Annotated in this window: 47 protein-coding genes (1 of these 47 running past the window's edge); 26 read left to right on the forward strand and 21 right to left on the reverse strand. The window is 59.6% G+C overall.

All coding sequences use genetic code 11. From position 1 onward, the window contains the following. Nucleotides 1-24: 24 nt before the first annotated feature. The gene (locus tag E4P01_RS06150; RefSeq protein ID WP_103734238.1) at nucleotides 25-312 is read right to left on the reverse strand and encodes a HigA family addiction module antitoxin; all 288 of its coding nucleotides are present in this window, start codon (nucleotides 310-312) and stop codon (nucleotides 25-27) included. 433 nt (nucleotides 313-745) lie between these two features. On the opposite strand from E4P01_RS06150, the gene E4P01_RS06155 reads away from it, so the two are divergent. The 10 genes from E4P01_RS06155 (at nucleotide 746) to madM (ending at nucleotide 8,374) form a co-directional block, all read left to right on the forward strand. Continuing rightward, nucleotides 746-1,000, forward strand: coding sequence for a DUF6124 family protein (locus E4P01_RS06155; RefSeq protein WP_216090431.1), 255 nt, complete (start codon nucleotides 746-748; stop codon nucleotides 998-1,000). Nucleotides 1,001-1,252: 252 nt separating this feature from the next. Then, nucleotides 1,253-2,923 (forward strand): malonate decarboxylase subunit alpha, encoded by a 1,671-nt coding sequence (gene mdcA / locus E4P01_RS06160; protein WP_216090430.1) that lies wholly within the window; start codon nucleotides 1,253-1,255, stop codon nucleotides 2,921-2,923. Continuing rightward, nucleotides 2,924-3,757: a triphosphoribosyl-dephospho-CoA synthase gene (locus tag E4P01_RS06165; protein ID WP_216090429.1), complete on the forward strand. Its 834-nt coding sequence runs from the start codon at nucleotides 2,924-2,926 to the stop codon at nucleotides 3,755-3,757. It begins immediately after the preceding gene. Further along, nucleotides 3,757-4,056, forward strand: coding sequence for a malonate decarboxylase subunit delta (locus E4P01_RS06170; RefSeq protein WP_025857695.1), 300 nt, complete (start codon nucleotides 3,757-3,759; stop codon nucleotides 4,054-4,056). The genes E4P01_RS06165 and E4P01_RS06170 overlap by 1 nt, the downstream gene beginning before the upstream one ends. Next, nucleotides 4,049-4,891, forward strand: a complete 843-nt coding sequence (locus E4P01_RS06175; RefSeq protein WP_103734242.1) for a biotin-independent malonate decarboxylase subunit beta — start codon at nucleotides 4,049-4,051, stop codon at nucleotides 4,889-4,891. The genes E4P01_RS06170 and E4P01_RS06175 overlap by 8 nt, the downstream gene beginning before the upstream one ends. Then, complete coding sequence (mdcE, locus tag E4P01_RS06180) at nucleotides 4,888-5,658, forward strand: biotin-independent malonate decarboxylase subunit gamma (protein ID WP_216090428.1); 771 nt, start codon at nucleotides 4,888-4,890, stop codon at nucleotides 5,656-5,658. Before E4P01_RS06175 ends, mdcE begins: the two co-directional genes overlap by 4 nt. Beyond that, nucleotides 5,652-6,248 (forward strand): malonate decarboxylase holo-ACP synthase, encoded by a 597-nt coding sequence (locus tag E4P01_RS06185; protein WP_216090427.1) that lies wholly within the window; start codon nucleotides 5,652-5,654, stop codon nucleotides 6,246-6,248. Before mdcE ends, E4P01_RS06185 begins: the two co-directional genes overlap by 7 nt. Continuing rightward, complete coding sequence (mdcH, locus tag E4P01_RS06190) at nucleotides 6,245-7,144, forward strand: malonate decarboxylase subunit epsilon (protein ID WP_216090426.1); 900 nt, start codon at nucleotides 6,245-6,247, stop codon at nucleotides 7,142-7,144. The genes E4P01_RS06185 and mdcH overlap by 4 nt, the downstream gene beginning before the upstream one ends. 67 nt (nucleotides 7,145-7,211) lie before the next feature. Next, the gene (gene madL / locus E4P01_RS06195; RefSeq protein ID WP_032878957.1) at nucleotides 7,212-7,604 is read left to right on the forward strand and encodes a malonate transporter subunit MadL; all 393 of its coding nucleotides are present in this window, start codon (nucleotides 7,212-7,214) and stop codon (nucleotides 7,602-7,604) included. Between the two features lie 5 nt (nucleotides 7,605-7,609). Continuing rightward, nucleotides 7,610-8,374, forward strand: coding sequence for a malonate transporter subunit MadM (gene madM / locus E4P01_RS06200; protein WP_032881185.1), 765 nt, complete (start codon nucleotides 7,610-7,612; stop codon nucleotides 8,372-8,374). A gap of 44 nt (nucleotides 8,375-8,418) precedes the next feature. On the opposite strand, the gene E4P01_RS06205 is transcribed toward madM, so the two are convergent. Further along, nucleotides 8,419-9,333, reverse strand: a complete 915-nt coding sequence (locus E4P01_RS06205; protein WP_032878959.1) for a LysR substrate-binding domain-containing protein — start codon at nucleotides 9,331-9,333, stop codon at nucleotides 8,419-8,421. 144 nt (nucleotides 9,334-9,477) lie between these two features. Between E4P01_RS06205 and E4P01_RS06210 the strand changes: the two genes are divergently transcribed. Then, nucleotides 9,478-10,095 (forward strand): hemolysin III family protein, encoded by a 618-nt coding sequence (locus tag E4P01_RS06210; RefSeq protein ID WP_005792233.1) that lies wholly within the window; start codon nucleotides 9,478-9,480, stop codon nucleotides 10,093-10,095. 24 nt (nucleotides 10,096-10,119) lie between these two features. On the opposite strand, the gene E4P01_RS06215 is transcribed toward E4P01_RS06210, so the two are convergent. After that, nucleotides 10,120-11,022, reverse strand: coding sequence for a LysR family transcriptional regulator (locus E4P01_RS06215; RefSeq protein WP_032878961.1), 903 nt, complete (start codon nucleotides 11,020-11,022; stop codon nucleotides 10,120-10,122). 108 nt (nucleotides 11,023-11,130) lie between these two features. Between E4P01_RS06215 and E4P01_RS06220 the strand changes: the two genes are divergently transcribed. From E4P01_RS06220 to E4P01_RS06230, 3 genes are read left to right on the forward strand one after another with little or no spacing between them, the layout of a single operon-like run. Continuing rightward, a complete protein-coding gene (locus tag E4P01_RS06220) occupies nucleotides 11,131-12,372 on the forward strand; it encodes a D-amino acid dehydrogenase (RefSeq protein WP_032878963.1) in 1,242 nt (413 codons plus the stop codon). A gap of 10 nt (nucleotides 12,373-12,382) precedes the next feature. Next, nucleotides 12,383-12,733 (forward strand): RidA family protein, encoded by a 351-nt coding sequence (locus E4P01_RS06225; RefSeq protein ID WP_032878965.1) that lies wholly within the window; start codon nucleotides 12,383-12,385, stop codon nucleotides 12,731-12,733. Nucleotides 12,734-12,757: 24 nt separating this feature from the next. Further along, on the forward strand, nucleotides 12,758-13,660 hold the full coding sequence (locus E4P01_RS06230) for a transporter substrate-binding domain-containing protein (protein ID WP_216090425.1): 903 nt from the start codon (nucleotides 12,758-12,760) through the stop codon (nucleotides 13,658-13,660). A 9-nt stretch (nucleotides 13,661-13,669) separates the two neighbouring features. Here E4P01_RS06230 and E4P01_RS06235 read toward each other — a convergent pair whose 3' ends face one another. Together E4P01_RS06235 and E4P01_RS06240 are read right to left on the reverse strand one after the other, a co-directional pair. Then, nucleotides 13,670-14,389: a 16S rRNA (uracil(1498)-N(3))-methyltransferase gene (locus tag E4P01_RS06235; protein WP_032878968.1), complete on the reverse strand. Its 720-nt coding sequence runs from the start codon at nucleotides 14,387-14,389 to the stop codon at nucleotides 13,670-13,672. A 70-nt stretch (nucleotides 14,390-14,459) separates the two neighbouring features. After that, a complete protein-coding gene (locus E4P01_RS06240) occupies nucleotides 14,460-15,866 on the reverse strand; it encodes an adenosylmethionine--8-amino-7-oxononanoate transaminase (protein WP_216090424.1) in 1,407 nt (468 codons plus the stop codon). Nucleotides 15,867-16,138: 272 nt separating this feature from the next. Between E4P01_RS06240 and E4P01_RS06245 the strand changes: the two genes are divergently transcribed. From E4P01_RS06245 to E4P01_RS06270, 6 genes are all read left to right on the forward strand, one after another. After that, nucleotides 16,139-16,690 carry a cytochrome b gene (locus E4P01_RS06245; RefSeq protein ID WP_032878972.1) on the forward strand — a complete coding sequence of 184 codons (552 nt, stop codon included), beginning with the start codon at nucleotides 16,139-16,141 and terminating at the stop codon, nucleotides 16,688-16,690. A 32-nt stretch (nucleotides 16,691-16,722) separates the two neighbouring features. Beyond that, nucleotides 16,723-17,322, forward strand: coding sequence for a YceI family protein (locus E4P01_RS06250; protein ID WP_014720298.1), 600 nt, complete (start codon nucleotides 16,723-16,725; stop codon nucleotides 17,320-17,322). Nucleotides 17,323-17,576: 254 nt separating this feature from the next. Further along, complete coding sequence (locus tag E4P01_RS06255) at nucleotides 17,577-18,701, forward strand: integrase core domain-containing protein (protein ID WP_248129944.1); 1,125 nt, start codon at nucleotides 17,577-17,579, stop codon at nucleotides 18,699-18,701. Between the two features lie 198 nt (nucleotides 18,702-18,899). Further along, the gene (locus E4P01_RS06260) at nucleotides 18,900-20,141 is read left to right on the forward strand and encodes an exonuclease SbcCD subunit D C-terminal domain-containing protein (RefSeq protein WP_078821214.1); all 1,242 of its coding nucleotides are present in this window, start codon (nucleotides 18,900-18,902) and stop codon (nucleotides 20,139-20,141) included. Continuing rightward, nucleotides 20,138-23,776 carry an AAA family ATPase gene (locus E4P01_RS06265; protein WP_216091268.1) on the forward strand — a complete coding sequence of 1,213 codons (3,639 nt, stop codon included), beginning with the start codon at nucleotides 20,138-20,140 and terminating at the stop codon, nucleotides 23,774-23,776. Before E4P01_RS06260 ends, E4P01_RS06265 begins: the two co-directional genes overlap by 4 nt. After that, nucleotides 23,773-24,366: a glutathione S-transferase gene (locus E4P01_RS06270; RefSeq protein ID WP_078821212.1), complete on the forward strand. Its 594-nt coding sequence runs from the start codon at nucleotides 23,773-23,775 to the stop codon at nucleotides 24,364-24,366. Before E4P01_RS06265 ends, E4P01_RS06270 begins: the two co-directional genes overlap by 4 nt. Nucleotides 24,367-24,432: 66 nt before the next feature. Here the strand turns inward: E4P01_RS06270 and E4P01_RS06275 are convergent, their stop codons facing one another. The 3 genes from E4P01_RS06275 to E4P01_RS06285 all read right to left on the reverse strand — a co-directional run bounded on the left by E4P01_RS06275 (nucleotide 24,433) and on the right by E4P01_RS06285 (nucleotide 26,227). Next, on the reverse strand, nucleotides 24,433-24,612 hold the full coding sequence (locus tag E4P01_RS06275; RefSeq protein ID WP_005787847.1) for a hypothetical protein: 180 nt from the start codon (nucleotides 24,610-24,612) through the stop codon (nucleotides 24,433-24,435). Between the two features lie 156 nt (nucleotides 24,613-24,768). After that, entirely contained in the window at nucleotides 24,769-25,944 is a 1,176-nt protein-coding gene (locus tag E4P01_RS06280) for a lactonase family protein (RefSeq protein ID WP_032803498.1), read from the reverse strand. Beyond that, a complete protein-coding gene (locus E4P01_RS06285) occupies nucleotides 25,931-26,227 on the reverse strand; it encodes a DUF5629 family protein (RefSeq protein ID WP_216091267.1) in 297 nt (98 codons plus the stop codon). The genes E4P01_RS06280 and E4P01_RS06285 overlap by 14 nt, the downstream gene beginning before the upstream one ends. Before the next feature lie 293 nt (nucleotides 26,228-26,520). Here E4P01_RS06285 and E4P01_RS06290 point away from each other — a divergent pair, with 293 nt between their 5' ends. Next, nucleotides 26,521-31,608: a DUF6543 domain-containing protein gene (locus E4P01_RS06290; protein WP_248129946.1), complete on the forward strand. Its 5,088-nt coding sequence runs from the start codon at nucleotides 26,521-26,523 to the stop codon at nucleotides 31,606-31,608. Nucleotides 31,609-31,665: 57 nt separating this feature from the next. On the opposite strand, the gene E4P01_RS06295 is transcribed toward E4P01_RS06290, so the two are convergent. Both E4P01_RS06295 and E4P01_RS06300 read right to left on the reverse strand, forming a co-directional pair. Beyond that, nucleotides 31,666-34,053 carry an RND family transporter gene (locus tag E4P01_RS06295; protein WP_248129948.1) on the reverse strand — a complete coding sequence of 796 codons (2,388 nt, stop codon included), beginning with the start codon at nucleotides 34,051-34,053 and terminating at the stop codon, nucleotides 31,666-31,668. Between the two features lie 16 nt (nucleotides 34,054-34,069). Then, nucleotides 34,070-35,110 carry a YCF48-related protein gene (locus E4P01_RS06300; protein WP_216092161.1) on the reverse strand — a complete coding sequence of 347 codons (1,041 nt, stop codon included), beginning with the start codon at nucleotides 35,108-35,110 and terminating at the stop codon, nucleotides 34,070-34,072. A 297-nt stretch (nucleotides 35,111-35,407) separates the two neighbouring features. Between E4P01_RS06300 and E4P01_RS06305 the strand changes: the two genes are divergently transcribed. Both E4P01_RS06305 and E4P01_RS06310 read left to right on the forward strand, forming a co-directional pair. Continuing rightward, a complete protein-coding gene (locus E4P01_RS06305) occupies nucleotides 35,408-36,523 on the forward strand; it encodes a Gfo/Idh/MocA family oxidoreductase (protein ID WP_216091265.1) in 1,116 nt (371 codons plus the stop codon). A gap of 379 nt (nucleotides 36,524-36,902) precedes the next feature. Then, nucleotides 36,903-38,903: a M10 family metallopeptidase C-terminal domain-containing protein gene (locus E4P01_RS06310; RefSeq protein ID WP_216091264.1), complete on the forward strand. Its 2,001-nt coding sequence runs from the start codon at nucleotides 36,903-36,905 to the stop codon at nucleotides 38,901-38,903. A gap of 26 nt (nucleotides 38,904-38,929) precedes the next feature. On the opposite strand, the gene E4P01_RS06315 is transcribed toward E4P01_RS06310, so the two are convergent. The 10 genes from E4P01_RS06315 to E4P01_RS06360 form a co-directional block, all read right to left on the reverse strand. Continuing rightward, nucleotides 38,930-40,633, reverse strand: coding sequence for an AMP-binding protein (locus E4P01_RS06315; protein ID WP_216091263.1), 1,704 nt, complete (start codon nucleotides 40,631-40,633; stop codon nucleotides 38,930-38,932). 31 nt (nucleotides 40,634-40,664) lie between these two features. Continuing rightward, nucleotides 40,665-41,963: an acetyl-CoA C-acetyltransferase gene (locus E4P01_RS06320; RefSeq protein ID WP_216091262.1), complete on the reverse strand. Its 1,299-nt coding sequence runs from the start codon at nucleotides 41,961-41,963 to the stop codon at nucleotides 40,665-40,667. Next, nucleotides 41,963-42,850 carry a MaoC/PaaZ C-terminal domain-containing protein gene (locus tag E4P01_RS06325; protein WP_216091261.1) on the reverse strand — a complete coding sequence of 296 codons (888 nt, stop codon included), beginning with the start codon at nucleotides 42,848-42,850 and terminating at the stop codon, nucleotides 41,963-41,965. Before E4P01_RS06325 ends, E4P01_RS06320 begins: the two co-directional genes overlap by 1 nt. 4 nt (nucleotides 42,851-42,854) lie before the next feature. Further along, a complete protein-coding gene (locus E4P01_RS06330; protein ID WP_216091260.1) occupies nucleotides 42,855-44,198 on the reverse strand; it encodes a 3-oxoacyl-ACP reductase in 1,344 nt (447 codons plus the stop codon). 79 nt (nucleotides 44,199-44,277) lie between these two features. Next, nucleotides 44,278-46,803, reverse strand: coding sequence for an acyl-CoA dehydrogenase (locus E4P01_RS06335; RefSeq protein WP_216091259.1), 2,526 nt, complete (start codon nucleotides 46,801-46,803; stop codon nucleotides 44,278-44,280). Nucleotides 46,804-47,032: 229 nt separating this feature from the next. Further along, nucleotides 47,033-48,484, reverse strand: coding sequence for an outer membrane protein transport protein (locus tag E4P01_RS06340; RefSeq protein ID WP_078821201.1), 1,452 nt, complete (start codon nucleotides 48,482-48,484; stop codon nucleotides 47,033-47,035). 121 nt (nucleotides 48,485-48,605) lie between these two features. Continuing rightward, nucleotides 48,606-49,109, reverse strand: a complete 504-nt coding sequence (gene praB / locus E4P01_RS06345) for an alkane oxidation protein activator PraB (RefSeq protein WP_078821200.1) — start codon at nucleotides 49,107-49,109, stop codon at nucleotides 48,606-48,608. A 134-nt stretch (nucleotides 49,110-49,243) separates the two neighbouring features. Next, nucleotides 49,244-49,738, reverse strand: coding sequence for an alkane oxidation protein activator PraA (gene praA, locus E4P01_RS06350; protein ID WP_078821199.1), 495 nt, complete (start codon nucleotides 49,736-49,738; stop codon nucleotides 49,244-49,246). Between the two features lie 125 nt (nucleotides 49,739-49,863). After that, nucleotides 49,864-51,144 carry an alkane 1-monooxygenase gene (locus E4P01_RS06355; RefSeq protein ID WP_216091258.1) on the reverse strand — a complete coding sequence of 427 codons (1,281 nt, stop codon included), beginning with the start codon at nucleotides 51,142-51,144 and terminating at the stop codon, nucleotides 49,864-49,866. Nucleotides 51,145-51,452: 308 nt separating this feature from the next. Beyond that, nucleotides 51,453-52,451: an alpha/beta hydrolase gene (locus tag E4P01_RS06360; protein ID WP_148853912.1), complete on the reverse strand. Its 999-nt coding sequence runs from the start codon at nucleotides 52,449-52,451 to the stop codon at nucleotides 51,453-51,455. 290 nt (nucleotides 52,452-52,741) lie between these two features. On the opposite strand from E4P01_RS06360, the gene E4P01_RS06365 reads away from it, so the two are divergent. Genes E4P01_RS06365 through E4P01_RS06375 form a run of 3 tightly spaced genes read left to right on the forward strand, consistent with a single transcriptional unit; the run spans nucleotide 52,742 to nucleotide 56,025 of the window. After that, nucleotides 52,742-54,280, forward strand: a complete 1,539-nt coding sequence (locus E4P01_RS06365) for an NAD(P)/FAD-dependent oxidoreductase (RefSeq protein WP_216091257.1) — start codon at nucleotides 52,742-52,744, stop codon at nucleotides 54,278-54,280. Continuing rightward, nucleotides 54,277-55,167, forward strand: a complete 891-nt coding sequence (locus tag E4P01_RS06370) for an SDR family NAD(P)-dependent oxidoreductase (protein ID WP_005787815.1) — start codon at nucleotides 54,277-54,279, stop codon at nucleotides 55,165-55,167. Before E4P01_RS06365 ends, E4P01_RS06370 begins: the two co-directional genes overlap by 4 nt. 15 nt (nucleotides 55,168-55,182) lie before the next feature. Further along, the gene (locus E4P01_RS06375; RefSeq protein ID WP_005787814.1) at nucleotides 55,183-56,025 is read left to right on the forward strand and encodes a metal-dependent hydrolase; all 843 of its coding nucleotides are present in this window, start codon (nucleotides 55,183-55,185) and stop codon (nucleotides 56,023-56,025) included. A gap of 28 nt (nucleotides 56,026-56,053) precedes the next feature. On the opposite strand, the gene E4P01_RS06380 is transcribed toward E4P01_RS06375, so the two are convergent. After that, a protein-coding gene (locus E4P01_RS06380) for a glucosidase (RefSeq protein ID WP_216091256.1) crosses the window boundary here: on the reverse strand, nucleotides 56,054-57,671 show its 3' portion. It continues 1,019 nt past the right edge of the window; only the last 1,618 of its 2,637 coding nucleotides appear in the window; the start codon falls outside the window, past its right edge; it ends in the stop codon at nucleotides 56,054-56,056.

A 57,671-nucleotide genomic window follows, 5' to 3' on the forward strand; every position in this document is an offset into this window, starting at 1 on the left:
CTGAATTGTGCTTGGCCCAAGATCTCAATCAATCCGCGCAAACCGCTCAATTACCGGTTGCTCCCGATGCTCGGCCTGCCATAAGTCGTAGGCACTTTGCATCGACAACCATAACTGGGCTTTACTCACGCCAGCCCGTTCCAACCGAACGGCAAGGTCCGGGCTGACCGGGGCGTGGCCATGCAAGATCCTTGAAAAAGTCTCGCGGGCGAAGCCAAGACGTCGCGCCATCTCGGTAATGGTGATGCCCAGGGCGGGGATCACATCTTCAAGCAATATTTCACCTGGGTGAGTTGGGTTGTGCATCGGCATGTTGGTACGTCCTTCGACTATGGGCATTCAACCGCGAAGGCTAGAAGGACCAGTTCCAAGCAACAACCCCAAAACGCTGTATGAAACTTCCTGCACGCACTTCGACATAAAAGGCTTCGGATTTTTCCTGCAAGATTTTGGGCCGCGCATGAACTTGTGGTGAGAGGTCCGCACGCCTAGTCTTCGTCCCGTCATCGCAAAAAACGGTGACACGGACGTGCAAGTCCGACGAAACTGTTTAGGCGTGCAAACGCCCAGCCATCCAACGGGCGTTTTTTGTGCTCGCTGCTTTATGGCGGCTGCGCGCAGGAGGTCTTCGGATCTGCTGGGTGTCCTAAACAGGCCCGGTCTTGCACACCTGCGCACGGTCGCCACCCTCATTCGCGTGCAAGCGAACGGTGGCGCTCCTTACTCACTGTTTAGGAGTTTCATCATGGTCAAACCTACTCCCAATCCACCCCTCTTCACCGTCAACCCCCACCAAACCACCGAAACCCTGCTGGTCAATGCCAGCGAAACCCTGTCCTCCCTCAACGCACTCACCTGCAACCTGGCCTTTGACCTGGACACTTCCCAGCGCGCCATCATGCTCGGGATTCAGCAAATGGCAGAGTTTGGTCAGTTGTTGGTCGATAGGGCACTTGAGCAAATCAGCCATTCGCCGGAATTTTCAAACGGTCCCAAATAGGGACTGATCGGTCCTGGTTTGGGACCGATATCTAACAAGCAACACTGAGCAAATGTGGGAGGGGGCTTGCTCCCGATTGCGGTGGGTCAGCAATAAGTTTGTCAACTGACACACCGCTATCGGGAGCAAGCCCCCTCCCACATTTTTAGCTTTGTTACTCCAGGCGTAACGGTCTGCCGCTGAGCTTGATTGATAGCACCTAAATTCACTCCTAAGGTACAGCCCCACGACAGCAAACCCCGTGGAGCGACCATGACAACAACCATCACCCCCGACTCGCGCTGGACGCGGCGGCGCGACGAGAAGCAGCGGCGGCTCGGGCTGGTCAAACAGTATGCAGACGGGGCGGTGTTGCCCAGCGACAGGATCGTCGAGGCCCTGGAAGCGCTGATCCTCCCCGGCGACCGCGTGGTGCTGGAGGGCAACAACCAGAAGCAGGCTGACTTTCTCTCGCGCTCCCTGGCCAAGGCTGACCCGGCCAAGCTCCACGATTTGCACATGATCATGCCCAGTGTCGGGCGCGCCGAGCACTTGGACTTGTTCGAGAAAGGCATCGCCCGCAAGCTCGACTTTTCCTTCGCCGGCACTCAATCCCTGCGCATCAGCCAGTTGCTGGAAGACGGCCTGCTGGAAATCGGCGCGATCCATACCTACATCGAACTCTATGCGCGCCTGGTGGTGGACCTGATCCCCAACGTGGTGCTCTCGGCCGGCTTCATGGCCGACCGCGCCGGCAATATCTACACCGGCGCCAGCACCGAAGACACCCCGGCGCTGATCGAACCCGCCGCGTTCAGCGATGGCATCGTCATTGTGCAGGTCAACCAGTTGGTGGACGACGTCACCGACTTGCCCCGTGTGGACATCCCCGCAAGCTGGGTGGATTTCGTGGTGGTGGCCGACAAGCCTTTCTACATCGAACCGCTGTTCACCCGCGACCCGCGCCATATCAAGCCGGTGCATGTGTTGATGGCGATGATGGCGATCCGTGGCATCTACGAAAAACACAATGTGCAGTCACTCAACCATGGCATCGGCTTCAACACCGCCGCCATCGAATTGATCCTCCCCACCTACGGCGAATCCCTGGGTCTGAAGGGCAAGATCTGCCGCAACTGGACCCTCAACCCACACCCCACGTTGATCCCGGCGATTGAAAGCGGTTGGGTCGAGAGCGTGCATTGCTTCGGCACCGAGCTGGGCATGGAAAACTACATCGCCGCCCGCCCGGATGTGTTCTTCACCGGCCGCGATGGCTCGATGCGCTCCAATCGCATGTTCTGCCAACTGGCCGGCCAGTACGCGGTGGACCTGTTTATCGGCGCCACCCTGCAAGTGGATGGCGATGGGCATTCCAGCACCGTGACCCGTGGCCGCCTTGCCGGTTTCGGTGGTGCGCCGAACATGGGCCACGACCCACGTGGTCGTCGGCACGGCACACCGGCCTGGCTGGATATGCGCCATGACGATGCGCCCCAGGCCTTGCTTGAGCGCGGCAAAAAACTTGTGGTGCAAATGGTCGAGACCTTCCAGGAGGGCGGCAAACCGACCTTTGTCGACACCCTCGACGCGGTGGAAGTGGCACGTAAAAGCGGCATGCCCCTGGCGCCGATCATGATCTACGGCGACGACGTTACCCACTTGCTCACCGAAGAAGGCATCGCCTACCTCTACAAGGCGCGCTCCCTGGAAGAGCGCCAGGCAATGATCGCTGCCGTCGCCGGGGTGACGGCAATCGGTATGCGCCATAACCCCAAGGACACCGCCCGTATGCGTCGCGAAGGCTTGATCGCCTTGCCCGAAGACTTGGGTATCCGCCGCACCGACGCCACCCGCGAGTTGCTGGCTGCCAAGAGCGTAGCCGATCTGGTGGAGTGGTCCGGTGGCTTGTACAACCCGCCCGCCAAATTCAGGAGCTGGTAAATGCGCGCTCTAAAACAGCATGAATTGAGCCTGGCCGATCGCCTGGCGGATATGGCCGTCGACGCGCTGATCGATGAAGCGGATTTGTCGCCTAAACCCGCCTTGGTTGACCGGCGCGGCAACGGCGCCCACAGCGATTTGCACCTGGGCCTGATGCACGCCTCGGCGCTGTCGTTGTGGCCGATGTTCAAGGAAATGGCCGAGGCCGCCCTTGAATTTGGTGAAGTCGGTGTACCCCTGCGTGAAGCGCTCGGCCGTATAGGTCGCGAAGGCGAACAAGCGATGCTCATCACCACCCACGGCGTAAATACCCATCGCGGTGCGATCTGGGCCCTTGGTTTGCTCACCGCAGCAGCGGCGCTGCAACCACGCGCCGTAACCCTGACCGCGGCCAAACTAGCTCTGCTCGAAGACCGCTTCGCGCCGCAACCGCTGAGCCACGGCGCACAGGTCGCCCAGCGCTACGGCGCACGCGGTGCTCGCGAAGAAGCACAGCGGGGTTTCCCCTCGGTGATGCAACGCGGCCTGCCGCAACTGCATAAAAGCCGCGGGCAAAACGCCGGTGAGCAAAATGCCCGCCTGGATGCCTTGCTCGCGATCATGACCGAGCTGGCCGACACCTGCGTGCTCTACCGCGCTGGCTACGAAGGCTTGACCACCATGCAACAGGGCGCCCAGGCCGTGCTCGACGCTGGCGGTAGCGCAACCCTCGCGGGCCGTCGCCAACTGCACGCACTGGACCAGCAACTCCTGGCCCTGAATGCCTCCCCTGGCGGCGCTGCCGACTTGCTCGCCGCCTGCCTGTTTATCGACCGCCTCGACGGAGCGTTGTGATGGAAACCTTATCCTTTGAATTCCCCGCGGGCCAGCCGCCAAAAGGCCGCGCGCTGGTGGGTTGCGTCGGTTCGGGCGACCTCGAAGTGCTGCTGGAGCCGGGCACTCCCGGCACGCTGACCATCCAAGTGCAGACCTCGGTCAACGGCGCCGAGCAACGTTGGCAGCACCTGTTCGAACGCATCTTCCAGGAGCAGACGCCACCTGCCTTGAACATCGATATCCACGATTTCGGCGCCACCCCCGGCGTGGTGCGTTTGCGCCTGGAGCAAGGTTTCGAGGAGGTCGGCCATGACTGATTTGCTCAACAAACACAGCTTCGTCGAACTCGGTGCGCGGCAGCGCGCCAAGGCGTTGTTGGATGCTGGCACTTATCGTGAACTGATCGACCCGTTCCAACGGGTCATGTCGCCGTGGCTCAGCCGCCAGGGCGTGGTGCCCCAGGCCGATGACGGTGTGGTGATTGCCAAGGGCAGCATCGGCGGTTTGCCGGTAGTGGTCGCCGCTATCGAGGGCAATTTCCAAGGCGGCAGCCTCGGTGAAGTCGGTGGCGCAAAAATCGCGGGGGCACTGGAACTGGCCGCCGAAGACAACCGCAACGCCATACCGACCCGCGCCGTGCTGCTGCTGGAGACCGGTGGGGTGCGCTTGCAGGAAGCCAACCTGGGCCTTGCCGCGATTGCCGATATTCACGCGGCGATTGTCGACCTGCGCCAGTACCAGCCGGTGGTCGGTGTGGTGGCGGGCAGTGTCGGTTGTTTTGGTGGTATGTCCATCGCTGCCGGACTGTGCAGTTACCTGGTGGTCACCCGCGAAGCGCGCCTGGGTTTGAATGGCCCGCAAGTGATCGAGCAGGAGGCCGGGCTGGAAGAATACGACTCCCGCGACCGGCCTTTCATCTGGAGCCTTACGGGCGGCGAACAACGTTTTAACAGTGGCTTGGCCGACCGTTACGTGGCGGACGATGTGGTGCAGATCCAGCAGACCGTGAGCGCGCTGTTGCAACACGGGGCGCCCGAACAACCCCGCAGCCGGCGCGCTGATTTCTACCTGGCGCGGCTGGCCGAACTCGACACAGCGGCGCAAATCGAGCCCGCGACGGTTCGCGCTCTGTATCAGGGAGAACGCCCATGAGAGGGTTACAGTGGTTCAATGCATTGAGCGCTGGCGCAGCACCCGTAGAGGGCTTGCCGGACTCATTGAAAGTCGCAGACGGCGTATTGGGTGAACAGGCGGTGCGCTTTATCGCCGTGGTCACCGACCCGAATAACCGCTTCCCGCGTGCGCGCAATGGCGAAGTCGGGTTGCTGGAAGGTTGGGGGCTAGCCAAGGCCGTCGATGAAGCCATCGTGACGGGTGACAAACGCCCCATCATCGCCATCGTCGATGTGCCCAGCCAAGCCTATGGTCGCCGTGAAGAAGCCCTCGGCATCCACCAGGCCCTGGCCGCCGCTGCCGACAGCTACGCCCGCGCACGCCTGGCCGGGCACCCGGTGATTGCGTTGCTGGTGGGCAAGGCCATGTCCGGTGCGTTTCTGGCCCACGGTTACCAGGCCAACCGCTTGATCGCCCTGCGCGACCCTGGGGTAATGGTGCACGCCATGGGCAAGGCCTCGGCGGCGCGGGTGACCCTGCGTAGCGTCGAAGAATTGGAAGCCCTGGCCGCCAGTGTGCCGCCGATGGCCTATGACATCGACAGTTATGCCAGCCTGGGTTTGCTCTGGGAGACCTTGTCGGTGAGCCAGATTGAACAGCCGACAACGGACGATGTGGCGCGGGTCAGCGATTGCCTGGTGCAGGCGATCAAAGATGTCGTGCAACCCGATTTAAAAGAACGTCTCGGTGCGACTAATCGCACCGCCTCAAGCCATGTACGCCAACTGCTGCGGGAACAATGGTGAACGCCCATGACTTGCTCTGGGGCATGACCCCGGCGCACCTGCCTGCGGATGCTCCGGCCTGGGCGCGGGACGCGCTGAGCGCCGGCCATCCAGTAGTGGTGCGGCGCGCCATTACCGAAGCAGGTCAAGTGGCGGTTGGCGTACGTGGGCGTCTGCGTGAGCAACGTTATGGGGCGGTGATGCCTGTTGCTGCGGTGCAACGGCGCGTGGCGCCCGAAGACCTGCGCCAGGTGATCTCGCCACGGGATTTACCGGCGCTGCGGGCGCTCGATCAACTGCGGCCAGTGTTGGCGCAGTATCACTGGGGCGTCAGCGGCAGCGCCGGATTTGAATTGGCGAGCGGCGTCGAAGCGTTGCATGCCATGAGTGATCTGGATTTGATCCTGCGCACCCCCGAACCGCTTGAGCGCAACGCGGCGCGTGCATTGCTGGCGAAATTCGACACCGCACCGTGCGCCGTGGACCTGCAACTGCAAACCCCGTTTGGCGCTGTTGCCTTGCGCGAATGGGCCACAGGCTCACGCCGCGTACTGCTCAAAACCACTGGCGGCGCGCACCTTGTACTTGACCCCTGGCAGGCCGTGGCATGAGCAGCTTGTTGGTGTTTCCGGGGCAGGGTGCCCAGCGCGTGGGCATGCTCCAGGCGCTATCGGCCCAGGTTCTGGAAGAAGCCAGTGATGCCTTGGGTGAAGATGTTCGTCGGCTCGATTCGGCGCAAGCCTTGGCGAGCACGCGTGCGGTGCAACTGTGCCTGCTGATCGTCGGCGTTGCCCATGCCCAGCAGTTGCACCATACGCCTGACTACGTGGCGGGCCTGTCCATCGGCGCCTACCCGGCCGCCGTCACCGCCGGCGCCCTGGACTTCGCCGATGCGCTGAAACTGGTCAGCCTGCGTGGCGAGCTGATGCAACAGGCTTATCCACAAGGCTACGGCATGACCGCCCTGATCGGCCCCGATTTATCCACGGTTGAAGCCTTGCTGGCAGATATCCACAGCGCCGCAACTCCGGTGTATCTGGCCAATATCAACGCCGACAACCAGACCGTGATCGCCGGCAGCAATGAAGCGATGCAGCGTGTCGCCGAGCGCATCAAAGGCAACGGCGTCGCCAAGCGTCTGGCAGTGAGCGTGCCGTCCCACTGTGCGCTGCTGGAAGCGCCGGCCAAGGTGCTTGCCCAAGCGTTCGTCCCACTCAAGGCGCCGCGCATCACCTACCTGAGCAGCACCCGCGCGCGACCTATCCACAACCCCGAGCAACTGCGCGATGACCTGGCCTTCAACATGTGCCGCGTCGTCGACTGGCGCGGCACCGTGCAAGGCGCCTACGAGCGTGGCGTACGCCTGCAAATCGAACTGCCCCCGGGCGCGGTGCTCACTGGTCTGTCACGCCGCGTGTTCGAACAAGGCACGGTGATCGCCTGCGAAGGCGCACGCCTGGACACCTTGCAGGCCCTGCTGCAAGAGGAGGAGCGCCGCCACCGATAAAGCAACACCCAAGGCTTTCGAAGCACAACAACAACAATTTCGAACGAGCACTTTGAGGACAACAATCATGATTATCTACGGTGTGGCGTTTCTGGCGCTGTGCACGTTGGCCGGCCTGTTTGTCGGTGAACTGCTGGGCAAATGGATGGGTATCCCGGCTAACGTCGGCGGGGTGGGTATCGCCATGTTGCTGCTGATTGGCCTGGGCAGTTACCTCGGCAAGCGTGGCTTGTTTACCGGCAAGTCGGAGCAGGGCGTGAGCTTCTGGGCTGCGATTTATATCCCGATTGTGGTGGCGATGGCCGCCCAGCAAAACGTGTATGGCGCCATCAGTGGCGGGCCCATGGCGATTCTGGCCGGGACCCTCGCCGTGGTGCTCGGCTTTGCCCTGGTACCGGTGCTGGTGCGTATCGGTAACCGCGAGCCGGTTGCAGCTGTTCCGACCAAAGAAGCCGGGTGATCGCCATGTACGAATCGATGATGAAAGTGATCACCGGGTACGGATTGATCAGTGGTTTTGCCGTGATCGGCCTGACCATGTGGGTTTCCTATTGGATCTCTGACACTTTTACCAAAGGCCGCCTGCATGGCTCGGCCATTGCCATTCTGTTGGGCCTGGTGTTGTCGTATGTGGGAGGCGCTTTTACTGGCGGCTCCAAGGGCGTGGTGGATATTCCACTGTTGTCAGGCATTGGCCTGTTGGGCGGCGCGATGCTGCGGGACTTCGCTATTGTAGCCACGGCGTTTGGCGTGAGTGTCGATGAGTTGAAGCGCGCCGGATACGTCGGCGTGCTGGCTCTGTTTGTCGGTGTGGGCTCGTCGTTTGTTGCCGGGGTAGGGGTGGCAATGGCGTTTGGTTATACCGATGCGGTGAGCCTCACCACCATCGGCGCCGGTGCCGTGACCTATATCGTTGGCCCGGTTACCGGGGCGGCGATTGGGGCCAGTTCCGAGGTGATGGCGCTGTCGATTGCCGCAGGGTTGATCAAGGCTATTTTGGTGATGGTAATGACACCGTTCGTGGCCCCGCTGATCGGGCTGAACAATCCACGTAGTGCGGTGATCTTCGGTGGCTTGATGGGCACTTCCAGCGGCGTGGCGGGCGGGTTGGCGGCGACTGATCCGAAGTTGGTGCCTTATGGGTGTTTGACCGCGGCGTTCTATACAGCGCTGGGGTGTTTGTTGGGGCCGTCGTTGTTGTTTTTGGTGATGAGGGGGTTGGTGGGCTGACTGGGGATTTTCGCTGTCTGGTCTGGCGCAATCGGGGGCAAGTCTCAAGCCTGGCGATTGGCATACATCCGACACTCCGCCAACAACGCCAGCAGGTTCGGGTCACGCTCCTTGGCCTTCAAGAACACCACGCCGATCTGCTGCTGCAACCGATACCTGGGTTGCAGCGGTATCAGCTTCACGCGGTTCTCATACACCGCCGCAATCCGCCCAGGCAGCAGCGCATAACCCACCCCCGAGCTGACCATGCTCAGCAAGGTAAATATATCGTTCACCTGCATCGCCACCTTCGGTTCGAACCCCGCCTGCTTGAACACCCGGTTGCCGTCCTGGTGCGTGGCGAAGCCCTGGGTGAGGGTGATAAAGGTGGCGTCACGCACGTCGGCCAGGTCGATTTCCTGATGACGGTCCAGGGGGGAATCGGCCGGTGTGGCAAGGAAGATGTCATCGCTGAACAGCGCGATCTGCTCACAGTCCGGATCGGTGGCGTGATCGTCCAGAGAGATGAGGATCGCATCCACCTCCATGTTCTTGAGCTTGTAGAACAGGTCGAAATTGGAGCCCAGGATCAGGTCGATATTGAGTTCGCTGCGGCGGATCTTCAGGCCCATGATCAGTTGCGGTACGGTCTTGACCGTCAGCGAGTACAGCGAGCCGAGCTTGAAGCGTTCGGCGCAGAAGCCGGCGGCTTCGCGGGTCAGGCGCACTCCCTCGACCACATCGGCTATCAGCTTTTGCGCACGCTCTTCGAGCACGTAGGCGCTTTCCAGCGGGGTGAGGTTGCGCCCTTCATGCTTGAACAGCGGGCAGCGCAAGGCACTTTCCAGGGAGTGGATGGCGCGGTGCACGCTGACGTTGCTGGTTTGCAGTTCGGCGGCGGCGCGGGCCAGGTTGCCGGTGCGCATGAACGCCAGGAAGATTTCCAGCTTCTTGAGGGTGAACTCTTCGTCGATCAGCATGGCCGTGGGCTCTTGTTCGATTGCGCTCGATTGTGCCTGCAAACGCAGCCCTCGTCGCTGGAACGTCACACGCTGCTTGCACTCTTATGCGCAAGGCTGGAGGCTTGCCGCCAGTCGTCAACGATGAGGGGAGGTTAACGATAGATGTATCACGGGGAACGGTTCAACGCCTGGAGCCATTTGCTCGGTGCAGTCGCGGCGTGTATTGGCGCCGTGTGGATGTTGGTGGTGGCGAGCCTGGACGGCAGCCCCTGGAAGATCGTCAGCGTGGCGATTTATGGCTTTACCCTGATGGTGCTGTACAGCGCGTCGACCGTTTACCACAGCGTGCGGGGGCGGCGAAAAGAGATCATGCAAAAGGTCGATCACTTTTCGATCTACCTGTTGATCGCCGGCAGCTACACACCGTTCTGCCTGGTGACTCTGCGCGGGCCCTGGGGCTGGACGCTGTTCGGGATTGTGTGGGGGCTGGCGGTGATCGGCATCCTGCAAGAGATCAAGCCGCGCTCGGAGGCGCGGATTCTGTCCATCGTGATCTACGCGGTAATGGGCTGGATCGTGCTGGTGGCGGTGAAGCCGCTGATAGCGGCGCTGGGCACGGCAGGGTTTATCTGGTTGGCGTCGGGCGGCGTGTTGTACACCGTGGGCATCATCTTTTTTGCCCTGGAAGATCGCCTGCGCCATTCCCATGGGATCTGGCATTTGTTTGTGATTGGCGGCAGCCTCCTGCATTTTGTGGCGATCATGCATTACGTGCTTTGAATGTGGGAGGGGGCTTCGGTGGTATTAGAGACGTGCCAGTAGCTCACAGGCACGAATGCCGAAGATCTGCAGCAGCTTGGCGAGCATATGCGGCGGTGGTTCATCGCCACGGGTCAGGGCGTAGAGGGTGATCGGCAGGGGGGGCGTGAGGGTGCGGATGCAGGTGGTTGCCGTCGATGCGCCGAGGGCGGTAAAGGGGTCAATGACCGTCAAACCGGCGCCGGACTCCACCATCGCCCGGGCCAGGGAATAGGTTTGTACCGAGATGGTCACGCGTGGCGGTGGATCGACGTTCTCCAGGTAGCTGTCCAGCTTGGTCGCCAGCGGATCAGCACTGGAAAGCCCGATCAATGGCGCGCCCGCCAGTTCGCTCAGCGGCAATGGCTGGTTGATTTCAGCCGCCGACCAATAGCCCTTGGACGCCAATGCAACCAGCACGCCATTGGCCAGCACCTGGGTGGTCAACCCAGGATGGCCGGAAAAGTTGAGGGTCAGCGCCAGGTCGATTTCGCGCATCAGCAGCTTCTGGACCAGCTCACGGCTATGGTCGCTGGACAGCTCGCAAGCCATGTCGGGGTATTCGCGCTTCCATTCCAGAATCGCCGGAGGCAGCAGCGACAAGGCCAACGCCGGAATCGCACCAATGCGCACGCTTTGCCCTGGGGCGCGGCGCAGGCTCTTGGCTAGACGCCTTACACCTTGCAAGCTCTCGGTGACTTTCTCGACTTCGCTTTCCAGTGCCAGGGCTTCCGGCGTGGGCTGCAATTTGCCGCGCACCCGCAGAAACAGCGCAAAGCCCAGCTGCAATTCGGCGTGCTGCAACACTTTGGTCACCGCTGGTTGCGAGACGTGCAGCAACTGCGCGGCAGCACTGATCGAGCCAGTCTGGCGAATGGCCTGGAAGATTTCGATATGACGCAAGCGCATGGCAAGTCCATAACCTTTGTTTATAGGTGACCCATCTTTATTCATTGTCGGTGGCCTGTCACCTGCGCCTACGCTTGGTCTTCAGTTAATCAACGGTCGGGGGCTGGGATGGCCAGGCAGGTTTGCATCATCGGTGGTGGGGTTATCGGCTTGGCCAGTGCTTATGCTTTGGTACGGGCTGGCCATGAGGTAACGGTGATCGACGCCCGCGATACCTTGGGCAGCGAAACCAGTTTCGCCAACGGTGGGCAGCTGTCCTATCGCTATGTTGCGCCATTGGCCGACGCGGGCGTGCCGCTGCAGGCGATTGGGTGGCTGTTGCGCGGCGACTCGCCGCTGAAGCTGCGCCCACGGCTTGACCTCCAGCAATGGCGCTGGATGGCAGCGTTCATCGGTGCCTGCCGGGGATCGGTGAACAAGCGCAACGCTGCCCACTTGCTGCGGCTGGCGAGCCTGAGTCAAGGCACCTTGCAGCAATGGCGTGTCGATGATCGCCTGGACGGCTTCGACTGGCGGCGCAACGGCAAGCTGGTGACCTTTCGCAATGCCGAGACGTTTGAGCGTGCACGCAGCAAGGTCACCGACGTCCTGCAGCAGCAGGTGCTGTCTGCGGTGGATTGTACGCACCTGGAACCGGCGTTGGCGGCAGGTGGGTTTGTCGGCGGCATCTATACCCCGAATGAGGAAGTGGCGGACTGTCATGCTTTTTGCCAACGGCTGGCAGCTCGGTTAAAGGCTTCAGGGCGTTGTACATTTTTGCTGGGTCGCAAGGTTACCGGGATTCGTCACGCCGACGGTGCGGTGCAGGCCATCGAAATGGGCCATGACGTGATGCCGGTCGAACAGTTGGTGCTGGCTGCCGGGCATCGCAGCGCCGAGTTGGCGTTGCCGCGCTTGTCGCTGCCGCTGTACCCGCTCAAGGGCTACAGCCTGAGCGTGCCGATCGGCGCGCAGCACAAGGCGCCGAACGTGAGCATCACCGACTATGACCGCAAGATCGTCTACGCGCGCATTGGTGAGCAACTGCGGATCGCGGCCATGGTGGATATTGTCGGCTTTGATGCGCGTCTTGAGCCCAAGCGCCTGGCCTTGATAAAGCGCCAGGCGCTGGAGACGTTTCCCTTGGCCGGTGACTACGCCCACGCGGTCGAGTGGGCCGGTATGCGCCCGGCAACACCGACGGGCGTGCCATTGATCGGTGCCAGCGCCTACCGCAACTTGTGGCTGAACCTGGGGCATGGCGCGCTTGGTTTTACCCTGGCCTGTGGCAGTGGCCAGCTATTGGCTGAGTTGATCAGCCAGCATGTTCCTTCCATTGATATGCAGGGCCTGGCGCCCCGCGCCGCTTGAGGATGCAGCCATGACTATCACCCGAATCAACAGCAACGAGCGTCTTAGCGCTGCCGTGACCTTCAAGGATTTGGTGTTTCTCTCGGGCCAGGTACCGGGCGATGGCCAGGACGTAGGCAGCCAAACCCGAGAAGTGTTGGCCAGGATCGACGCGCTGTTGGCCGAGGCGGGCAGTGACAAGGATCACCTGCTCAACGCGACGATTTACCTGAAGGACATCAGTACCGGTTTTACGCCGATGAATGAAGCCTGGTCTGCATGGCTTTCGCCAGGCATGGCGCCCACGCGTACCACCCTGCAAGCAGAGCTGGCGCGACCGAGTGTACTGGTGGAAATCAGCGTGATTGCAGTACGTAAATAACCGATCTACCAACGGAGAATAACAATGAAAAAAATCCTGTTGACCGGCTGCGCTCTTGGACTTTTTTTGAGCGCAAACGCCCGTGCGACCGAAGCGCCTCTGGAGGGCACCTTGAGCAAGATCGCCAGCGCCAAGGCCATCACCCTGGGGTATCGCGATGCGTCGGTGCCGTTTTCCTACATTGGGGATAACAGTGGCAAGCCGATGGGCTACTCGGTGGACCTGGCGAGCAAGATTGTCGAGCGCATCCAGCAGAAAATCGGGGTGAGTGAGCTCAAGGTGAAGTACAACCTGGTGACTTCTCAAACCCGTATTCCGCTGGTGCAGAACGGCACCGTCGACCTGGAGTGCGGCTCCACCGGCGTGACCGCCGAGCGGCAGAAGCAGGTAGCATTCTCCTACGGGTTCATCTACGTGAAGGGGCAGTTGCTAACGGCCAAGGACAGCGGGATCAAAGGCTTTGCCGACCTCAAGGGCAAAAACGTGGTGACCACTGCCGGTACTACCAATGAACGCTTCCTCAAAAGTTACAATGCTGAACACAAAGCCAATATGTTCGTGATCAGCGCCAAAGACCATGGCGAGGCTTTCAAGATGCTCGAGACCGGCCGTGCGGTAGCGTTCTATATGGATGATGCGTTGCTCTACGGCGAGCGCGCCAAGGCCAGGGACCCGCACCACTGGGTGGTGGTGGGCGAGGAGCAGTCGCGGGAGATCTACAGCTGCATGGTGCGCAAAGACGACCCGCAGTTTCTCGCCGTGGTCAACGAGACCTTGGGTGATCTGTACCGTTCGGGAGAGATCAACGGGATTTACCAGCGCTGGTTTGAGCAGCCGATCCCGCCGAAGGGCCTGAACCTGGAATTCCCAATGACCAGCGAGTTGAAGGCGATCATTGCCAAGCCGGTGAGTGATCCGGTGGAGTGATCGCTCCGTTTAGAAATCACCCCAGAGTTGCTGGGCGACCGACAGCGCCACCACGGGCGCGGTTTCGGTACGTAATACCCGTGGCCCCAACCGCGCAGCATGGAAGCCAGCGCCTTGGGCGGTGTCGACTTCGCCGTCGGTCAAGCCACCTTCCGGCCCGATCAGAAACGCCAGGCTCGAAGGCTTCGCGTGACTGATCATCGGCTCGGCGACTGGGTGCAGTACCAGTTTCAGGTCGGCTTCAGTTTGCTTCAGCCAGTCGGCCAGCAACACCGGTGCGTGAATCACCGGCACCGTTGAACGCCCACACTGCTCGCACGCGCTGATGGCAACCTGACGCCAGTGCAGCAGGCGTTTGTCGGCGCGTTCGTCCTTGAGGCGCACTTCGCAGCGCTCGCTGAAGATCGGTGTGATCGCATTGACGCCCAGTTCAGTGGCTTTCTGGATCGCCCAATCCATGCGCTCACCCCGGGACAGGCCCTGGCCGAGGTGGATATGCAGCGGCGATTCATCTTGGCCGGCAAAGCTTTGCGTCAGTTGCACGGTGACGCGTTTTTTACCGACTTCCAGCAGCGTGCCACTAAACTCCTGGCCAGAACCGTCGAACAGCTGCACGGCATCGCCTTCACCCATGCGCAACACACGGCTGATGTAATGCGCCTGGGCTTCAGGAAGTTCGTGATCGCCGAGGCTCAGCGGGGTGTCGGTGAAAAAGCGGGACAGTCTCATTTCTGTTCTCTGAAGAGGTGTATGCAGGAGCGAGCTTGCTGTGGCAAGTCGGTTCTTACAGGGGTTGGTATCAACCCGGGTCACGAAAGCCAGGATGGAAATCTTTGGGTACCGCCACACTGACGTTGCTGTTAGTGGCGATATCAATCCCCTCGCTGGCCACTTCGGCCAGGAAGTCGATCTGCTCCGGTGTAATCACATAGGGCGGCAGGAAATACACCACGCTGCCCAGTGGCCGCAACAGCGCGCCACGCTCCAGTGCGTGTTCGAATACCTTCAAGCCACGGCGTTCCTGCCACGGGTAGGCGGCCTTGGTGGCTTTGTCCTGCACCATCTCGATCGCCAGCACCATGCCCGTCTGGCGCACTTCCGAAACGTGAGGATGGTCCACCAGGTGCGCGGTGGCGGTCGCCATGCGCTGGGCCAGGGCCTTGTTGTTTTCGATGACGTTGTCTTCTTCAAAGATATCCAGCGTCGCCAAGGCTGCCGCGCACGCCAGCGGGTTGCCGGTGTAGCTGTGGGAGTGCAGGAAGGCGCGCAGGGTAGGGTAGTCGTCGTAGAAGGCACTGTAGACATCTTCGGTGGTGACCACGGCGGCCAGCGGCAAGTAGCCGCCGGTGAGGGCCTTGGACAGGCACAGGAAGTCCGGGCGGATGCCGGCTTGTTCACAGGCGAACATGCTGCCGGTGCGGCCGAAGCCGACGGCGATTTCGTCGTGGATCAAGTGCACGCCGTAGCGGTCGCAGGCTTCGCGCAGCAGCTTGAGGTACACCGGGTGGTACATCCTCATGCCGCCGGCGCCCTGGATCAGTGGCTCGACAATCACTGCGGCAACGGTATCGTGGTGGTCAGCCAGGGTCTGTTCCATGGCCAGGAACATGTTGCGCGAGTGTTCTTCCCAGCTCATGCCGTCGGGGCGCAGGTAGCAATCGGGGCTCGGCACTTTGATGGTGTCGAGCAGCAGCGCCTTGTAGGTCTCGGTAAACAACGGCACGTCGCCTACCGACATCGCGGCGATGGTTTCGCCGTGGTAGCTGTTGGTCAGGGTGACGAAGCGCTTCTTGTTCGGCAGGCCGCGGTTGAGCCAGTAGTGAAAGCTCATCTTCAATGCGACTTCGATACAGGATGAACCGTTATCGGCGTAGAAGCAGCGCGTCAGGCCTTCAGGCGTCATCTGCACGAGGCGCTCGGACAACTCGATCACTGGCTGGTGGCTGAAACCGGCGAGGATCACATGCTCCAACTGATCGACCTGGTCCTTGATGCGCTGGTTGATGCGCGGGTTGGCGTGGCCGAACACGTTGACCCACCAGGAGCTGACGGCGTCGAGGTAGCGTTTGCCTTCGAAGTCTTCCAGCCATACGCCTTCACCGCGCTTGATCGGGACCAGCGGAAGTTGCTGGTGGTCTTTCATCTGGGTGCAGGGATGCCACAGCACCGCGAGGTCGCGTTGCATCCACTGGTTGTTCAAGCCCATCGGTGATCTCCTCGAAGCGATCCTGCGGCGCGCACAGGCGAAACAATCGCGCAAGCCTATGCAATGGTGGCGCGTGTCACAAGCCATTGTGGGGCAATTGGCGGTAAATGCAGGACGGTCTGTCGCGTTTCTTGGGAATAGTCTTAATCCCTTGTTAATTTATGATACCTAGCCTCTTCATCGTATTTCTCGATATTTCAAAGCGAAATTTTCCGCTTTAATTCGATAGGTAAAACGCTAGTCTTGGGCACAGTTCTTACGGGATTAAGTACATGCAGCTACGCAATTCTCCCGCCCGGTACGGCTGGGTCAGCATGGTTCTACACTGGGGCGTCGCCTTGGTGGTGTTTGGTTTATTCGCATTGGGCCTGTGGATGGTCGGCCTCGACTACTACAGCGCCTGGCGCAAAGATGCGCCCGACTTGCACAAGAGCATTGGCATCACGCTGTTTGCCATCATGCTGGTGCGTATCGTCTGGCGTCTGGTCAGCCCGCCGCCACCGCCGCTGGCCAGCTATAGCCGTATGACGCGGATCGGTGCTGCATTTGGCCATGCGTTCCTGTATCTGGGGCTGTTTGCCGTGATGATTGCCGGTTACCTGATTTCCACCGCCGACGGTGTCGGTATTCCGGTGTTTGGCCTGTTTGAAATTCCTGCCGTGGTTTCCGGTCTACCGGACCAGGCAGACACAGCCGGTTGGGTGCATCTGTACCTGGCCTGGGTGTTGGTGGTCTTCGCCGGTTTGCATGGCGTGGCTGCATTGAAACACCACTTTATCGATCGTGATGCGACCCTGACACGAATGCTGGGGCGCAAAGCCTGATGTTCAACCTCGACTCACAAGGAATAGAAAGCATGTTGAAAAAAACACTCGCTGCGCTGGCAATCGGTTCTGCTCTGCTGTCCGCAGGTTCGGCGATGGCCGCTGACTACGTGATCGACAAGGAAGGCCAGCACGCCTTCGTCGATTTCAAGATCAGCCACCTGGGCTACAGCTACATTACCGGTACCTTCAAGGACCTGGACGGCAAGTTCAGCTTTGATGCCGCCAAGCCGGAAGACGCCAAGATTGAAGTTAACGTGCGTACTGCCAGCGTGTTCTCCAACCACGCCGAGCGCGACAAGCACGTCAACAGCAAGGACTTCCTGGAGTCGGGCAAATTCCCTGATGCCAAGTTCGTCTCCACCAGCGTCAAGCCAACTGGCAAAAATGCTGATGGCAAGCTGACTGCTGATGTGACCGGCGACCTGACCTTCCACGGTGTGACCAAGCCGATCCTGGTCAAAGCCACGTTCCTGGGCGAAGGCAAGGATCCATGGGGCGGCTACCGTGCCGGCTTTGAAGGCACCACCAACATCAGCCGCAAGGAATTCAACAAAGACGGTATGGATGTAGGTCCACAGTCTGACAACGTTCAGCTGTACATCACGTTTGAAGGTGTGAAAGCGAAGTAATTTTCGCCGCGCATACAAAAATGCCCCGCATCTTTCGATGCGGGGCATTTTTTTGGCTGGGGATTCGTGTTGCCTAGCCGGGCCTCATCGCAGGCAAGCCAGCTCCCACACTTGAAATGCATTCCCTTGTGGGAGTGGGCTTGCCCGGGTACAACCCGGGGACATCGTTTACATTTCTAACCGGAGACATGGTTTACAGGTTAATACGCATGATCAGGAGGTAACTGATCATGCCCTGGAACCAAGAGTCTCCGATGAATCAACGAATCAGACTGGTCGCTGACTGGCTTTCTGGTAACTACACCAAAAGCCAGCTGGCGCGCCGCTTTAACGTAAGCCGGCCTACCGTCGACAAATGGATCGGCCGGCACAATGGCGATTTAAAGTCCTTAGCCGAACTGTCCCGACGCCCTCACAACAGCCCCAATAAAACCGACGATGAGATCCTGGCCCGTGTGGTGGCGATGAAGGAGGCGCACGATAAATGGGGGCCGAAGAAGCTTCTCGAGCTATTGCGACTTGAAGATCCTTCCATCGCCTGGCCTTCCCCAAGTACAGCAGGCCAATGGCTTGATCGACTTGGACTCGTCCAAAAGCGACGCTTCAAGCGCAGACACGGTACTTCCCCTGTAGCAATGCGCGAGGCCAACGAACCTAACCAGACGTGGTGCGCCGACTACAAAGGGCAATTCAAGATGCATAACGCGCAGATGTGCTTCCCTTTGACCATCACAGACCACGCTTCCCGGCTGATTTTGGCGTGCAGGGCCCATTCAAAGATCAAGACCGAGCCTGTTAAACAAGCCTTTGAGAGACTGTTTCAGGAATACGGCATGCCCGAAGTTATTCGGTCGGACAACGGTGTTCCGTTTGCCTCTCCTGGCTTGGCAAGAATATCGACACTGGCAGTTTGGTGGATACGTCTGGGTATCTATCCGGAGCGCACCATGCCAGGAAGACCGGCCCAAAATGGTCGCCATGAGCGGATGCACCGTAGCTTGAAACTGGAGTTGCCCTTAGGCGAAAACTTAATCGAGCAGCAGCTTTTGCTGGAGCATTTCAGGCATGAGTTCAATTACGTGCGCCCTCATGAAGCACTCGGCATGAAGCGTCCAGGGGACGTATATGTGCCGTCTACCCGGATTTACCCAGGATGCCTGCCGGATGTGGAGTATCCGTCCGAAATGAAGGTTCGAAGCGTCAGACAGGACGGGTCGATCAAGTGGAACGGCAAGTTGGTATTTATCAGCGAGGCATTGTCTGGGGAGCGGATAGGGCTTAAAGAAGCTGAAGATGATGTTTGGGATCTGTACCTATGTGATTATCCCTTGGGGAGGTTTGGACGCGGTATGACCCGCGTCCAGGCCTCAAATGTGTAAACGATGTCCCCGGTTTCAGTTGTAAACGATGTCTACAGTTCTACATCCCGATAACGGTGGATCAGCCAATTAATCCATATCTGATTCACCGTCATCGGGGCAAGTCCTCTGCTATATCGGGTCTGGGCCACTTGCAGGCACTGTGTGCGTGTTTACAGGTAAACTCCCCTCCTTTTCATCTTCTCCACGGAGTTCGCCTTGCGTCTGTTTCACACCTCCGACTGGCACCTGGGCCAAAACCTCCACGGCCAGGAACGCGACTTCGAACATGCCTGTTTCCTTGAGTGGCTGCTGGGCCAACTGAAGGCCCAGCGCCCGGATGCGCTGTTGATCGCTGGCGATATCTTCGACACGGTCAACCCGCCGCTCAAGGCCCAGGAACGCCTGTATGACTTCATCATCAGCGCCCATGAGCAAAACCCGACGCTGACGATTGTGATGATCGCCGGCAACCATGACTCCGGCTCGCGTATCGAGCTGCCCGCGCCGTTGATGCGCCGCCTGCGCACTCATGCCCTGGGCCGGGTGTTGTGGCTCGACGATGGCCAGTTGGACGCCGAACGCCTGCTGATCCCCTTGCCGGATGCCAAAGGCAAGATTGCCGCCTGGTGCCTGGCGCTGCCATTCCTGCGCCCGGCGGAAGTTACCGGTGCGCATCTGGGAGACGACTACTTGCGGGGTATCGGCCAGGTGCATGAATGGCTGATCGCCGCCGCCAATGCCAAACGCAAAAAAGGCCAGGCACTGATAGCCATCAGTCATGCGCACATGGCCGGGGGGTCGGTATCGGAAGACTCCGAGCGCAGCCTGATCATCGGCAATGCCGAGGCACTGCCGGCCAGCCTGTTCGACAAAACCGTCGGCTATGTTGCCCTCGGCCACTTGCACAAGCCGCAACAGGTCAATGGCGAAGAGCGCATTCGCTACAGCGGCTCGCCGATTCCGCTGTCGTTTTCCGAGATTGGCTACAAGCATCAGGTGCTCGACGTGACGTTCCAGGGTGAACGGCTGGTGGGCGTCGAACCGCTGCTGATCCCCCGTTCAGTCAACCTGCAACGTCTGGAAGCCGCACCGCTGGCGGACATCCTCAAGCAGCTGCGCGACCTGCCGGACATCGACCTGCTGGCCGAAACCCAACGTCACCCTTGGCTGGAAGTGCGGGTACGCCTCGACGAACCACAGCCAGACCTGCGCCAGCAGATCGAAACCGCCCTGCAAGGCAAGGCCGTACGCCTGGTGCGCATCGCCGCCGAATACGCCGGCCAGCGCGGCAACAGCGAAAGCGACGATGAGCGCTTGATCGAACTCGACCAGCTCACGCCCCAGGAATTGTTCAGCCGTGCCTGGCAGGACAGCTATGGCAGCGAAGTGGATGAACAAACCCTGAAGGATTTCGCCGTGCTGCTCCAGGAAGTGCAACAGGAGGGCGAACAGCCATGAAGATCCTCGCTATCCGCCTGAAAAACCTCGCCTCCCTGGCCGGCCCGTTCGAGATCGACTTCACCGCCGAACCCCTGGCCAGTGCGGGCCTGTTCGCTATCACCGGGCCGACCGGCGCGGGTAAAAGCACGCTGCTTGACGCATTGTGCCTGGCGTTGTTCGGCGCGGTGCCGCGCCTGGGCGATACCGGCCAGGCCAAGATGCCGGACGCCGACACCGATATCTCCATCGGCGATCCGCGCACGCTGATTCGGCGCGGCACCGGCGGCGGTTATGCCGAAGTGGATTTCGTCGGCGTCAGTGGCCGTCGCTACCGTGCGCGCTGGGAAGCCAACCGCGCCCGCGACAAGGCCAGCGGCAAGTTGCAGAACAGCCGGCAAAGCTTGATCGACCTGGACAGCGAGCAACTGCTGGCCAGCCAGAAAACCGAATACAAGACTCAGCTTGAGCTGGCCCTGGGCCTGAACTTCGAGCAGTTCACCCGTGCGGTGTTGCTGGCGCAAAGCGAGTTCAGCGCCTTCCTCAAGGCCAATGACAATGAGCGCAGCGAACTGCTGGAAAAGCTCACCGACACCGCACTGTACACCCAACTGGGTCGACGTGCGTTCGACAAGGCCAAGGAGGCCAGGGATGCTCACAAACAGCTACAAGACCAGGCCACCGGCGTAGTACCCCTGGCACCTGAAGCTCGCGCCGAACTCGATCAACAGTTGGCCGAGGCCCAGCAACAACTCAAGACTCAGCAGGCCCAGCTCAAGCAGTTGGAGTTGCAGCACACCTGGCTCAAAGAGTTGCGTGAGTGGCAAGAGCGCCAGCTCAGCGCCGTCGAACAACTGCAGCAGGCCCAGCAGCAGTGGGACAACCAAGGCCCGCAACGCCAGGACCTCAATCGCCTGGAGCAATTGGCACCGCAACGTCATCACTTCCTGCGCCAGGCTGAACTCGGCACCCTGCTGACGCCACTCGCGGCACAGATTCAGCAACAGCTGGAGCAGCAAGTCGCCCTGCATACCCGCCAGGACCAGGCGCAACAACAGCAAGTGGCCGCCCAAGCGGCGCTGGCCGACGCCCTGAAAAACCAGGCCGAGGCGGCTCCCCTGCTGCGCCAGGCCGTTGAAGAACAGAACACCCTCGCCCACTTGACCCGGGAACTGGCCAAGCGCAGCGAAGAAAAACAACAACAGCAAAGCGCCTGCAACGAAGGCCACGCCCTGCTCAAGGGTTTGCAAGACACGCAAACCCAAGTCGCCGAGCGCCTGCACCGCCTGGCTGCCGAGCTTGAGCACAGCGCCGCCCTTGCCCCGCTGAGCGAGGCCTGGAACGCCTACCGCGACCGTCTGCAACAGCTGATGGTGATCGGCAATCGCCTCAACAAGGGCGAGGCCGAACTGCCGCAACTCGAACAGCGTGCCAGCGCCGCCGCCGATCAGTTCACCCAACAGCGCGAAGCCCTCGACCTGCTCTATCAGGAAGCCGGTGCCGAACCCCACGCGGTGGCCGAGCAAATTCAGTTGCTGGCCAGCCTGCTGCAGGATAATCGCAAGCAACAGCGTGCTTTCGAAGACCTGGCCCGCTTGTGGGACAGCCAGCAGCAACTGGATCAACAGACAGGCGCGCTGACACAACAACTCGCCGATGCCGCGCAACGCCGCGAGCGACTGAACCAGAGCGGTTTGCAAACCAAGGCCGAACTCAGCGTGGCTGAGCAAACCCTGACGGTGACCAAGCAACTGCTGGAACGTCAGCGCCTGGCCCGCAGCGCCAGCGTCGAAGAGTTGCGCGCGCAATTGCAGGATGACCAGCCCTGCCCGGTGTGCGGCAGCCACGAGCATCCGTATCACCAGCCCGAAGCCCTGTTGCAGAGCCTGGGTCGCCATGACGAGAACGAAGAAGCCACGGCGCAAAAGGCGGTCGACGACCTCAAGGAAAAACTCAATGAACTGCGCGGTGAAGTCGGTGGACTGATCGCCGAACAGAAGGAGTTCCTGCGCCAACAGGAACAGCTGGCGATACAACAGCAAGGCCTGGCACAGAGCCTGGAGGCCCATCCGCTGTACGCCTCGTTGTTCAATCAGGACGCGGCCAAACGCAGCGGCTGGCTGGCTCAGCAACTGGCCCAACTGACCCAGAGCCTCACTCAGGACGAACAACGCCAGGACGCCCTGCTCAACCTGCAACAAAACGCCGGGCGCCTTCAGCAGCAGTTGCAAGCCGCTCAGGAGGCCAGCCAGCAAACCCGGCAGTTGCTGGTGGACCAGCAACGGGAATTGGCCAAGGACCGCGAACGCCTCGACGCAGAACTCGCCACCTTCGCCACCCTGTTGCCCACCCAAACCCTGGAGGGTTTGCGCAGTGCGCCTGCGGCGACCTTCATGCAGCTCGACCAGCAGGTCAGTCAACGTCTTGAGCAGTTGGGCCATCAGCGCGATGAACTGGCCGAGCAGCAGGAGCGCCAGCAGGCCATCGAGAAACAGCAGACCCACCAGCAACATCGCCAGCAGCAACTCGACGCGCTCACGCTGCAAGTCACCGAAGTGGCCTCACAGCAACAAGCTGTTCAAGAAAAACTCAGCGCCTTGCTGGGCGACCACGCCAGCGCCGAACACTGGCAGCAGCAACTGGAGCAGGCCGTCGCGCAGTCACGCCAAAGCGAGACCGACGCCAACCACGAGCTGCACACCGTGCACACGGCCCTGGTCCAACTGGCTGCGGACATTAAGGCCCAGCAGGACCGCCAGCACGCGCTGCAAGCGGAACAACAAGCGCTTGAAACACGCATCAATGAATGGCGCACGCTGCACCCCGATCTGGATAACCAGGGCCTGTCACGTTTATTAGCCTTCGATGAGGCTCAGATCGCGCAGCTACGCCAGGACCTGAACAGCAGCGAAAAAACTGTCGAGCAAGCCAAGGTGCTGCTGCAAGAGCGCGAACAGCGCTTGGCCGAACACCAGGCCTTGCACAACGGCAATCTCGACGCCGATCAACTGGACCACACCCTGGCGGCGCTCAATCAGCGGCTGGCCGAAGGCGAGAAGCATTGCGCCGAACTGCGCGCCCGCCAAGCCGAAGATCAACGCCGCCAGGACGCCAACCAGGCCCTGGCCGAACAGATCACCAAGGCCTATGAAGAATGGCAGCGCTGGGCGCGCCTGAATGCGTTGATCGGTTCGGCCACCGGCGACACCTTCCGCAAGATCGCCCAGGCCTACAACCTCGATTTGCTGGTGCACCATGCCAACGTGCAGTTGCGCCAACTGGTGCGCCGCTACCGGCTTAAACGCGGCGGCAGTATGCTCGGGCTGTTGGTGATGGACACGGAGATGGGTGACGAATTGCGCTCGGTACACTCACTGTCCGGTGGCGAAACCTTCCTGGTGTCATTGGCGCTGGCCTTGGGCCTGGCGTCCATGGCCTCAAGCACCTTGAAGATCGAGTCGCTGTTTATCGATGAAGGTTTCGGCAGCCTCGACCCCGAGTCCCTGCAATTGGCCATGGACGCTTTGGATGGTTTGCAGGCTCAGGGCCGCAAGGTGGCGGTGATCTCTCACGTTCAGGAAATGCACGAGCGTATCCCGGTGCAAATCCAGGTCAAGCGCCAGGGCAATGGCCTGAGCACCCTGGAGGTCAAGTGAGCCAGGCGCTGCTGTATTCGTTCCGGCGCTGCCCTTATGCAATGCGGGCGCGATTGGCGCTGCGCTATTCAGGCGTGCCGGTGGACATTATCGAAGTGAGCCTGAAAGCCAAACCGACCGAGATGCTGGCGCTGTCGCCCAAGGGCACGGTGCCGGTGTTGAGCGTCGAAGGCCGAGTGATCGAAGAAAGCCTGGAGATCATGCAGTGGGCGCTGGCACAGCACGATCCCGAGGATTGGTTATTGCAGGGTGAGCCTGCGGTATTGGCGCTGATCAGCGAGAACGATCAGGTGTTCAAACATCACTTGAATCGATACAAGTACGCCGAACGCTACCCGGAGCAACCGATGGAACATTATCGGGCCGAGGGCGAGGTATTTTTGCGCAAGCTGGAGGGTTTGCTGACAGAGCGGGAGTATTTGCTTGCCGATCACCTGAGCCTGGCAGATGCGGCGCTGGTGCCCTTTGTAAGGCAGTTTGCCCATGTGGATCGCGAGTGGTTTGCGGGGACGCCGTACTACCGGTTGCAGGCGTGGCTTCAGAAATTTCTGGAGTCACCGCTGTTTATTGCGGTGATGGCAAAATCTTAAGTCCAGACTCAATACAATGTGGGAGGGAGCAAGCCCCTCCCACATCAGGCCTCTATTGTCTGAAGCTCAGTGCTGAGTCTTGTGATCCAGCGCTGCATAGAAATTGGCACTCTGTTGCAGGTATTTCTGGGTGTAGGCCGTGACACTGGATTTCTTGTCAGTGACTTCCACGCTGGCGCTGGCAGGCAATGCCACGGTGGCGGAAACAGCGGAAGCGGCGATGATGGAGAAGAGATTCAAGTTCATGGCGGTAACCCTTGTGTTCGTTTGGTTGAGTGGCCGGTGGAGGCCTTGGAACCAAACTTACGCCCGAGGATTGAACCTTAGAAATGCTTTGAAACAGTAGCCGCTATCAACCGAATTAATACAAAGGCTCAGGCCCCGCACTGCGGGGCCTGTGGCTTATTGACGCACCAGGAACTTGAGGTCGCTGGGGGCATCGATCGGCAATTGCTGCACGGTTTTACCCAACAGACCGGTCTTGGGGTCGCGTTCAACCACCACGATTTCATTGCTTTTCTGGTTGGCGATCAGCAGGAACTTGCCGCTCGGGTCGAGGCTGAACTCACGAGGGTGATCACCTTCGACAGAGCGACGCTGGATCTCCTTGAGGTGCGCGGTGGCCGGGTCGATGCTGAACACCAGCAACTGATTGGCCGTACCGCGGTTGCTCACGTAGAGGAACTTGCCATCGCTTGACGCATGCAGCGCCGCGCCGGCTTTGTCGGACACCGGTTGGCCAGCGGCATAGTCCAGCAGCTGGGTTTGCGTCAGCTTGCCGTCGCTGTAATCGAACACCGCGACCTGAGCGCTCATTTCGGTGGTCAGCCAGGCGTGTTTGCCGTCGGCGCTGAACAGCAAATGACGTGGGCCGCTGCCGGGTGGCAGTTGCACCGAGGCCGGGTTGGCCGGCGTCAGCGGCAATTCGTGATTGGCCTTGGGATCGTACTGGTAGACAAACACTTTGTCCGCGCCCAGGTCCTGCACATATACGTACTTGCCATCCGGTGACGACACCACGGAATGCACGTGATTGGACGCCTGGCGCTCAGGATTTACCCGGCTGGCCGGATGCCCGCTCAACTGCACCGGGGCCGACAGCTTGCCCTCGGCGCCTACCGGCAGCACCGCGAGGCTGCCGCCCGGGTCTTCGAGTACCGAATAGTTGGCAACGAACAGGTGACGCCCATCGGCGGCGACGCTGGAATGGGTCGGCTCGTTGCCCAGGCTCTGCACCTGGTTGATCAGGGTGAGCTGATGATTTTGCGGGTCGATGCTGTAACTGCTGACACGACCCACCGGGTCTTTCTGGCCTGGACCGTTCTCGTTGACCACAAACAGGTACTTCTGGTCCTTGGAAACCGTCAACCACGACGGGTTGGCCGTCTTGGCAGCCAGCACCGGCTTGCCGCTGAACTGCCCGGTGCGGCTGTCGAATTGCAGGCGGTAGATACCTTCGCTGGTGCCGGCGGTATAGCTGCCCACCAGCAGCTCATAGGTGTCAGCCGGTGCAGCCTGCACCGACATGGCACCGACACTGCCCGCCATCAGCAAGGGCCAGAATTTACGCATCATCATCGGCTACATCCTCATCGTTATTGTTGCCGGTGAAGGCGCTCATGCAGATCAAGCAGTGCTCGCCCGATTCACCGGTAAGGGTCCAGCTTTGCAGGGTGTCGTCGAACGTGGCCGCCTGCACCTGGGCCAGGCTGAATGCCCAGCGTTTTTCTGCACGGCCGTCCATGGCGGTGATCAGCAACTTCTCGTTATCGAGTTTGAAGTCAAAGGCGTGCAAGCCATCGATTTCAAGCATGTCGCTGGTTTCAATGGTGTCCGGCAGGGTGGCAGATTCGGCAGTCATCACATCAGTCGTTCAGAGGAAAGACCTCATGATAAGCCAAATTGTTGCATCGGCCTAAATGCTGCCTTCAACCCGCGTGGGCGTTCACATGTCGCCATAATTACTCCCTCCCTACGTCGGCCTGCGCATTATCAGCTTTTGCCGCTGATACAGCGTTACCGGAAACAGCTGATTACTCATTGTTCATTTGACGGTTAAGCACCGGTCGTTAATTTTCGCTCGCCTGTTCGCTTTACGCGTTCAGGATCAAATCGCTATGCCGAGCAAGATCTCAACGACAAGGAAGCTACACGATGATCCATGGAAACCACCCTTCACGACTTTCCGACTACACCTTGAGCCCCGTACCGCTCCCCCCCGTTACCCACAAGTCGGGTGAAGTGCTCGAAACAACCCCTGGCAGCCACTCCGAGGTGCCGCTCCAAACGAACCACGATCAATCACTGCGCAGATCCCGGCGCGATACCAGCGTCCATTACGAAACATCGCCTCGGTCGTCATCGCTCAGATCCGGCTTGAACTTTGTGCCGCTAAGCCCAACGCCGGCCGCTACGGTCTCAACGCCGCAGCCCGCTGCCGACATCACAGCCAATACGGTTGCACACCAGTTCGCTGGCCGGCCCACGTTGCGCTCAGTGGTGTCGAACCTGCTCAGCGACGCCATCAAAAACCTGTATCCCACCCTGGCGTTTGACCCTCGATACACAGCGTTGGCCGAACCCATTTCCAACAATCCCCCCCAGTACTGCTTGACCCCTTTGCTGGACGTAGCACTCAAGCACCTGACCCGCGACGGCGAGCTGGACTTTACCGATAAACACTCACTGGCCTGCACGCTGATTGATCAAGCCACGGGCCATATGCTCAAACCGGGGCCCTTGGCGGGAGCGCTGGTGCCGGGCATCGATATGCAAGCCATCGAATTGATCATCCGCAGCCTGCGAACCACTCTCAAAAGCGGTTTCGAACAAGCGCTGGTTCGCCACTTCAACGGCAACGCCTATAACACCCAGGACATCCCCAACCTTGAGACAAACCGTTGGCTATGGCTGAGCGACACACTCAGGGACACCCTGCGAACCGCCGCATTGAAACAACCCGGGCTCACCGACACGCAACGCGAGACTCTCGATCAGCTCGCCACCTACCCGGATCAAGTGCACCGCCAAGCCGCAAAAGGCAACGCAGCGGCCAAGGTATTTATCCTCGACACCACCGTAAGCCATGGCGCCAGCAATTCAGCTCAACTGAGCCCGGATCTGTTGATCACACGAGAAGTCGACGGCCGTACGCAAGTGCTGCATACAACCCCCGCTGGAGTCGTCACACCGTATGAATCATTGCAAGCATTCGGCGAAGCCTGGGGGAGAAACCTGGAGAAAGTGTTTGTTTTCGACAGCCTGAATTGGAAGCGCCAGGAAATCGATACAAACATTTTTGATACACAAGCGGCGCTCATCCTCAATGCCATGGTGGAAAACGTCGCATCCATTGAGCTCCCAACGTCGGGCACGCCTGATCAACTGGAGCAGGCCTTCTTCCGTGCAAGCGACCCGAGCCCCTGGTTCACCGGAGCCTATGCTGCAAATGCGGCCGAGCTTGGGCGGCTGCGCGATAATTTGCCAGGCTGGCTCAAAAACGCCAGCGAAGCAGATCGTGACACTTACCGGCGTCACTCGTTGGCACTGGCCAGCAGCGTACAACGTAACAACGGCCGGACGTTTCTCGACGGCATTCCCGATATCCGCACCTACGCCCAGCAGCAACTGGACGAGCAATTGTCCGGTAAGGGCTACACGGCAAAGGATGTGGAGGTGGTGTTCAAGGTCGCCGTGGGTAATCTGGGCAGCGGCTACATCGAGCGGGTGAAGATGAGCCTGGTGGATATGGCTCTGAACAATCTCGCCGGCTTGCCCAAGGGCGAGATGGAAGTCCATCTGCGTGGGCAACCGAGCAGCGACCCGCAAATGCCGCAGATGCTCAAGAACCTGATCAGCAGCGTGGATATCGGTCGCCACTACCCACAACTGCTCAATCGCGAACTGCTCAGCGAGACCCAGCAATCCCGGGACCGGGCAGCGCGTTTTGTCGAGCAGGTACCGATCCAGCTCGCCATGCAGGCGCTGGAGTTCAAGCTCAAGGGCGAAGCCGGCATGAGCGCCCAGGGTTACCGCTTTATTGAAGCACTCACCCAGCCCGGTGCGGGCAGCAAACAGGTGGACGGACAGGAGATTACCGTGCGCCCCCTGGCATTTGTGCGCAAACCAGGGGCAACGCCAGACGTTGTCGACAACATGTTCATCATCGAACCAGTGGCCGGCACCAGCGGCCCACATATTCTCTATCGTGCGCAACTGAAGCCCGCGTTGCTGGAGTTTGCAAGCCGCGACGCGCTGCTGGAAGCCATCCGCCAGCCGGGTGCGTTGCAAGACAGCGTGCTGGCCTGGTTGAAGGATGACAAGGTCAGAGCGGTGTATGGCAATGGCGGTTTTCGCACCCCCAATATTGCACGCTTCACCGTATTCAATGAGTTCGACCCACCCACCACGCCCAAGCCCACCACCCTCGCCGTCGACGGCTATGCTGAGGCCACCACGCTACGCCAGGACCAGCTCAACGGTGGTCTGTTCACGCATTGGTTCCGATCCAACGCCAACAGCCTCGTCACCCTGGCGGAAGGCCAATCCACCTCCGACGCTGAAAGCCGCTGGGCCTCGCACAAGGAACTCGGTTGGCTGCTGTTCAACACGTTGCTGCCGGTATTGCGCGGGCCGGGGGCTATGGCGGGCTGGTTACTGCAATTGGCCAACAGCGAAGAAGACATCAAGCGGCTCTCCACATCAAACGACCCGGACCCGACGTCGGCAGTGGTCGACCTGCTGATCAACCTGGGCATGACACTGGGCCACGCCTCCAGCGCGGAACCCGGCAAACCGGCGCACACGTTTGAACGCTTTGAGCCAGACTCTAATCCCGACCGTCCCGGGCCTGGGCGCCGTGACACTCAAGAGCCCGTTGTTCACCAAGCTGTCATCCGCCAGGACCCGCTCCCCCCTGTCACCACCAGTTTCGGTGGCGACGGTGCGGCCATCGATATCCGCCTATCCAGCCCACGCGGACTAACCCCAAGCCTGCTCGCACACATAGAGTCATTCAAAGTTCCTGCGCCTCAGCACCCTGGTTCCCCCATCGCTGAAGGCAGCAAAAAAGGTCTGTATCAAGTCGGTGACAAGGTATACGCCAACATAGATAACCAATGGTTTCGCACAGCGACTGATTTGGACGGTACCTTCATCATCGATGAACAAAACAAGTCACGTGTAGCCCCCTCAATAAAGAACGATGCGCAAGGCAAGTGGCGCTTTGATGTGGCGCCCAAACTCAAGGGCGGCATGGAGAACGCTGACAGGGCGACGACCAGTTTCAATAAAGCGTTTCAAGCGAAACAGCAAGCAAATGCTGCTTTTCAGCGCCTCTATGCGAAAGTTGGAAAAATTGCAGAAAGCCATACAGCGCTAGTGACCAAAATCGAAGTTGACATCGAGCAGTACAAAAAAGCTCGATTGAAACTCAAGACGCTTCGCAGCCTGGCCGTCACACAACCCGAGCGATTCAATGAGCCTTATCGACAACAGTTGCAGCAGACCGCAGTATTGATGGGCAACCTGAATCAACAACTTCGGGCACTGAAGACGTTGACACAAACACTCGTGGACACCAGCAAAAGTGCCGTTGACGCCATCGCTCCCAAGAAAATTGGTGGCATTGACGACATCACCGAATTCCAGAAAGCGCGCTCCCTGGAGTACCAGTACACCCTGCAAGCCATATCTAAAGTCATTAACCTGTACGAGAGCCTGATGAGTGACACGCGCATCCACGGAGTAAGTGGTGCCTCGATAGGTGATCTGGACCAGACGGCGATGACCGGTTCCCTGGAGGCTTACGGCGAACTCACTGAAGCGGTAAAAAAGATTTATCTCGAAAATGAACAACTACTGGAGTCGACGCAGGTATTCAATTCCGTATTGGAACGTTGGAAAAGCGATTCGCCCTTTGGCAAAAACAAAGCAGAAGAATTCCTCAATCACATGACCGGCAGGCCACTTGCCCAACATATGCTAATAAATAAGTTGAACCGCCTGGCCTATCTCAAGCGACTGACCACGACATGGGCTGGGCTGTCAGAGGGCTCTAAGCATTTACAGATGAGCAGGCTGTTGCATGAAAACCTGAAAACCGAAATTGTCGCTTTCACGGAATTACGTAACTACAGTGGCTATACACTGAACGAACAAAGTGCCACCTTGAGTAGCGTGATTACCAAGTTCAAGCAGGTAATGAACGATAGTCTCCTGATGCAAGAGGAACACCCAGAGTTTTTTCGTGCCGAGTATCAGCAACGTTTCATCGAGGTGCTCAAAGAGCTCATCGCGCAAACGGAAGCCGAGTTGACCGACGTTGTCAAAGAACAGCAGGTTCTTATTCCTGCAGCGCCCGAGCGCAGCGCCCGACGGACCAAACCGCAGAATCAACGCGTGTTCAAAACCGAACATCAGGAGACGCTGATCGGCACCCTACGGGCACCGCAGGCAGGTCAAACCGTCAACATCATTGATGTGGTCGACCCCACTAGCGGCCAACCGATCGCTAGCTACAGCGAACATCCCGGTGAGCGCGGCTGGGTGAAGATAGTGCGGGGGCAGCCCGTACAACCGCCTCACGCATTCCCGCCCAAATCCCTGGCAAGCTACCGCAGCGAGGCTCAGCGGTTGATTGACGGCTTACCAGCCATAGAACAGACGATTCTTTTCCAGAAAAAGAAGCTTGAAGATCCCTCCAGGCGAAACACCGTCAGCCCCCGTGATTGGAACGATATGCTGGAAACCCAGGCCGACCAGCTCAAGAAGATCGCGCAACAAGCAGAAGCCAGCCAGGGCGCCAAGCCGGAAACCGCCGAATGGGTTGCACGCTGGCGTGCAGCTGCCGATGAAATGCTTCAAAAGGCACGCCGACACACCGCCGATGGCTATCTGGTACAAACGCCTACCGCAGAAAACGTCGACTATTTATGGCGCCATGGTTTTGTCGACATCAACCTGGTCCGACGAGACATCCCTACAAAAAGTGGCGATGTATTCACTGAGTACGCCGTACGTAAAAAAGGCAAGGTCGACGTATTGTGGTATGCCCACTTCCACTATCCAAAAATGGGCACTCCAAGGGCCGATCACACAGCGGCGCACCTGAAAATTCCGTCCCAGCGCACCAAGACCCAAAAGGACTTGATCGCCGAGGCGGGAAGCAACGGTATCGTGGAGCAAATCATCAAATCCAGAATTACGCCGCCTTTGGATGAAAAACTGTTTCTACAATTGTGAGTCCGATCGACTGATACACGAAAAAAAACCGCACTACGTGCGGTTTTTTTTCAGGGCTCAGTGGGCAAACAATGAATTGCCCTTCTGCCCCGCAAGCTTCTCGGGCTTGATCAGAAACCTTGCCAGTGCCGGCAACAGCCACAGCGCACCAAACATGTTCCACAGCAGCATGAAGGTCAGCATCAAGCCCATGTCGGCCTGGAACTTGATGGCCGAAAAGATCCAGGTACACACACCAATGGCCAGGCACAGACCGGTGAACAGCACAGCTTTACCGGTGGACTTCAATGTCTGGTAGTACGCCTCTTGCAGCGGCAAACCTGCACGCAGGAAACTTTCCAGACGGCTGTAGATGTAGATACCGTAGTCCACGCCAATCCCCACGCCCAGGGCCACCACCGGCAAGGTCGCGACCTTGACGCCAATACCCATGAACGCCATCAGCGCGTTACCCAGCACCGAGGTCAGCACCGAGGTCAGCACCAGCGGCAGCACAATGCACAAAGTCGCCGCCCAGGACCGGAAGGTGATCATGCACATGGTCGCCACACACAAGTACACCAGGATCAGGATGATCAGTTCCGACTCCTTGATCACCTCGTTGGTGGCCGCTTCGATCCCTGCGTTACCAGCAGCGAGGATGAACTCCAGGCCGTCCTTGTTGTTTTCCTTGGCGAATTCCTGCACAGCGTGCACCGCACGGTCGAGGGTTTCGGCCTTGTGATCGTTGAGGAACACCAGCACCGGCGCCAGGGAACAGTTGTTGTTGTACAGGCCATCGGCACGGGCGATGGAGTTGTTCAGCACATCGGGGTTGCGCGACAGGGTTTCCCATTTCAGGTTGCCCTCGTTCATGCCTTTGATCATTTGTTTGGATACGGTCACCAACGAGATCGCCGACTGCACCCCCTCGGTGTTCTGCATCTTCCACATCAACTGGTCGATGGGCGCCATGGCTTCATAGCGCGAGCAGCCTTCGGCACGGGTCTTGACCATCACTACCAGCACGTCGGAGCTGGTGGAGTAGTTGCTGATGATGAAGTTGTTATCTTTGTTGTAGCGCGAGTCCGGGCGCAGTTCCGGTGCGCCTTGGTCGAGGTCGCCGATCTTCAGGTTCTGGCTGTACCACAGGCCGCCGCCAAAGGCGACCAAGGCCAGGAAAATCGAGACCGGCGCGACTTTCGGGCTGGCGAATCCGGACAGCAGGCGCCAGAACGCATGTTCACGGTTCGCATCTTTCTTGCTTTTGGCGATGGCGCGTTTGCTGATGCCAACGTAGGAAATCGCCACCGGCAGCAGGATCAGGTTGGTGAACACGATCACCGCCACGCCGATCGATGCGCCGATGGCCAGTTCACGGATCACGCCGATATCAATGATCAGCAGGGTAATAAAGCCAACCGCATCCGCGAGAATCGCGATCATCCCCGGCAGGAACAGTTGCCGGAACGTGCGGCGCGCAGCCGTCAGGGCGTTGTCGGCCTCACCGGATTGCAGGGCGATGCCATTGATCTTCTGTACGCCGTGGGAAATACCGATGGCGAAGATCAGGAACGGTACCAGCATCGAGTAGGGATCCAGCCCGAAACCGGCGGCATGCATCAGGCCCAACTGCCATACCACCGCCACCAATGTGGTGCTCAACACCGCGATGGTGCTGCGCAGGCAGTTGGTGAACCACAGCAACAGGATCAGGGTGATGCCAAAGGCCACGCCAAAGAACAGCACCACCATGATCAGGCCGTCGATCAGGTCTCCGACTTTCTTGGCAAAGCCGACAATGTGGATTTTTACATTAGGGTTTTGCGCCTCGAACTTGTTGCGGATCTTGTCCTCAAGCTCGTGGGAAAACTTCTGGTAGTCCAGGGCCAGTAGCTTGCCCTGGTCCTGCGGGTCCGGGTAGGACTCCAGCAACGGGATATCGACAATGCTCGACTTGAAATCGTTAGCCACCAAACGCCCGACCTGGCCGGACTTGAGCACGTTGTTGCGCAGTTGGTCGAGGCTTTGCGGCGAGCCGTTGTAGCTCTGCGGGATCACTTCACCGCCGGCAAAGCCTTCTTCGGTCACTTCGGTCCAGCGCACGCTGGGGCTCCACAGCGACTTGAGGCCCGAACGATCGACGCCGGAGATGTAGAACACCTCGTCATTGATCTGACGCAGAGTCTCCATATAGTCCTTGGTGAAGATATCCCCATCCTTGGCCTCCACCGAAATGCGCACGGTGTTGCCCAGGTTGGCCAGGTCACTGCGGTGCTCCATCATCTTTTCGATGAAGGGGTGCTTGAGGGGGATCATCTTTTCAAAGCTGGTAGACGGGCGAATCAACGTCGCCTGCCAGAACAGGAAAATACTCACCAACAGGCAGATGACGATCACCGCCGGGCGATTGTTAAAAATCAGGCGCTCAAGAAAGGTCGCTTTATCGTTGTGATGACTGCTCATGCGTTCCCCGCCCTTCTTATTGTTTTACGAGTTCGGCGCCGGCTGGCGTGGCGACACGAACACCACCCTGCCCCGCCAGAATCAAGTTGCCATTGCCTGCGGCTGTGACTGCCGAGAGTGAAATCCGGTCCGGGCGATTGAACACGCTGAACGTCTGGCCGTCGTCATGGCTGACCACCACGCTGCCACCGTTGCCGACGACGACGATGGCGCCATCATCAAGCAAGGTGGCGCCAGACAGGCCGAACTCAAGCGCACCGCGTGTGGCATTGAGTTCGACCTGTTCCCAGGTGCTGCCGAAATCCGTGGAGCGGTAGAGATTGCCGCGCAAGCCATAAGCCAGCAGGGTCTGCGGCTGCGCCGTACTGATCACGCCAAACAACGAGCCCTCGTAGGGGCCTTCGAGTTTCTCCCAGGTTTGGCCATCGTCGCTGGAGCGGAACATGCTGCCCTGTTCGCCGACGATAAACAGGCCGGCGTCCTTGACCCGGGCGATGGCGTTGAGGTGAAACTGGTCTTCGTTATCGAGGCGGTCACTGACGTCGGCCCAGGTGGTGCCGCCGTCGGTGGTTTCAATCAACGCACCGTAGGCGCCGACGGCCAGTCCGTGCTTGGCATCGTTGAACCACACATCGAGCAACGGCGCTTCGCGCTTGAGGTCTTCATATTGCTGGGTCCACGTGGCGCCGCCATCGGAACTGGCAAGAATTTGCGCATCATGGCCGACGGCCCAGCCCTGTTTGTCATCGACGAAAAACACCGCCGTGAGCAGTTGCCGGGTGGGGACTTTGGCTTGGGTCCAGGTGTTGCCCTGGTCATCGGAATACAGGATATGCCCACGATCACCGACCGCCACCAGGCGCTTGCCGGCGTGAACCACATCGATCATCAAGCCTTTGGCGGCCTTGGGGGATTGAATCGCAAATACCGCGGCGGCGGAGGTATCGCTGGCGGCCAGCACGGGCGTAGACAACACCGCACCGGCAAGCAGCGAGAGCGCTGTGGCCAGCAACGCAACCCTGCGTGCGGCGCGTGGGCGGCAAACAACCCAACCCATGACAGGCTCACTCATAGACCTTTCTCCCATTTATTATTGTTAGGTCGGCTTATCTTCCAGGACGTTGAAACCTGCAATCTAGAGCGCCTGGAGTCAGCACGGGCCATCCTATCGGGCTTTGGAATCGTCTGACAATCGGCGCTACGTTATCTTTTGTTAACTGGCGGCGTTTGGCTACGGCTGAATAGGTTCATATCAACTGAAGTGATGAGTGAATTTTTATTCCAACTATTGATATTTGCGAATTTTTATTCCATTAATGCCATCCCTGAAAACAATAATCAAAGGACCACGGCTATGCGTGAACTCGGAATCGGCTTGATCGGCACAGGCTTCATGGGCCGTGCCCACGCGTTAGCGTTCAATAACGCGCGCACAGTGTTCGAGTTGCCGGTACAGCTAAAGCTTGCTGCCCTGGCCGATGCCGACACCGAGCGAGCCCAACGCTGCGCCACGGCCTGGGGGTTTGACCAGGCTCATGGCGATTGGCAGGCGCTGATCGAGGACCCTAAGGTCGATGTCGTGGCCATCACCACCCCCAACCACCTGCACTACCCCATGGCCATGGCCGCGATTGCGGCGGGCAAAGCGGTGTATTGCGAGAAACCCCTGGCCATCAGCCTGGAGCAAGCCGATGCCATGCGCCGTGCAGCCAGCAACGCCGGGGTGGTGACGCGAGTGGGCTACAACTACCAGCACAACCCGATGATCGTGTTGGCGCGCCAGATGCTAGCCCGGGGTGAGCTGGGCCAGATCATCAGCTTCCAGGGTGAGTTCAGCGAAGACTTCATGGCCGATCCGGTCTCGCCGTGGTCGTGGCGCTGCGAAGTGGGACACGCCGGTGGTGCTCTGGCTGACCTGGGCAGCCATTTGCTGTCGATGGCGCGTTACCTTGTGGGCGATGTGATCAGTGTGTGTGCCGATACCCAGACCGTGCATGCTCAGCGCCCCGCTACCCAAGGCAGCACTGATTTGAAATCCATCGCCGTGGATGACCAGGTGCACGCCCTGCTGCGCTTCGCCAACGGTGCACGCGGCACGGTGAGCAGCAGTTGGCTCAAGCACGGCTACAAAAACCACCTGTGCTTTGAGATAAGCGGGACCAAAGGCACCTTGGCGTTCGATCAGGAGCGCTTGAATGAACTGCGCCTGCACCGCGTCGGCCAGGCCGGCTTTCAACGCGTGTTGGCAGGCCCTGCGCTGCCCGGCTATGCGGCGTTCAGCCCGGCGGCGGGGCATCAGTTGGGCTACAACGAGTTGAAGACGCTGGAGGTGCAGGAGTTGATCATGGCGCTGGCGGGGCAAGGTGCGGATGGCACGGACTTTGATGCTGCATGGGAGGTGGAGCGGTTGGCGACAGCGATTCGCGTGGCGGCCCTCGAAGAACGTTGGGTCAAGGTCAGCGCACTTTAATCAATCACGGTGCTAGTAATCAATCACGTCGCTCTGTCTACGGGCGACGTCACTCATTGTTGCATGTTCTATGCACGCACTCATTGCTTGTTTTCTAAATAACGAAAATATGAGCGCACGAGCCATTCAACGCCCATTCTATCTGACAAGATAACCGTCGCCCTTCGCTTAAATAGCTTGGCACCTCCCCCACAAAGTAATTATTCCGACAACGCTTAGCACACTAACAACATGATCACAGTTACCTAACAACACAATCATATATCGAAATACTGTACCCCTAGAGCAGCCTCCCAAAAGCGTCTAACTTACCCCCGCCTTCAACATCAATTGCAAGCATGGCCAGCAACTAACACCCACTTACTCAAGAGCCTCAATCATGTCGTCGATTCGCGCTTACTGCCCGCCCGCAAAATCGTTCTCTGTGACAGCCGAAACTTCCAACTTGTCCGCTAGCAACTCACTCTCTTCCGATCCTCCCAATGAAGTTGCTAAAAGTCTCACTCGCAGCAACTATAAAATACAAGATCGCAATGGTGACGGACAACTCACTGTGTCTTATGCATTTACCGAATTCAGCGAGACCAAAAAGAGAGCATTCAGGCAGGCACTTCGGTCTTGGGAAGATGTTATAAAAGTCAATTTTGTCGAAAATGGCAAAAATGCTGACACTCACCTGTCAGTTCGGGAAGTCTCAGGTGGGGGCGGTGACGCTACGTTGCCAAATGCTTACGGCGCTCAGGACGTAAATATCGGAAAAAATGAAGGGGCCGGGCTGCATGCGGCAATGGTCCACGAGATCGGGCACACCTTGGGACTTGAGCATCCGGATCTTGACCTCCCTCAAAGCAGCGACGTCTATAGCACTATGAGTTATAAATTCAGCTTGTTTCGCCCCAATGGAAATAATAAAAACTCGTTCGTATCGGACTCTTCCCAAACCCCGATGATGCACGATATTGCCGGCGCTCATCTGCAATACAAGGCCAACGACGAAACCCGTAAAGGCAATACGACCTACGGTTTCAACTCCAACACAGAGCGCGACCACTACACGTTGACCTCCCCCAACGACTTGCCGTTCTTTTGTATCTGGGATAACGGCGGCGAAGACACTCTGGATTTTTCCGGATTCAAAAAAGATCAAAGGATCAACTTGAACGCGGGAAAACTCTCGGATGTCGGCGGCCGTCAGGGTAATGTATCAATCGCCAAGGGCGTTGTTATTGAAAATGCCATTGGCGGCTCGGGGCACGACGTGCTGATCGGCAATGATGCCAACAACCGCATGAGGGGAGGTGCTGGCGGCGACACGCTGACCGGTGGAGGTGGCGCAGATACGTTTGTATATAACAGTGTCAGCGACTCACCTGGTGAAAACCCCGATACACTCACAGACTTCACAAGTGGCATCGACAAGATTGACCTGTCAACCATGTTGAAAGATGCGGGCATCCAGAAACCCAAGCTTGTTGACTGGCACACGGGGAAGAAAGGCGAACTGACGCTGGACTACGATGAGAGTATCAAGCGCTACAGGCTGATCATGAATGTAACTGGCGACCCCTATTCCATGCTGGTGATCCTGAGTGAAAAGCCCATAAAGCCCACAGATATTTTGACGAATGCCACCCCAGTGGTGCTACCTGAATCAAAACCTACACGCCCTTCCGTTCCCGCTCCGGTACCCACGACGCCACCCCCGGTTACGCCTCCACTTGCGCAATCCACAGCCGCCGACACTGTCTACGGCTTCAACTCCAACACGGGCAAGCCTGAAACCAGCCTTACGTCTCCCACCGACAGGCCCGGTTTCAGCGTGCACGACAAACAAGGCAATGACACGCTGGACTTCTCTGACTTCGCGCAAAACCAGCGAATCAACCTGACCCCGGATTCACGCTCCAGCGTGGGTGGTTTGACTAACAACGTGCACATCAGCGCCCAAACCCTTATCGAAAACGCGAAAGGCGGCACAGGCAACGATCGTATTACCGGAAACAGTGCGGACAACGTCCTGACTGGAGGTGGCGGAGCCGACATACTGACCGGCAACGGTGGCTCCAACACGTTTACTTATCATGCCGCCGGCGACTCCCCGCGCAACAACGCTGACTTGCTTATGGACTTCACCACAGGCCAAGACAAAATCGACTTGAGCAGCCTGAGCGAAAATTCGCAAGTCCAACTCAACTACGTCAGTCAGTACAGCGGACAACCGGGCGATACCATCCTGACATTCAACCCAAAAACCAATAGGTACTTCCTCGGTGTCGATTTGACGGGAAATGGCAAGACTGATTTCTTGATCAAAAGCATCCGACCGATCCACAGCCAGGATGTCATTGGTCTCAATTTCCCCGACGATGGTTACCTCTGACGATTGGCCAGCCCCGGTAAACCGAGTCAGCGCAATGCGCGCCGCAATACCTTGCCAACCGTCGTCTTGGGCAGCTCGGTACTGCGGAACTCCACATACCGGGGCACCTTGTACCCCGTCAGGTATTCCCGGCAATGCGCAAGAATCTGCTCCTGGGTCAGGGCCGGATCCTTGCGCACCACGATGATCTTGACCTTCTCCCCACTCACGGCATCTTCCACACCGATCGCCGCCACTTCCGCGACACCCGGGTGCATCGCCACCACGTCCTCGATTTCATTGGGGTACACATTGAAACCCGAGACCAGGATCATGTCCTTCTTGCGGTCCACCAGGCGAATATAGCCGCGCGCGTCCATCACCCCGATATCGCCGGTGGACAGCCAACCGTCGGCATCCAATACCTCAGCGGTTTCCTTGGGCCGCTTCCAGTAGCCCTGCATCACTTGCGGGCCGCGTACTTGCAGCTCGCCTTGCTCGCCGATGTCAGCCAGCTCGCCGTCTTCGCGCATGAAACGCACCCAGGTCGACGGCAACGGCACGCCGATGCTGCCGGTAAATTCCATCTCGCGCATACGCGAAATATCGATAGGGCTGATGCTCACCACGGGCGAACACTCGGTCAGCCCGTAGCCTTCGATGATCGGCAGCCCGGTCACCTCCTTCCAGCGCTTGGCCACCGCGGTGTGGGTGGCCATACCGCCGGCGATCACCAGGCGCAGGTCGGAAAAATCCCGCGAGCAGAATTCCTTGTTCTCCAGCAAGCCATTAAACAGCGTGTTAACCCCGGCAATCCCGTTGAAGCGCTCTTTGCGCAGGATCATCTGCACCCGCTTCACGTCCCGCGGGTTGGCGATGAGGATATTGCGCCCGCCCAGGCACATGAACATCAGGCAATTCACGGTCAGCGAAAAGATGTGGTAAAGCGGCAGCAGGGTCACATTGGTTTCCTGCTTGTGCTGGTCCAGTTGGTCGCCGACCCAGGCCTTGGCTTGCAGCAGGTTGGCAATGATATTGCGATGGCTGAGCATCACGCCCTTGGCATCGCCGGTAGTGCCGCCGGTGTACTGCAGGAAGGCCAGCTCATCGCGATCCAGCGCAACCGGCAAGTGGTGCAGCCCCCTGCCCTGTTCAAGCACCTGATTGAAGCGCAGCGCACCGGGCAGCTTGAAAGCCGGCACCTGCTTCTGCACGCGGCGCAGGATAAAGTTCATCGCCGCGCCCTTGAAGGTCCCCAGCAAATCACCGATAGCCGCTAGCACCACGCGCTTGACGCTGCTGCCGGCCATGGCTTTTTCCAGGGTGTGGGCGAAGTTCTCGAAGATCACCACGGTTTCGGCGCCGCTGTCCTTAAGCAAGTGCTTGAGTTCATGGGCGGTGTACAACGGGTTGACGTTGACCACCACGGCACCGGCCAGGATCGTGCCCAACAGGCAGATCGGGTACTGCAAGCAGTTGGGCATCATCAGCGCCACGCGGTCGCCCTTCTTTACGCCCTGGCCCTGTAACCAAGCGGCAAAGGCGATGCCCTGAACCCGCCAGTCGGCGTAGGTCATTTCGGTGCCGATGCTGACGTAGGCCACCCGCTCGCTGAATTTTTCCAGATGCTCCAGGAACACTTCACGCAGCGACGGATACTCCTCGATCCCGGTCTCGATATCGGCTGGAACGCCGGGCAGGTAAGTGTTCAACCAGATACGTTCGGTATGTTCCAGGCTGATAGCGTTCATGGCAGTGTCCTTATTGTTGTTTTTAAAAGCGTTACTTTTCGACGATGGCGGTAATGCCCAATCCACCCGCCGCACAGATCGAGATCAGGCCGCGGCCACCACCGCGTTCATGGATCGCCTTGGCCAGCGCCGCCAATTGCCGACCGCCAGTGGCCGCGAACGGATGGCCGCAGCCCAGTGAGCCACCGTTGACGTTCATCTTGCTGCGCTCGATGGTGCCCAAGGGCGTCTCAAGGCCGAGCCGCTCGCGGCAATATTCAGGGTCTTCCCACGCTTTGAGCGTACACAGCACCTGGGCGGCAAACGCTTCGTGTATCTCGAATAAATCAAAGTCGGCAAAACTCAAGCCTTCCCGTTGCAACATGCGCGGCACGGCGTAGGCCGGTGCCATCAGCAGGCCCTCGGTGCCGTCGACAAAATTTACCGCCGCCGTCTCACCCGTGCGCAAGTAGGCCAGCACCGGCCAGCTATTGGCGGTGGCCCATTCTTCACTGGCAAGCAGCACCACCGAAGCGCCATCGGTCAAGGGCGTGGAGTTGCCGGCAGTGAGGGTGCCGTTCTGGCGGTCGAATACCGGCGACAGGCCCGCCAGTTTCTCCAGGCTGATATCGGCACGCAGGTTATTGTCGCGGGCCAGGCCGCGATGGGGGCTGATCAGGTCGTCGAAAAAACCGCGGTTGTAGGCCGCGTCCAATCGTTGGTGGCTGGTAAGGGTCAACTCGTCCTGGGCCAGGCGCTTGATCTGCCAGCGCTTGGCCATTTCTTCGCAGTGCTCGCCCATGGACAGCCCCGTACGCGGCTCGCCATTGCGCGGCAGCAGCGGCTTGAACAACATCGACGGGCGCACGTTGAGGAGTTGCTTGAGCTTGTCGCCCATGCCCTTGGCGCGATTGGCCGCAAGCAAGGTATGGCGCAAGGATTCGTTGATGCCAATAGGCGCGTCGGAGGTGGTGTCGGCGCCACCGGCAATGCCGACTTCGATCTGGCCCAGAGCGATTTTATTTGCCACCAGCAGCGCAGCTTCAAGCCCGGTGCCGCAGGCTTGCTGCACATCATAGGCCGGGGTTTGCGGCGACAGTGTGGTGGACAACAGCGCTTCACGGGCCAGGTTGAAATCCCGCGAATGCTTGATCACTGCCCCGGCGGCAAATTCGCCCAGGCGTTGGCCATGCAGGTTGTAACGGTCGACCAGGCCCTGGAGAGCGGCGACCAGCAGATCCTGGTTGCTGTCATGGGCATACACCGTGTTGGAACGAGCAAACGGAATGCGATTGCCGCCGATAATCGCCACGCGGCGAGTTGGCGCCGGGTTGAAGCTGTAGTCACTCATCACGGGTTCTCTTTCCAAATAAACAGCCCGCGCATATGGGGTTTGTCCCCGGCGAAATTGCGCACTTCGAACTCACGGCGTGGGCCAGTCACCGGGTGGCTCCACAGGGCGACCTGGCCAGGCAGGAAAATCGGCAACTTGAAATCGCAATGCGCTTGCGCCTGCTCCAGGCCACCGGGCGGTTGTTGCGCCGCCAATGCACGGCCCAGCGTCCACATGCCATGGGCGATGGCACGGCGAAAACCAAAAAGCCTGGCCCCAATGACCGAGGTGTGAATCGGATTGAAATCCCCCGAGACCTTGGCAAAGCGTCGCCCCAGGTCGGCGGGAAGCACCCAGCGCTGGGTGCGCAACAAGCCTTCCTCCTGCAATGGCAATGGGTCATTCCATGGCTCACCCACGGGGTTGTTGACGTTACGGCGCAGGTACAGGCTGTCGCTTTCCCACACCAGCGCGCCCGCACTGAAGGCACGGGTGGCGATGCTCAATGCCTGCCCCTTGGGATGGGCGACCCAGCGCTCGCAGTACACCTCCACGCGCAACGCCTGGCCCTCGTGCAGGCGCTGGTGCTGACGAATATGATTGGCCAGATGCACCATGCCGCTGGCCGGGTACGGGAAGCTTGGCCGGGTCAGCAGCATCAAGTGCAAGGGAAAGGCCAATACATGGGGGTAGGACAGCGGCACGCCCTGTTCGGGACGAAAGCCACAGGCCCGTGCGTAAGCGGCGATACCCGCGGGGGAAAGCGCCACTGCAGAGCGCACCAGGCACGCCGTGGGTAACAGCGGCGCACCGTCGAGCTTGGGCTTGCGCATAGCGCGCATACCGTCGAGCAGCAGCTGCGTGCGCGACGGCGGCGGGTCGATAATCTGCGTCACATAGTCCATCGCTTCAGGCTCCCAACAGGCTTTGGCCACACACTCGCACGACCTGGCCATTCACTCCGCCCGACGCAGGATGAGCGAGCCAGGCGATAGTCTCGGCCACATCAATGGGCTGCCCGCCCTGAGACAATGAATTCATGCGCCGCCCGGCCTCACGGATCATCAACGGGATCTTCGCGGTCATCTGGGTTTCGATAAAACCGGGCGCCACCGCATTCACTGTGACCTGCCGGGCCGCCGCACGCGGTGCCAGACCTTGCACCAGACCAATCACGCCCGCCTTGGAGGTGGCGTAGTTGCTTTGCCCCAGGTTGCCGGCAATCCCTGAGATCGACGACACGCAGATGATGCGCCCACCTGCGTTGATGCCCTGGTTGTCGAGCAAGGCTTCACTGAGCTGCAACGGTGCCTGCAGGTTGACCGCCATCACGCTGCGCCAGGCGGCTTCGGTCATCTTGGCGATGGTCTTGTCACGGGTGATCCCGGCGTTGTGCACCACCACATCAAAGCCACCGTATTGGCTGACATGGGCTTGCAACAGCGCGGCGGTGTCGGCGGCGGTGATGTCCAGGGGCAAGGCCGACCCGCCGACGCTGGCGGCGGCCTGTTGCAAGGCTTGCTGGGCCTGGGGCACGTCCACGCACACCACATGGGCGCCGTCACGCGCCAGCACCTGGGCGATAGCCAGGCCGATGCCTCGGGAAGCACCGGTGACCAAGGCACGGCGACCGGCGAAGGGTTTGTCCCAATTGACGGTGGTGTTGCCATCCACAGGTCTTTCCAGGCGCACCACCTGCCCCGAGACATAGGCAGAGCGGCGTGACAGGAAGAAGCGCAAACTGCTGTCCAACGCCTCCTCGGCACCCGGCGCCACATACAACAATTGCACGGTGATCGCCCGACGCAGCTCCTTGGCCAGCGAGCGCACCAAGCCCTCGAGGGCGCGCTGGGCGATGGCTTGGGGCAAGTCCTGGCAGTGTTCCGGCGCGGTGCCGAGCACCACCACTCGGCCATGTTGGCCTAGGCGTTTGGCATTGGCGTGGAAGAACAGGTAGAGCTCGTCCAACTGTTGCAGATCGACCACACCACTGGCATCAAACACTGCGCCTTGCACCTTGACCGTGGATGGCGCCTTGAGGGTTGCCGCTGTGGCGGCGACGGTGTCGGTGGCGCTGAAGATACGCAGCACCGACGCCGCCAGGCGCCCTGCCCCGGCGATGATCACCGGGTTGGCCAGCCCGGCCTGGCCGCTGCGATGACGCTGCAGCGGCAAGGGTTGCGGCAAGCCAATAGCCTGGGCCAGGCGACGGCCCCAGGGGGAGTTGACGAATGAAAGGTAGTTGTCACTCATGGTAAGCACTCACTCACGCCACACATTTGCCTTGTAAACCCAATCAAATGTGGGAGGGGGCAAGCCCCCTCCCACACTGTCAATTCACCGGGGCGTTTTCGCTTTGGCTGCTGCGCCGTTTGGCGGCCGGTTCGAGCGCCTGCTTGCGCTGCTGCAACGCCTCCAGCAAACCAAAATCCTGGGGGAAGTCATCCACCTGGATACCGTGATCGGCGTATTCCACATAGCGGCCCAGCAAGGCGTCCTCGTCGTCGCTGATCAAGTCCAGCGCCCGCGCCTTGACGCGCCATTCGGTAAAGGCCGTGGCCGAAATCGGCAGCGGGCCAAGCAAACCTTGCTTGATGGCGGGTTTAAGCCGAGCCTCGATCGACTCCACCTGTGGCAGTAAACGAAAGCCCAATTCGCCGTAGGCCAGCTTGTCGATTTCCGGGCGCGGGATGTAGGAATTGGCCAGCAAGCGGTCGCGGGTTTCCCCAGGGGTTTGCACCACATCGGCCACTTGCGCCAACAGACGATCCGACGGTTTGTGCAGGGGAATGCCAAACGGAAAACTCAACGCGCGCACCACCGTCGCCGCTGGTTTCGACGGGTAGTTGTCGAGCACTTCGGCCAAGGCTTCATGGGCGCGCAGCAACGCGTCCTGCGCCGCCCAATGCACCAGCGGCAGATCTGCCTGGGGCCGGCCGTCGTCCTCGAAACGCTTGAGCACGCACGACAGGATGTACAGCTGCGACAGAATATCCCCCAAACGCCCGGTGATACTTTCCTTGCGCTTGAGGGCCCCCCCGAGCACGCCCATGGAAATGTCCGAGATCAACGCCAACACCACCGACAGCCGATTGGCCTGACGGTAGTAGGACGCCAGCGCCGGGTCGGTCTTGGCTGGCGCGGCGAGCAGGCGCCCGCCGGTCAGGGAATGCACCGCTGCGCGGACGGTGTTGGCCAGCACAAAACTCACATGGCCGAACATCGCGCTGTCGAAGTCTTCCAGCGCCTTGCGCCGGTCCGGGTTGCGCGCCGCTTCCATTTCGCGCAACACATAGGGGTGGCAACGAATCAGGCCCTGGCCAAAGATGATCAGGCAGCGGGTCATGATGTTGGCGCCTTCCACCGTAATGGCGATGGGGCTTTGCTGATAGGCACGGGCGAGGAAGTTATTGGGCCCCATGCAGATGCCCTTGCCGGCGACAATGTCCATGCCGTCGTTGACGATGATGCGCGCGCGCTCAGTGACGTGGTATTTGGCAATGGCTGAGATCACTGAAGGTTTCTCACCGGCATCCAGGGACGCTACCGACACCTTGCGCACCGCATCGCAGGCATACAGGTGCCCGGCCATGCGCGCCAACGGAGCCTGCACCCCTTCGAACTTGCCGATGGGCAAGCCGAACTGCTTGCGCATCGCCGCATAGGCTGTAGTGCCGCGCACGGCGACCTTGCCCAGGCCAACGTTAGCCGAAGGCAGGGAAATAGCCCGGCCCGCGGCCAGGCACTCCATCAACATGCGCCAGCCGTTACCGACTTGTTCACGGCCGCCAATCACCCACTCCAGTGGAATGAATACGTCCTTGCCGGTGGTAGGACCGTTCTGGAACACCGCATTCAGCGGCCAGTGACGACGACCGCTGTTCACCCCTGGATGAGAAGTCGGGATCAGCGCACAGGTAATACCCAGGGAACCGGCCGCGCCAAGCAGGCCGTCCGGGTCTTCGGCGCGAAATGCCAGGCCCAGTACCGTGGCAATCGGGCCAAGGGTGATGTAACGCTTGTCCCAGGTCACTTTGAAACCCAGCACTTCTTCGCCTTCGTGCAGACCTTTGCAGACAATGCCCAGGTCCGGGATCGCACCCGCATCAGAGCCGGCATACGGGCTGGTCAAGGCAAAACACGGGATGTCTTCGCCCCGCGCCAGGCGCGGCAGGTAGTAATTGCGCTGGGCGTCGGTGCCGTAATGCAGCAGCAATTCGGCCGGGCCCAGGGAGTTGGGCACCATCACCGAAATCGCCGCCGCCGAGCAGCGAGTCGACAGCTTCATCACCACCTGGGAGTGGGCGTAGTGGGAGAAGCCTTTGCCTCCGTACTGCTTGGGAATAATCATGCCGAGGAACCCGGCGTCCTTGGTGTATTGCCAGCCTTCGGGGGACATGTCCTGCCAGACTTGGGTAGTTTCCCAGTCGTTGGCAATGTCGCACAGGGTTTCGACCTCATTGTCGAGAAAGGCTTGCTCCTCCGCACTCAGGCTGGCCGGCGCGGCTTGCAACAGGCGCTGCCAGTTGGGCTTGCCGCTGAACAGCTCGGCATCCCACCACACAGTGCCGGACTCGATGGCCGCACGCTCGGTGTCGGACATCGCCGGCATGATCATGCGAAACTGGCCTAGGGCCTTGCTGGTCAACAGCGTGCGGCGCAGGGGTTTGAGCGCCAGCACCAGGGCCGGCAACACCACCAGTACCGCCGCGACGGCGGTGCCCAGGCCGGCCACGACGTTGAACAGGTAACCCGCTGCCAGCCAAACCAGGCCAGTGACCAGCCACAGGGTAGCGGCGGCTTGTCGATACGCCAGGGCAATCGCTGCTGCGAAACCCACCAATAACCAGATAAGCATAGGGATACCTCTACTTGATTCGAGATGTGGCCAAAGCACAGGCAGGTCGAGCTGCGCGGCGGCGTAAAACCACACTACAAACTTGAAAGACCAAATTCAAATTTTGTTTTGAAATTTTTATTTAGTCATTGAGCGCAATAATTTGAGGCCGAACGAAGGCCTCAAAACAGTTATCAAAATCGTTGAGCAGCGAGCACCAGATGCTCTGGTACTCGCTGTCAGGATGGGCTCAGAACTTGTACGTGGCTGACAGGCTGACAATATCGCCTGAGGACTCGGCCTTGCCGTCAAGCCTGCCACCGCCCAGTCGGTCTACGTTCTGGGTCTTGATGTTGACCTTCTCGACAAATTGATGCGAGTACGCGGCGTCCAGAGTCAAGCCAGGAACGGCTTTGATATCGTAGCCCGCACCCAAAGAGAGAAAATAACGGTCACCGTCAGGAATACGCGGATCGCGCGTCGAATTGCGGGTTGGCGTTTGGTCATAGGCCACACCAGCGCGCAAGGTCAGCTCGTCCGTTGCCTTGAAATCTCCCCCCACCGAGTACATCCACGCATCTTTGTAGTTATAGGGAATGGCGACGATAGTCGAACCCTGAGACTTGAGCGTGAGGTCCTTGAAGGACGACCACTGGGTCCACATGGCGCTGACACCCAAGGTCCAGCGGTCGTTGAACTGGTGCACCCAGTCGAGCGCCGCGGTGGCTGGAATATCCAACTGAGTACTGGCATGGGCGCCACCGGGGTACAGCGTCAGGCCCGGATAAGCCGTTTCGACCAGCGTCTTGCCGTTACCGAAGATCGTATCGTCAGTCATCAGGCCATTGTTCAAGGCATCAGCCCGGACGCTGTATTTGCCTGTCAGCTTGTTTTTGATTTTGGCGTGATAGTTAAGGCCCAGCGAGTCTCGATCAGTCGGCTTCCAGACAACACCGGTAAACCAGCCAGTGGAGATGTTATCGACCTTCACCCGCATCAGCGCGGTGCCGACGCCCGCCGGAAATGCCCCGTTACCCAAGCCTGGTGAGACTGACGCGGCCGAAAACAGGTCAACATTCTGGCTGACGAAGCCTTGACTGCGCTGAACGATAAGGCCCCCGCCGATGGAGAAGTCGTCACGCACCTTGAAGGATAAGGAGCCCGTCAGACCGACGGTCTCGATTTTGGTGTCCACGGCGAAGTCGCGAAACTTGGAGTTTTCATTCCAGGTGGTGCGCATACCTTGCGGCACGACCTGACTGAGGCCGAATGCAAAGCGGTCACCGATTGGAATAACGAGGAAGCCAGTAGGCAACCAGGCGGTGAAACCACCCTGGCCGCCATCGTTGTTATTGAGTGTTGCAGTGCTGGGGTCAAAGCTGCCATCAGGCATTACCGCCGTATTACTGACCGGGTTACCGGTGTAATCATAGGCTTGGCCGCTGTATTTGATTTTGACCCGGGCATAGTCAACGGTCTGTTGAACCACGGACTGGTCGACGAACGCCATGGCCGCCGGGTTGTTGTAGGCAGAACTTGGATCATTCTTGAACAGAGAGCCGCCGCCGAATGCCCGGCCCCAGCCTGGAGCACCATAAGTCGGCGTGGAGAAACCACCCGCCTGCGCGGGCGCAGTCGTCATCAAGCCTCCCAATATTGCCAGCCCCAGCAGTGTTTGAGCCTGTTGTTTCTTACTGATCATGCGGCACTCCTTATTATTATGCGCTCCCGGCATGGCCGGCTTTCCACGTCAGCCGGCACCTCTGGCGAGGTACCGGCCTTTCAGCGGGTGATCAACCCTTTTATCCTGCAATAAGCAGCCGTTATGGATTGACGGTCAGGCCAGCAGCAGTGGTGGTCAGCGAGACCACGTTGCAGCCACCGCTCAGAGCCTGGTTGGCAGCCGTAAGCGTGTGAGTCGCAGCATTCCAGGCCACGCTGATAGTGGATGGACCGCAGTCGGTACCTGGGATTACGATGGTCTTTTTAATGGTGTAACCAACGTTCTCTACTTGGCCGGTAGTGCCCGACAAGGCCGTCAGCTTCCAGCCTGGCGACGGGATGCTTTTCAAGGTGGGCAATGCACACAGGCCACCGCCGGTCAGCGAGGCATTGTTGATAGTCGCAACGCCGCCGCTGACATTGCCGCTGAAGGTAATGCCACAGGTCACAGGGCCCCCGAACGACGACGGTGACTGCACCACGATGGAGCCTGCGGTCGTGGTGAAAGGGCCTTCCGGGCTGATTGAAGCCGCACTGGCCATCGAAGCAGCACCCATGCAAACAGCCAGGGCAGTCAACGACACGAGAGTTTTCAAGCTTTTCATTGTTTTTCCTCACATGTTATGGCGATTCATTTCGCCAGGGGTAATGGCCATGATCGAGAGGTCACGGTGAAACTGCAGAACTTCCCTTTCCAGCCAAATTTCAATGCATTTACCGCTGCAACAGTTGGAACGGTTTATTCGACCACTTTGAAGTTGGGCGGCATCTTGATGGATACCGTGTTGATCTTGCAGTCTTCGCCAATAGCAACATTGGCGGCTTCCAACTTGCCGGTGGCGTTATCCCAAGTACCGTCGGCGGTTGAAGGGCCGCACTTGCCGCCCAGGCCAAAGGCGTGCACATCGACGCTGATCCTGGACATCGAGCCACTCTTTGTATCTTTGGCGACCAGCACCCAGGGCAAATTGATCGCTTCGACACGGCTGCATTTGAGGCCACCGTCAAACTCGACTTTATCGACATTCACCGATGAGCCATCGGCCGCGACCTTGCCGGCCACCTTGATCGTGCAGTCGGCGCTGATCAGCTTGCCTTTGGAAAAGCTGATGGGCCCTTGAGCCGTGAAGGCACTGCCAGCAGGTTCGATACGGGCAGCCTGGGCCTGGTGATAAACAATCAGGCCCATCGCTGCCAGCAGGATATGGGCGGTGAACTTGGCAGAACTTTGCATGGTGTACGTCCTTCCCTTGAAATTATTTTTGTAGGGTCAAACCACGTTCTTGCACCTGATACTGGGGGCGACAAGGACCTGCGCGATACACAGATCCCGAGTACGCCCGTACTGCTTACTTCATCTCAAAACGGCTTGGCGCTGTTGCTGTACTTCTCCAGATACTTCAAACGCTGTGACGGTTGAAGATTGGTCAGGGTGATATCCCCGGCATAATGATTGAGTACCCGATGGTCCATACGACGTCGCCACAGGTAAGGCACATAGGCCCAGACAATCATGCTCGCGTAACCATACGGAAGTTGCGGTGACTCATCGAAGTGGCGCAACGACTGATAACTGCGCGTGGGGTTGGCATGGTGATCGGAATGCCGCTGAAGTTGGAACAGGAAGATATTGGTGACAATCCGGTTACTGTTCCATGAATGGCGCGGCGAGCAGCGTTCGTAACGGCCATTGGGCAACTTCTGGCGCTTGAGGCCGTAATGCTCGACGTAGTTCACCACTTCCAGCAACGAGAACCCGTAGATGCCCTGGATGATCAGGAACGGAATCACCGCCGCGCCCAACCAGGCAATCATCGCGCCCCACAACACCACGCTGTACATCCAGGCACTGAGCACGGCGTTCTTCCAGTGCAAGGCCGGCAAACCGAGTTTGCGCAGGCGTTCGCGCTCCAGGTTCCAGGCCGACACGGCGCTGAACCACACCGAACGCGGCAGGAATGCCCAAAAACCTTCCCCCAGCCGCGAACTGGCGGGATCTTCCGGGGTGGCGACCCGAACGTGATGGCCGCGGTTATGTTCGGTGTAGAAGTGCCCGTAGAACGTCGGCGCCAGGGTGACCTTGGCCAGGAACACTTCCAGGGGCTTGGGTTTGTGCCCCAGTTCATGGGCGGTGTTGATCGCGATGCCCGTGGCAGCGCCGGTGGACATTGCCATACCCAGGTAAGTGAACACGCTGATGTGGCCATGCAGTTCAGTGCGTGCGGTGACGAATGCAGCAGCCTTGGCCAGCCAGCTCGACGGCTCAAGTGTGGCCGTAGCGTTCAACAGGCCGCCATTGATGATCCAGTCGATGCCACCGGCGGCCAGCCAACCGGTGATAATCACTGAAGAGATCACAAACAGCACGCCGGTGTAGACGATCCAGCGATAATAACGTTGGGATTCAAGGTTGCTGACGGCAGATTCAGGCGGGTTGCTGACATCTTCGCCGAGCAGGCCGTCGATCAGGGGGATCAAGCCGAAGATCACCAGCACACCCACCCACCACAATTGCTGTACGCCGGTGCCGATCGCCAGGGCGCCGGAGAGCAAGGGGGTTGCCAGTGGCATGATGCCGAGCCACCACAGGTGGCGCTTTGCGTCGGTCCAGACGTGCGGGGCGGCCAGGGTCTGATTCATGGCAACCTCCGTACACATTCGGTGTGCATCGGGGCAGCCAACAGGTTTACGGAGCGCTGACTGCCCCGAGAAATCAACCATGCGATAAAAGGCGTTTTTTTCATTATTTTATTCGCTCTTAGGCATTTCAAAAATAATTTCAAATTACACATTGAAATAATTTTTTTAAATAAATAGCGCGGAATCGTTAGGTCGTCAACTAGTTTCTCCCGCCCTTTTTACCGTGACCGGGCAGTCTCTTTTTCAGCCGTCTGGTCAGGTGTCTAGGACAGGCATCAACGCCTTTGAACCGCGAGTCGGGTGCACCCTTATCTACTCGCCAGGGCCTTGGGAGGGTGCAACAGCCGGATGCCTGCCCCGGGCCTGACGCGCTTGGCGACCTGCTCCACCAGCGCCACCACTCGCTCTGTCGCGGTGATCGGCAACATATGCCCACAGCCTTCGACCACTTGCATTTTCAGCCCTGGCACCTTGCTCGCCAGGGCCTGGCCGTGTTTCTGAAAGTCGAGCACCTTGTCGCGGGTGCCATAGATCAGCCCGATGGGCAAGGTCAGTTGCGGGTAGCGCTTGACCATGTCGGGCAGGTGGTCGTTGACCCGGTTGATTTCGGTGGACGCGGCATAGAAGTTGTCTGGACGCATGCCCAGCAGCCCGCCGCCCCGGGTGGCGAAGTCCGGCGGTGCGGCATCGGGGCCGAAGACGCCTTTGACCACTGCATTTTTACTCAGCAGGCCAACGGGCATCGTCAGGGTGTGGGCCATCCAGCGTCGCAGCCAGGCCGGGCGCACCGATAATGACAGGAACACCAGCGGCAACATGCGTTGCGGGTGAGTCAAAGGCGCTACCAGTACCAACCCGGATACCGCATGGGGATGGTCGAGGGCCAGCGCCAGAGCAACCGCGCCACCCAGGGAATGGCCCAGCACCAACGGCTTGCCCAGGTCGAGCGTGTCGATAAAGGCCGCGATTTGTCGGGCCTGGCCCGGTAAGTCTGCGGCCGTGCCGCTGTGTCGGCTGGAATAGCCTGACCCCGGCCGGTCAAGGGTGATCACGCGAAAATGCTCTCGCAACTGACCGGACAAGGCATACGTGAGGTTACGGCTGCTGCCCATCAGCCCGTGGATCATCACCAGCGGCGGGCCCTTGCCCTCTTCGACATAATGAAAGCGCTCGCCATCCACCTCGACGAAACGCCCGTTGATCGGAACCCGCGCTTCAATGCGCCGCGTCATCCAGGCACTCAAGCCCCATAACGCCACGCTGGCGCCGGCCAGCACACCCGCAGCGACAACCCATTCCACAGCCATAGCTCGGTCCTCTGCTTCCCTGCTGCTGGCGACCCGACCGGAATTGGTCAGGGCCTCAGCCATCGTCCACCCCTTGGACCTGGGCGCCCTGCATACCACGCTCGTCCGTCGGACAAATCGCACATGCGGAACAAGGTCCTAGCGTAGGCGAAATTTTCAGGTAGATTATTTAAAATCTTTTTTAAAATAATTAATTCAATTTTCCTTTGCAATGGTGTTCTATCTAAAAGACAAAACAAAAAGAGGAGCACATCCGATGCCCACCCGCTTTCTATCTATGAGGCACGCCCATGACTGCCCACAGTGATTCAATTGACATTGCCATCATTGGCTCGGGATTCGCTGGCCTGTGTATGGCGATCAAGCTCAAGGAGGCCGGGCTCACCGACTTCTTCATCGCCGAACAGGCCGAGACCCTCGGTGGTACCTGGCGCGATAACCACTACCCGGGTTGCGCCTGTGACGTGCAGTCCCATGTGTATTCATTTTCCTTTGCGCCTAACCCGAACTGGTCGCGACAGTTCGCGACACAACCTGAGATCCGCGCCTATCTGGAACACTGCGCCACACGTTTTGAGCTGGCGCCCTATCTGCGTTTTGGCATGGCCCTGCAACGTGCGGTGTTTGATGAGCAACAGCAGCGCTGGCACCTGAGCTTCAGCAATGGCCGCCAAGTCAGCGCACGGGTGCTGGTCTCGGCCATGGGCGGGCTGTCTCGCCCGGCGCTGCCGGATATCCCGGGGCTGGACAGCTTCAAGGGCAAGCGTTTTCACTCCCAGCAGTGGGACCATGACTACTCGTTGAAAGGCAAGCGCGTGGCCGTGATCGGCACCGGCGCCAGTGCCATCCAGTTCGTGCCGCAGATCGCGCCACAGGTGGCGCACCTGGACCTGTTCCAGCGCACGCCGCCCTGGATCATGCCCAAACCGGACCGGCCGATTTCAACGCTTGAACGCTGGCTGTTCAAACACTTGCCGTTCACCCAAAAGCTGGTGCGCGGCGCGTTTTATTGGGCACTGGAAGGCCGGGTGGTGGGTTTTGCCATGCACCCACGCCTGATGAAGATGGTGCAGAAAATCGCCCTGCGGCATCTGCGCAAACAAGTGGCCCGCCCTTCCCTGCGCAAGACGCTGACGCCGGACTACACCATCGGCTGCAAGCGCGTGCTGATCTCCAATGACTACTACCCGGCGCTGTCGCGCAGTAATGTCGAGGTGGTCACCGACAGGGTGCTGCGCATCGAAGCTGACGGTGTGATCACCACCGACGGGATCAAGCATCCCGCTGACTGCCTGATCTTCGGCACCGGCTTCCAGGCCAGCGCCCCCTTGCCGCGAGACTGCATCATCGGCCGCGACGGCATCGACCTGATGGACGCCTGGAGCGACGGCGCCCATGCCTTCAAAGGCACCACCGTGCCGGGCTATCCCAACCTGTTTCTGATCGTCGGACCCAACACCGGCCTGGGGCATAACTCGATGATCCTGATGATCGAAGCTCAGGTCACCTACATCCTCGATGCCTTGAAACATATGCGGCGCCAGCGCATTGCCACGGTCGAGGTCAAACCCGCCGTAGAGCACGCCTACAACCACCAGTTGCAGGACAAGCTCAAGCGCACCATCTGGAACACCGGCGGCTGCCAGAGCTGGTACCTGGACCCACGCACCGGCAAGAACACCACGCTGTGGCCCGGTTCTACCTGGCGTTTCAAACAGCTCACCCGTCACTTTGCGCTCAAGGACTACGTCGCCAGCCCGTTGCCGGCGCCCGCTCTGCCACGTCCCGTACCAGCCCCTCACTCCGCAACAGAAGGCAGCCTGTCATGAAGTCATTCAATGGCCGCGTTGCGGCGATCACCGGTGCAGCCTCCGGCATGGGCCGCGCATTGGCTTTAGCCTTGGCACGCGAAGGCTGCCACCTGGCCTTGGCCGACAAGAACAGCCAGGGGTTGGAACAGACCCTGGAGCTGATCCGCACATCGACCTTGTCGCCCGTGACCGTTACCACGCAGGTGCTGGACGTCTCTGACCGCCAAGCCATGCAGGATTGGGCTGCACGCTGTGCCGCGGAACATGGCCAGGTCAACCTGGTGTTCAACAATGCCGGGGTGGCGCTGTCGAGTACCGTCGAAGGCGTGGACTACGCCGATCTGGAATGGATCGTCGGCATCAACTTCTGGGGCGTGGTGCATGGCACCAAGGCGTTCCTGCCATATCTCAAGGCCAGCGGCGAAGGCCACATAGTCAATACTTCCAGCGTGTTCGGCCTGTTCGCCCAACCCGGCATGAGCGGTTACAACGCCACCAAGTTTGCTGTGCGCGGGTTCACCGAGGCTCTGCGCCAGGAACTCGACCTGCAACGCTGCGGCGTATCGGCCACCTGTGTGCACCCCGGTGGCATTCGTACCGATATCTGCCGCAGCAGCCGTATCGACGCGAACATGACCGGTTTCCTCATCCACAGCGAACAACAGGCCCGCGCCGATTTCGAAAAGCTGTTCATTACCGACGCCGACCAGGCCGCCAAAGTGATCCTGCTAGGTGTACGCAAAAACAAGCGCCGTGTGTTGATCGGCCGCGACGCCTATTTTCTCGACCTGCTCGCCCGTTGCCTGCCTTCGGCCTATCAGGCACTGGTGGTGTTTGCCAGCAAACGCATGGCGCCCAAGCCGCGCACACAGGTCTTTGAAACCAACGACCAGTCCCATCTCTGAACAGGAGGACGCAGCATGTTGCCGATCCGTCGCGATATCCGTTTTGCCTTGCCTGCCGAGCGCATCAAAGACTGGCATGAACAAGGGCCGGTGATCAGCCACTTCTTCAACGCCCTGTCGTTGCTGTTTCCCCAGGGCGAGCTGTTTTTCATGGACAGCGTGCGCCACTACCGCGGGCAGATCGACGATCCCGAACTGAAAAAGGAAATCCAGGGTTTCATAGGCCAGGAGGCCATGCACAGCCGCGAACATGTGGCCTATAACGACCTGCTGCAAGCGGCGGGCTTGCCGGCGCACACCCTCGACCGACGCCTGAAGTTCTTCCTCGACTTGCAGAAGAAACACCTGCCGCCGTCGTTCAACCTGGCGGTGACCATCGCCCTTGAGCACTACACTGCGATGCTGGCGGAAATCCTGTTGAGCGACCCCTCGCGCTTTGGTGATTCACTCAAGGGTTACCAGCAGATGTGGTATTGGCACGCCTTGGAAGAAACCGAACATAAAGCCGTAGCCTTCGATGTATGGAACCAGGTGATCAAACCTGGCCCCGCACGCTACCTGCTGCGCACCGGCACCATGCTGACCACCACCGTCATGTTCTGGCTAGTGGTGCTGGACTTCCACGTGCGGCTGCTGATTGCCGACCGCACCTCGGGCGGCACGCTGAAGGGGCTGTGGCGCATGGTCAAATACTTGTACGGCCCCAAGGGCGTGTTCCCGCGGATGCTCAGGCCGTGGCTGCATTATTTCAAACCGGGGTTTCACCCCTGGGAACATGACAACCGCGCACGCCTGGCAGGCATAGATGGCTTGCTTGAAGAGATCGAGCGCACGCGGCGCGGCGCCAAAGGGGTGTAGCTACCGATGCCTATGCGCGCCATGGGTGCTAGACCTTTGGCTGCAGCAGCAAGGCGACCAGGGCGCTCCACCCCGTCTGGTGCGACGCCCCCAACCCTCGCCCTGTCTCGCCATGAAAGTATTCATGAAACAACACCAGATCGCGGCTGGCCGGGTCCGCCTCCAGCTGCGCATACCCTGCCATGGATGGCCGCAGGCCATTTTCATCGCGCAGGAATAATCCGGTCAGGCGCTGGCTGAGGCTGTCGGCCACGTCTTCCAGCGACGCCAGATAGCCGCTGCCTGTGGGGTACTCCACTGAGAAGTTATCCGCGTAGTAGCGGTGAAATTCGCGCAGCGATTCGATCAGCATGTAGTTCACCGGCATCCACAGCGGCCCGCGCCAATTGGAGTTGCCGCCGTACAGGCGAGAGTCGGATTCGCCGGGCTGGTAACTGGCGCACAGGGTGTCGCCATTCATCTTCAGCGCCAGGGGTTGCTCTGCAAAGGTCTTGGACAAGGCGCGCACACCGAAGGTCGACAAGAACTCCTGGTCATCCAACATGCGGCGCAGCAAATCCTTGGTACGCTCGCCACGCAGCAACGCCAACAACAGGCGATTGCCCTGCCCCGGTTCGTTCCAACGCGAGACCAGTTTGGCCAGGTCGGGCCGGTGATGCATAAACCCCAGCAGACGCTCGCGCAGGCCTTCCAAGCCTTCATGTTCGCGCTGCTCCAGCACCAGCACGGCGAATAGCGGCATCAGGCCGACGATAGACCGCAAACGCACCGGTTCGCTCTGGCCGTCGGGACGGTGCAGTACGTCGTAGAAGAACAGGTCCTGCTCATCCCACAAGCCTTCGGCACTGTCATCGACGCGGTTGATGGCGCCGGCGATATATAGGAAGTGCTCGAAAAACTTTACCGCAATGTCCACGTACACGGCGTTGCGCTTGGCCAGCTCCAGCCCGATGCGCATCAGGTCCAGGGCATAGGCCGCGACCCAGGCAGTGCCATCGGCCTGGTCCAACTGGTAACCCGGCGGCAGCGTGGCCGAGCGGTCGAACAAGGCGATATTGTCCAGGCCCAGAAAACCACCCTGGAACAGGTTGCGGCCTTCAGCGTCCTTGCGGTTGACCCACCAGGAAAAATTCAGCAGCAGCTTGTGGAAGATCCGCTCCAGAAAGTCCATATCGCCCACGCCGGTCAGCGCCTTGTCTTGCTGATACACGCGCCAGCTGGCCCAGGCATGCACTGGCGGGTTGGCATCGTCGAAGCGCCATTCGTAGGCGGGCAATTGGCCGTTGGGGTGCATGAAACGGTCTTTAACCAGCAACAGCAGCTGTTGCTTGGCGTAGCCGGGATCGATCAGCGCCATGGCCACCGCCTGGAAGCCTTGGTCCCAGGAGGCGTACCACGGGTATTCCCAGGTATCGGGCATGGACAGGATGTCGAAGTTGGACAGGTGGCGCCAATGGGTATTACGGATATGCAAACGCTCGGGCGGCGGCGCAGGCTGGGCCGGATCACCGTCGAGCCACTGGTTGACGTCGAAATAGTACAACTGCTTGGACCACAGCAAGCCGGCCAGGGCCTGGCGCTGCACATTGCGCGCATCGTCATTGGCGATACCCTGTTGCAGGGCTGCGTAGAAGTCATCGGCCTCG

It is taken from the genome of Pseudomonas sp. NCIMB 10586 (assembly GCF_023127895.1).
Taxonomy (GTDB): domain Bacteria; phylum Pseudomonadota; class Gammaproteobacteria; order Pseudomonadales; family Pseudomonadaceae; genus Aquipseudomonas; species Aquipseudomonas synxantha_A.

Bases quoted from the DNA above. Each gene is read 5' to 3' on its own strand.
- E4P01_RS06250 (WP_014720298.1), top strand. From the start codon at position 16,723: ATGTTGAAAAAAACACTCGCTGCGCTGGCAATCGGTTCTGCTCTGCTG.
- E4P01_RS06245 (WP_032878972.1), top strand. From the start codon at position 16,139: ATGCAGCTACGCAATTCTCCCGCCCGGTACGGCTGGGTCAGCATGGTT.
- E4P01_RS06355 (WP_216091258.1), bottom strand. From the start codon at position 51,144: ATGAATCAGACCCTGGCCGCCCCGCACGTCTGGACCGACGCAAAGCGC.
- E4P01_RS06230 (WP_216090425.1), top strand. From the start codon at position 12,758: ATGAAAAAAATCCTGTTGACCGGCTGCGCTCTTGGACTTTTTTTGAGC.
- E4P01_RS06165 (WP_216090429.1), top strand. From the start codon at position 2,924: ATGCGCGCTCTAAAACAGCATGAATTGAGCCTGGCCGATCGCCTGGCG.
- E4P01_RS06365 (WP_216091257.1), top strand. From the start codon at position 52,742: ATGACTGCCCACAGTGATTCAATTGACATTGCCATCATTGGCTCGGGA.
- E4P01_RS06325 (WP_216091261.1), bottom strand. From the start codon at position 42,850: ATGGACTATGTGACGCAGATTATCGACCCGCCGCCGTCGCGCACGCAG.
- E4P01_RS06235 (WP_032878968.1), bottom strand. From the start codon at position 14,389: ATGAGACTGTCCCGCTTTTTCACCGACACCCCGCTGAGCCTCGGCGAT.
- E4P01_RS06220 (WP_032878963.1), top strand. From the start codon at position 11,131: ATGGCCAGGCAGGTTTGCATCATCGGTGGTGGGGTTATCGGCTTGGCC.
- E4P01_RS06185 (WP_216090427.1), top strand. From the start codon at position 5,652: ATGGTGAACGCCCATGACTTGCTCTGGGGCATGACCCCGGCGCACCTG.
- E4P01_RS06265 (WP_216091268.1), top strand. From the start codon at position 20,138: ATGAAGATCCTCGCTATCCGCCTGAAAAACCTCGCCTCCCTGGCCGGC.
- E4P01_RS06375 (WP_005787814.1), top strand. From the start codon at position 55,183: ATGTTGCCGATCCGTCGCGATATCCGTTTTGCCTTGCCTGCCGAGCGC.
- E4P01_RS06330 (WP_216091260.1), bottom strand. From the start codon at position 44,198: ATGAGTGACAACTACCTTTCATTCGTCAACTCCCCCTGGGGCCGTCGC.
- E4P01_RS06280 (WP_032803498.1), bottom strand. From the start codon at position 25,944: ATGATGATGCGTAAATTCTGGCCCTTGCTGATGGCGGGCAGTGTCGGT.
- E4P01_RS06300 (WP_216092161.1), bottom strand. From the start codon at position 35,110: ATGGGTTGGGTTGTTTGCCGCCCACGCGCCGCACGCAGGGTTGCGTTG.
- madL (WP_032878957.1), top strand. From the start codon at position 7,212: ATGATTATCTACGGTGTGGCGTTTCTGGCGCTGTGCACGTTGGCCGGC.
- E4P01_RS06360 (WP_148853912.1), bottom strand. From the start codon at position 52,451: ATGGCTGTGGAATGGGTTGTCGCTGCGGGTGTGCTGGCCGGCGCCAGC.
- E4P01_RS06370 (WP_005787815.1), top strand. From the start codon at position 54,277: ATGAAGTCATTCAATGGCCGCGTTGCGGCGATCACCGGTGCAGCCTCC.
- E4P01_RS06155 (WP_216090431.1), top strand. From the start codon at position 746: ATGGTCAAACCTACTCCCAATCCACCCCTCTTCACCGTCAACCCCCAC.
- E4P01_RS06175 (WP_103734242.1), top strand. From the start codon at position 4,049: ATGACTGATTTGCTCAACAAACACAGCTTCGTCGAACTCGGTGCGCGG.
- E4P01_RS06210 (WP_005792233.1), top strand. From the start codon at position 9,478: ATGTATCACGGGGAACGGTTCAACGCCTGGAGCCATTTGCTCGGTGCA.
- E4P01_RS06290 (WP_248129946.1), top strand. From the start codon at position 26,521: ATGATCCATGGAAACCACCCTTCACGACTTTCCGACTACACCTTGAGC.
- E4P01_RS06240 (WP_216090424.1), bottom strand. From the start codon at position 15,866: ATGGGCTTGAACAACCAGTGGATGCAACGCGACCTCGCGGTGCTGTGG.
- E4P01_RS06205 (WP_032878959.1), bottom strand. From the start codon at position 9,333: ATGCTGATCGACGAAGAGTTCACCCTCAAGAAGCTGGAAATCTTCCTG.
- E4P01_RS06305 (WP_216091265.1), top strand. From the start codon at position 35,408: ATGCGTGAACTCGGAATCGGCTTGATCGGCACAGGCTTCATGGGCCGT.
- E4P01_RS06275 (WP_005787847.1), bottom strand. From the start codon at position 24,612: ATGAACTTGAATCTCTTCTCCATCATCGCCGCTTCCGCTGTTTCCGCC.
- E4P01_RS06340 (WP_078821201.1), bottom strand. From the start codon at position 48,484: ATGATCAGTAAGAAACAACAGGCTCAAACACTGCTGGGGCTGGCAATA.
- E4P01_RS06320 (WP_216091262.1), bottom strand. From the start codon at position 41,963: ATGAGTGACTACAGCTTCAACCCGGCGCCAACTCGCCGCGTGGCGATT.
- E4P01_RS06255 (WP_248129944.1), top strand. From the start codon at position 17,577: ATGAATCAACGAATCAGACTGGTCGCTGACTGGCTTTCTGGTAACTAC.
- E4P01_RS06315 (WP_216091263.1), bottom strand. From the start codon at position 40,633: ATGAACGCTATCAGCCTGGAACATACCGAACGTATCTGGTTGAACACT.
- mdcA (WP_216090430.1), top strand. From the start codon at position 1,253: ATGACAACAACCATCACCCCCGACTCGCGCTGGACGCGGCGGCGCGAC.
- E4P01_RS06335 (WP_216091259.1), bottom strand. From the start codon at position 46,803: ATGCTTATCTGGTTATTGGTGGGTTTCGCAGCAGCGATTGCCCTGGCG.
- E4P01_RS06215 (WP_032878961.1), bottom strand. From the start codon at position 11,022: ATGCGCTTGCGTCATATCGAAATCTTCCAGGCCATTCGCCAGACTGGC.
- praB (WP_078821200.1), bottom strand. From the start codon at position 49,109: ATGAAAAGCTTGAAAACTCTCGTGTCGTTGACTGCCCTGGCTGTTTGC.
- E4P01_RS06170 (WP_025857695.1), top strand. From the start codon at position 3,757: ATGGAAACCTTATCCTTTGAATTCCCCGCGGGCCAGCCGCCAAAAGGC.
- E4P01_RS06225 (WP_032878965.1), top strand. From the start codon at position 12,383: ATGACTATCACCCGAATCAACAGCAACGAGCGTCTTAGCGCTGCCGTG.
- praA (WP_078821199.1), bottom strand. From the start codon at position 49,738: ATGCAAAGTTCTGCCAAGTTCACCGCCCATATCCTGCTGGCAGCGATG.
- madM (WP_032881185.1), top strand. From the start codon at position 7,610: ATGTACGAATCGATGATGAAAGTGATCACCGGGTACGGATTGATCAGT.
- E4P01_RS06310 (WP_216091264.1), top strand. From the start codon at position 36,903: ATGTCGTCGATTCGCGCTTACTGCCCGCCCGCAAAATCGTTCTCTGTG.
- E4P01_RS06150 (WP_103734238.1), bottom strand. From the start codon at position 312: ATGCCGATGCACAACCCAACTCACCCAGGTGAAATATTGCTTGAAGAT.
- mdcH (WP_216090426.1), top strand. From the start codon at position 6,245: ATGAGCAGCTTGTTGGTGTTTCCGGGGCAGGGTGCCCAGCGCGTGGGC.
- E4P01_RS06295 (WP_248129948.1), bottom strand. From the start codon at position 34,053: ATGAGCAGTCATCACAACGATAAAGCGACCTTTCTTGAGCGCCTGATT.
- mdcE (WP_216090428.1), top strand. From the start codon at position 4,888: ATGAGAGGGTTACAGTGGTTCAATGCATTGAGCGCTGGCGCAGCACCC.
- E4P01_RS06285 (WP_216091267.1), bottom strand. From the start codon at position 26,227: ATGACTGCCGAATCTGCCACCCTGCCGGACACCATTGAAACCAGCGAC.